We start from the raw sequence: 55,758 nt of genomic DNA on the forward strand, positions 1-55,758 counted from the left end.
GTGAGCGATTCGCGAATGAAGACGTAGCCGAGCCCCGTGGTCATCGACACCGAGGGAATGCGGGCCAGGTGCGCCGCGATCGACCCGTAGATATTCGGTTTGATCGTGTAATGGAAGATCACCGCGGGGCGAACCTGCCGATACAGGCGGTAGAGCCGCCACATCAGGCCGAGATCCTGCAGCGGGTTCTGGCCCTTCGCGGCCATGGGAACGACGTGCACGACGCAGCCCATCGCGGCGAGCTTTTCCGCGAAGGCGTCCGCCGGGGCGGCGACGTGCACGGGGTGTCCCGCCGCCAGCATCGCCGCGATGGGGCCTCGCCGGAAGTTGTAGATCGACCAGAACGTGTTGGAGCAGAGCAGGACCGGAGTAGTCATTGACGTTGCGGTGATTTGTCAGACGTCCGAGCGTCGCGTGTCGCGCAGACGGGCATACACATCCAGCCAGCGTGTCACGACGGCGTCGAGCGAGTAATGGGAGACGATGCGGGCGCGATTCGCCGCGCCGACGGCATGCCGCGCGTCCTGCCCGGCGCGCAGCGTGCGCAGCAGCGCGTCGGCCAGTCGTTGCGCGTCGCCGACGGGCACCAGCGCGTTGCCAGGGGCGTCGTCCGGTGCGCCGCCGATCATTTCGCGCACGCCGCCGCAGTCGGTCGAGACGATTGGCAGACCGCAGGCCATTGCCTCGCCGATCACCAGCGGCAGGCCCTCCCATGCCGACGACATGGCGTACACGTCCGCCGCGCACATCCACCGCGCAATGTCGTTGCGACGGCCGAGCAGCGTAACGGCGTGTGCAAGGCCCAGTGAATCGATGCGCGCCTGCACCGTGCCGCGCATCGGCCCTTCGCCGGCGATGAACAGGCGGGCGTCGGGCATCTCGCGGACCACGCGCGAGAAGGCGTCGATCATCACCGGATAGCCCTTCGCCTCGACCATCCGACCGGCGGCGAACACGACGGGCGCGGCGAGCGCCCCGACACCGGGCATGGCAGCCCGGCATTGCTGGCGCGCCAAGGGATCGGGCCGATAGCGCGCGGTATCGATGCCGTTGGGCATGCTGACGATGCGCCCGGGCGGCGCGGCGCGTTGCGCGACGAACGCGGCCACGGCGTCGTCGCTGACGTTGGTCGTCAGATCCGTCAGCCGGTCGGTCAGCCGGTACGCGAGCATCCAGACACGCCCACCTTCGTTGCGACTGTGCGCGCTCGTCACGAGCACCGGCATTGGCGCGAGCACACGCGTGAGGCGCGCGAGCAGGTTGGCGTGCACCATATGGGCGTGGACGACGTCCGGTCGCCACGCCCGCAGGCGCGACGCGAACTGGCGCATGGCGCCCGCAAGCGACCAGGGTGTCTTGCTCGCCTTCAGTTCGACGAGCGTGAGACGTGGCGACATCGGCAGCGCGATCGTGCACGCGCCGGTCACCGACACGAGCATCACCTCATGCCCGCGAGAAAGAAAGCCGCGCGCGAGGTCGGCTACCTGGGTCTCGGCGCCGCCCAGTTGAAGTCCGGTGGTGAGCAGGACGATCTTCATCGTGCTCCGCCCGGCAGGGAACCCGCGTCAGTCCACAACGTCTCCCAGCGCGCGGCGACAGCGTCGGCACGAAACGCCTGGGCATGGACATAGCCCGCCAGACCGAGCCGTCGCCGCAATGCGGGGTCGCCGATCAGGCGCAGCAGCGCGGCCGCCAGCGCGTCGATGTCGCCGTCTTCCACCACGAGGCTGTCGACCTCGTCATGCAGCAGCGCTCGTGGTCCGGCGTCCGCGGCAAAAGCCACGACGGGCACCGCGTAGGCTTTCGTCTCGATCAATACCAGCCCGAAGCTCTCGCGCCGCGAGGGCAGGCAATACAGGGTCGCCTGCGCATAGTGTCGTGCGATGTCGGCCACGGCGGGCAGCACGTGCACGCTGTCGCCGACGCCCGCGTCGCGGGCTTGTGCGAGCAGCGTTTCGCGCAATGGGCCGTCACCGACGATTCGCACCTGCCAGCCGGGGGCGTGTCGGGAGACGCGCGCCCAGGCGTCGATAAGCCGGTCGAACCCTTTCTCCGGGACCAGACGCCCGACGGCGAGCACGCAGCGCGCATCGTCCTGTGCTGGCGGCGGCGTGTCGGGCATTGGAATGCCGAGCGGATTGGGCAGCGTGACGAATCTGGCGCGCGCATGCGGGTGGTGGGCTTGCCAGGCGTCGCGATCGGTCTCGGTGAGCACCACCACGGCGTCGTAGCGGCGTGCGGCCAGCGCCCGCGCCCAGCGGCGCGCACGGCGACCGAGGTCACTGGCGTAGGTGCTGTGTTCCCACGCGATGCGTTGCATCGGCACGCCGAGCGTTGCGGGCACCGTGTAGAGCGCGAGCATCGGGTCGACGTCGATCATGATCTCGATGGCGTTCGCGCGCACATAGCGCCGAAGCGCCCGCACGATGGACAGGTAGTGGCGCTTGAACGCCACGCGCTCGCCGAACATCGCATGATGCGAAACTTCCGGCGAGAGCGGGAAGACGGGCACGTGTCCCCACAGCGAGACCACATGCACGCGATGTCCGCGTGCCGCAAGCGCGTTGGCTAGCGTGGCCGTCGCACGCTCGGCGCCGGCGAACGCCGCGAGCGTGCCGGTAAACAGGCAGACGGTGCGGGAGTGGGCGGCGTCGTTGGCGGAGGCGAAGGTCGTCATGTCGCTCCCGTCAGTCGCGCTTGAGCAGCCAGATGCCCAGCATCAGCGCAGCCGCATATCCCGCGCCGTAGCCCAGTGCGCCGGCCAGGGCGCCGAGTTGTGGTGCGAGACCACGCACGACGACGAAGGCGACCATGGCGGCGCAGGCCCATTTGGCGATGACCCAGCGCCCGGCGCCGCGCCGCACGAGCACGAGGTTCAGGGCGGCGTCGGCGAACACGAGAATGCCCATGAGCGCCGACACGCGCAGAATCTCGGCCGACTGCGCAAAACCCGCGCCGTAGATCAGATGCACGATCCACGGCGCCAGCAGCGCGACCGGCACGGCCAGGCATGCGCCGGCGCCGACCATCAGCCAGACGGCGCGCACGGTGTTGCGCCGCGCGACGGCGTTGTCGAGCGTCTGGAAGATCAACTGTGGCGCGAGCGAATTCGCGATGATCGGCGCCACGAGCACGAAGTTTTCCGTGACTTGCATGGCGGCGGCGTACGCCCCCAGTTCGGCGAGCGGGATGAGTGGCTTGAGCACCAGTTGATCGATGCGCTTGAACAGGATCATGAGCATCAGGCCGCCCCAGAAGCTCGTGCCGCTCGCCAGCAGGTCGAGCAGCAGCCGGCGTTGCCAGAGCACCGGGGTTTTCGGCGAGTGCTTGAAGTAGTAGCGCACGAGCAGCGCGGCGGCCACGATGGCTTCTACCGCATAGACGACGGCGAACGCGCTCACGCTTGCGTGCGTGACGAACAGGATCGCCACGAGCGCGAGTTTCACCCCCAGCGCACAGAGGTTGGCACTCACGCTCGGCCGGTTGAAGGTGCGCGCCTGCAGCCAGGCGATCACGATGCCCGACGGCTCGCGAAACCACAGCGCCACGCCCAGCCAGAGCGTCACGGCGACGAGCGACGACTCGGCGAACACGATCACGTAAACGGCCAGCAGGGTGTAGGCGACGGCGGCGGCGGCCAGGCGCAGCACGAACGCGTGGGCGATGATCGTGCGTTGTTCGGCCTCGGGTTTGCCGACCAGGCGAGGCACCACCACTTCGCTACCGCACAGCAGCGTGAGCGACGCGGCGAGGAAGACGAGCGATTGCGCGTACTGAAACAGGCCGAATTGCGCGGCGCCCAGGCTGCGCGCCAGAAGCCCGGAGACCGCGATGCCGCCGGCGATCTGCGCGCCGCGCTCGGTCAGCATCCAGAGGATGTTGCGAATGATGGTCCGATAGGGCATGTGGCGCTCGCGCGGCTCACTCGTTCTCAAAATAAGCAAAACCGGCCTTGCGGGGCCGGTGCTGGAAGACGCCGTGCGACGTCATGTCCCTATCTAGATGGCGCGCGGTCGATTGTAGGCGCCCGCCGACAGGGTTTCGGGACATGCCGCGGTGCGGCGAAGTCCCGTATAATTTTAGCGTAATGCAGCCGTTCCCGGCCGGGCTTCCCGCCGGGATTTCCGTTTGCGGCGCAGCCGGCGTTCATGTGGCGCCCTCGCGGCGCTTCGTCGTGGCCATTGTCCGGCGCTGCAGCATGTGACATCGGGCCCGCACCGGGTCGGGGCAGGCATCGGGAGTGCCCCGGTCGTCCCCCCACCCGCCACGGACCCCCATTTCTTTCCCTCGTTTCCGAGAGACCCTATTCCATGACGCAAACCACGCAAGTTTCGCCTGCGATCTTCAAGGCTTACGATATCCGCGGCATCGTCGGCAAGACCCTCGACGCCAACGTCGCGCACCTCATCGGGCGCGCCTTCGGCACGGCCCTGCGTCGCGAAGGCGGCAACGCCGTCGTGGTCGGCCGCGACGGCCGCCTGTCCGGTCCCGAGCTTGTCGGCGCACTGTCGGACGGGCTTCGCGCGGCCGGCGTCGACGTGGTCGATATCGGCGTCGTCGTGACACCGATGGTGTACTTCGCCACCAACGTCACGCTGCACGGGCGCGTCGTCGACTCGGGCATCATGGTCACGGGCAGCCACAATCCGCCCGACTACAACGGTTTCAAGATGGTGCTGCGCGGCCGTGCAATCTATGGCGATGCCATTCAGGGCCTCGCGAAGCTCATCGAGCAGCAGGACTTCGAGACCGGGCAGGGTACCTATACGGCCGACGAAATCGGCGAGTCGTATCGCGCGCGCATCGCCAACGACGTGCATCTGGCGCGGCCGATGAAGATCGCCGTGGACTGCGGTAATGGCGTGGCGGGGGCTTACGCGCCGGCGCTGTTTCAGGCGCTGGGTTGCGACGTGATCGAGCTGTTCTGCGACGTCGACGGCACCTTCCCGAATCACCACCCGGACCCGGCGCATCCCGAGAATCTTCAGGATCTGATCAGGACGCTGCAAACGACCGACGCCGAGATCGGCCTCGCGTTCGACGGCGACGGCGATCGCCTGGGCGTGGTCACCAAGGACGGCCAGATCATCTATCCGGATCGCCAACTGATGTTGTTCGCCGAGGAAGTGCTGAGTCGCAACCCGGGCGAGAAGATCATCTACGACGTGAAATGCACGCGCAACCTGGCGGACTGGGTGCGCAAGCACGGCGGCGAGCCGCTCATGTGGAAGACGGGCCACTCGCTGGTCAAGGCCAAGCTCAAGGAGACCGGCGCGCCGCTCGCGGGCGAGATGAGCGGTCACGTGTTCTTCAAGGACCGCTGGTACGGCTTCGACGACGGCCTATACACGGGCGCGCGCCTGCTCGAGATTCTCTCGAAGGCGGCCGATCCGAGCGCCGTGCTCAACGCGCTGCCGAACTCGATTTCCACGCCTGAGCTGCAGATCCCGCTGGCCGAGGGCGAGAACTTCGCGCTGATCGACAAGCTGCGCGAGACGGCGAAGTTCGACGGTGCGCAGGACGTGATCAAGATCGATGGGGTGCGCGTCGAATACCCCGATGGGTTCGGTCTGGCGCGCTCGTCGAACACCACGCCAGTGGTGGTGCTGCGTTTCGAGGCCGACAGCGACGCGGCGATCCGCCGAATTCAGGAAGACTTCCGCCGCGCTATCCTCGCGGTCAAGCCGGACGCGAAGCTGCCGTTCTGATGCCGTGCGCGCGCACGTGGCGCGCCTTGCGCGATCCGGCAAGGCAGGCGTCGCGGCGCGCCCGGCAACAAACGGTGTCCGGCATGCCGGGTCGGGGTAAAATCGCGGTTTTGCTCACGAGGCCCGGCCGAACCGCCGGGGCGTTCGGTTGCAGGTTCTGATCGTCAAAGTCTCGTCGCTCGGCGACGTCGTCCATAACATGCCCGTGGTGCAGGATATCCTGCGCCGCTGTCCCGACGCCCGGATCGACTGGGTCGTGGAAGAGGGCTTCGTCGACCTCGTCAAACTCGTGCGCGGTGTGCGCCGGGTCATTCCCTTCGCGCTGCGCCGCTGGCGCAAGAAGCCGTTCGCCGCGGCCACCTGGCAGGAAATTGGCGCCTTTCGTCGCGCGTTGCGCGAAACCCCTTACGACTACGTGATCGATACGCAGGGTCTGGTCAAGACCGGCTGGATCGCGCGCACCGCGCGTGGCGCGGTGTGGGGGCTGGGCAATCGCACCGAAGGCGCGAGCTACGAATGGCCGGTGCGCTTTCTCTACCGGCACATGGTGCGCATCGAGCCGCACACGCATGTCGTGACACGCTCGCGCCTGCTTGTTGCCGAAGCCATGGGATTCCAGATGCCGGCGGAAATCGACTTCGGCATCGCCACGGAGCGTGCGGATCACAGCCAGTGCCCGGACCGGCCGTATGCCGTATTCGTGCACGCCACGTCGCGCGAAGACAAGACATGGCCCGAAGCCGACTGGATTGCGCTGGGGCGCGATCTGGCGGCGCAGGGCCTGTTGATCGTGCTGCCGTGGGGGAGTATGGCCGAGCGCGACGTGTCGCAGCGTCTGGCCGCCGCGCTGGGCGAGCACGCGTGGGTGCCGCCCCGAATGAACCTGTCGCAGGTGGTCGGCCTGATCGACCGCGGCGCGATCACCGTGGGTGTGGATACCGGCCTGGTGCATATTGCCGCAGCCCTGAACCGCCCGACCATCGAGCTATACAATTTCAGCACGGCGTGGCGCACCGGAGGATTCTGGTCGCCGCACATCGTCAATCTCGGCGATGCCGAACACAAACCCACGCTCGCCCAGGTGCGCGACGCCGTGCGCCAGCTCGCGCCGTCGATGTCGCCGGCCACGGGTGGCGCCGCCGCGCCCAGCGAGGACCGAAGCGCATGAGCCAAATGAACCCACGGAACACAAGCGGGGCCGGCAAGGCCGGCAGCCAGATCGTCACGGTCGAATCGGGCGACTGGCAGGGCGCGCAGCTCTCCGTACCGCGCGAGACGCTGGTCGCCGATGTCGAGGCCGGCAAGGTGCTTTATTTCCCGCATCTGAATTTCGCCATCGATGCGTCCGAGCAGCGATTGCTCGACCCGGCGATCGCCGATCCCAAGCGCAAGAACATCAGTCTCGATCCGAAGTCGGACGTGCTCGTCGGCGTCGCTTCCGATGACGCCACGCAGCGCGCTGTGCACGCACTCGTCAAGCGCTACTACACGCAGGCGTGCAGCCTGATCGACGGCCTGCTGCCGGAGTATCGCGGCAAGCTGCGTGCGGCACCCACGAGCCTGCGCCTGCATCAGGTGGAGACGCGCCAGACCTCGTGGCGCAAGGACGACAGTCGCCTGCACGTCGACGCCTTTCCATCGCGCCCGAACTACGGCGAGCGCATCCTGCGCGTGTTCACCAACATCAACCCGGCCGGCCAGCCGCGCGTGTGGCGCGTGGGCGAGCCGTTCGAAGACGTGGCCACACGATTCCTGCCCAAGGTACCCAGGCAATGGCCCGGCTCCGCCTGGCTGCAGAACGCGGTGGGCATCACCAAGCGACCGCGCAGCGGCTACGATCACATCATGCTGCACCTGCATGACGGCATGAAGGCCGACATGGCCTATCAGCGCGACGCGGGGCAGCAGACCATGCCGTTCCCGCCAGGCAGTGTCTGGATCTGCTTCTCGGATCAGACTTCGCACGCCGTGATGTCGGGACAGTTCATGATGGAGCAGACCTTCTTCCTGCCCGCCGAGGCGATGGTGCACCCCGAGTGCTCGCCGCTGGCGGTCTTGCAACGTCTCACGCATCGAGCGCTGATCTGAATGCTGCTGCGCCTCATCTATCGCGCGCTCTGGTGGGTCGTTGCACCGCTGGCGGTGGTTCGCCTGTGGTGGCGTGGCCGCTTCGAGCCGGGCTATCGTCGTCACATCGGTGAGCGGTTCGGGTACTACGACACGCCGCCCTATACCGGCCGTCCCCTGATCTGGGTGCACGCGGTCTCGGTCGGTGAGACCCGTGCCGCGCAGCCGCTCATCGACGCGCTGCTCGAGCGCTATCCGTCGCACGGCATCCTGCTCACGCACATGACGCCCACCGGGCGAGCCACCGGCGAGAGCCTGTTCGGCGAACGCGTGCAGCGCTGCTACCTGCCGTACGACATGGTCGGGTCGATCCGGCGATTCCTGAAGCACTGGCGCCCGAGCGTCGGTGTGGTGATGGAGACCGAGGTCTGGCCGAACCTGATCTTCACGTGCCGCGAACGCGGCGTGCCGCTGGTGTTGACCAATGCGCGGATGTCGGCGCGTTCGTTCCGGCGCGCCGCGCGCTTCGGCGATGCCGCCAGGCCGGTCTTCGGTGGCTTCAGCCGCGTGTTCGCGCAGAGCGATGCCGACGCCGAGCGCCTGCGCATGCTCGGCGCGAGCGACGTCGACGTGATGGGCAACCTGAAGTTCGACATGACCCCGTCGCCCGCATTGCTCGCACTCGGCGCGCGCTGGCGTGCGCGCTTCGGCGAGCGCAAGGTGTGGCTCGCCGCCAGCACGCGCGACGGCGAGGAGGCGTTGGTGCTCCAGGCGCGCGCCATGCTCGCGGCAGCCTCCGACGAGGGACGTCGCGCGTTGCTGGTGCTCGTGCCGCGTCATCCGCAGCGCTTCGACGAAGTGGCGGCCATGCTCCAGAAAGTGCGCCTGAACTATGTGCGCCGCAGCGCCTGGCCCGACGGCGATACGCCGCTGCCGGCCGACGTCGACGTAGTGCTCGGCGACTCCATGGGCGAGATGGCGGCCTACTTCTCGGCGGCTGACGTCGCGTTCATCGGCGGCAGCTTGCTGCCGCTGGGTGGTCAGAACCTGATCGAGGCGTGCGCGGCGGGAACACCGGTTGTCTTTGGCCCGCACATGTTCAACTTCACGCAGGCCAGCGAAAACGCGCTGGCGGCGGGTGCGGCGCGCCGGGTAAGCGACGCCGGCGAGCTGGCCGCCACGCTGGCCGACCTGTTGCTCAACGACGACCGGCGCCTGGCCATGCGCACGGCCGCCACGCTGTTCGCCCGGCAGCATCAGGGCGCGACGGCGCGCACCGTCACGGCATTGGGCCGCTGGCTCGATACCGGGCTGGTCGCGCCACAGGACTGAGGGTCTCCCAGCTCCAGGCGGGACGGCGTGCACCGCCGTTGGTGCTTCAGGCGGGCTTCAGGCGGGCTTCAGGCGGGCTTCAGGCGGGCGTCCGGCCTTGTGGCCGCATGCGGCGAGCCCGGGAGGGCGTGTGGCCCTGGGCTCAGTAGGTCGGCATCGACGGATCGACCTGGAGCGCCCAGGCATCGATGCCACCAGCCAGATTGAACAGCCGGGTAAAGCCTTGTTGTTCCAGAAACATCGCGGCGCGCGCGCTGCGCATGCCGTGATGGCAGATGCACACGATGGGCGCGTCGGCGTCGAGTTCGTTCAGACGGGAGGGCACATCGCCGAGCGGCACATGCTTGCTGTGGGCGATGCTGCAGGTCTGGACCTCCCAGTCCTCGCGCACGTCGAGGAGCGTGGGTTGGCCGCGATCCCCGTCCGCGAGCCACTGGGCCAATTCCGCCGGAGTGATGTTTTCCATGATGTTCGTTGTCTTATTATTCCGGGCCGGCGCCGTGCGTTGCCGGACGGTGCGCTGGCCCGGTCGCCGGCTTCAGAACTTGAAATGCGACGGTTGCGGTGCGACGAGATAGGGCACCTGCGTCTCGAACAGGTTTTCGCGGCGGTATTCGTTCTCGGACACGCGCGTGATGAGCACGGCTTCCATGACCGGCGCGCTTCCGACGAAGGCGGCGAGACGGCCGCCGACCTTCAACTGGTCGAGGAAGGTTTGCGGCAGGGCGGCCAGACCGCCCGAGATGGCGATCACATCGTACGGGGCGGCGGCGGTCCAGCCTTGTGCGCCGTCGGCGTTGATCACTTCGACGTTCGTCACGCCGTTGGCGCGCAGCGTTTGCTGGGCCGCCTGCGCGAGATTGGCGTCGAACTCCACGCTCGTGACATGGTGCGCGTTGTAAGCGAGCAACGCGGCCATGTAACCCGAGCCGGTGCCGATTTCCAGCACGTTTTCGTTCTTCTTCGGCGCGAGCGCTTGCAGAATGCGGGCTTCCACACGCGGGAACATCATGTGCTGGCTCTTGTTGGCGATGGCGGCGCCCGGCAGCGGCAGCTCGACGTCGGTGAATGCGCTGGCGCGGTACGCGGCCGGCACGAATGCCTCGCGCTTGACGACCTTGAGCAGATTGAGCACGTCCTGGTCGAGCACGTCCCAGGGACGGATCTGCTGCTCGATCATGTTAAAGCGGGCCTGTTCGTAATTCATTTCGATTACCGTGGGTAGTAGGCGAACACAACCCGGCATTTTACCAGTTCCGGGCGGTAGTCACGATGACGCGTGCACTTTTGCCGCACTCGAGGCCAAAGATCGGGACAGACAACCCTCAGGCCGCCCGTTTGGGCGAGATGGGGGAGCGGGGCGAGGTGGCCGGGGAAGCGGACGACGGCGCGACCGGAGCGCTGGCGGCGTCTGACGTATCGGGCATATCAGGCATATCAGGCATATCAGGCATATCAGGCATATCAGGCATATCAGGCATATCGGGCGCATCCGACGCTGCCGCGCGCAATGCCACGCGATTGAGATACGCCGCGCACATCGTCGCCATCTGATCGGCGATCTGGCCGGCCAGCGTCTCGGAGCAGGCGGCGGGCGCCCGGTTCTCCAGAATCGCCTTGATGGGACCGGTCATCGAATTCAGGAAGACGAAGGCCACGGTCTCCGGATCGTCGAAGCTCACGTTGCGCGCCGTCTTCAGCATGCCCACGACCGCGCCGTGCATGCGCGTGGCCGCGTCGGCAAACACCTTGCGTCCGTCGAGATCTTCCGAGAGCCGGTACAGCGCCTGCGCCTCTTCGATGTCCGTCATCTTCGCCCCGACGTAGGCCTTCGCGAGCGAGTGCGCCATGACCTCGAGCGGTTCGCCGTGCGAGGCGAGGCAGGTGGACTCGACCGTGCAGACGATCCGGTCGATGTGCCGCCCGAGCACCGCATAGAGCAGCACCTGCTTGTTCTGGAAGTACTGGTACAGCGTGCCGACCGATACCCCCGCGCGCTCGGCCACCCGGGTGGTGGTCAACTGGCGCCCGCCGTCGAGCAGCAAAACCTGAAGCGCTGCTTCGAAAATGGCGTCGATGGTGACCCGCGAGCGCGCCTGTTGCGGCGTTTTACGGGGCGTTGCGGGCCCTCGGGTGTCCGGTTTCATATGCGAATGGAAAAGCTGAAGGATTCTTCATAAACTCGATGCTAACAAATTTGCGCGCGGTCGGGCGCATGACAACAAGGCATACGACGGGAGCAGTCATGAAACGGGACGCCATCGAGAGTATCGACAATGCGGCACGCGAGGACGCCGAGCGCCATCTGGGCCGCGTGGCACTGGTGACCGGTGCCACGCGGGGCATTGGACAGGAAGTCGCGAAAGCCCTTGCCGAGGCCGGCATGACGGTCCTCGTGGGCGCACGCGAGCAGGCAAAGGGCGACGACGTGGTCGAACCGCTGCGCAAGGCGGGATTTCAGGCGGAGGCGCTGGTGATCGATCTGTTGCGTCCGGAAACGCTGCATGCGGCTGCGTACCACATCGGTCGTTATTACGGCCGTCTCGACGTGCTGGTGAACAATGCCGGTGTGACCGATCCGCGCGACGATGTCCCGGAGAAGGCTTCCATCGAGGCCGTCGAGCGGGTGTTCGCGACCAACTTCTTCGGTACGTTGCGCGTCACGCAGGCGATGTTGCCGTGGCTGGCGCGTTCGGAGCGCGCGCGTATCGTGAACGTGTCGAGCGGCTTGGGGTCGCTCGCGCACAATAACGATCCGGCGTGGGAGCATGGCGCATTTCGTCAGATCGGCTTCAACGCGTCGAAGGCGGCGCTGAACATGTTGACGGTGCAGCTCTCGCATACGTTGCGCGAGACGTCGATCACGGTCAATTCGGTCGACCCGGGTGCGCCGGCCGACCTCGCGGTCGACGCCAGCGGCAAGCGCGTGCGGCAGGGCATGGCCGACGGGGCGCGAAGCGTGCTGATGCTTGCGCTCGGCGAACGCGGTCCGGTCACGGGCGGCTTCTACGGTGGCGAGGGACCGTTGCCGTGGTAAACGGCGCGTCCGCCGGTCCGCGGTGCCGCCCGCGGTAAAATGCGCGCCTTGAAATCGAAATGCGGCTGACGTCCTGCCGTCGCGTGTCGGGCACCCTACGTTGCGCGCCGCGCGTCCTCCCGCAAGCGCCTGCCATCCCACGGTCTTTTCATGAACTGTCGCCCACACTGCGCGGCGTGCTGCATCGCGCCCTCCATCTCCACGCCCATTCCCGGCATGCCGAACGGCAAGCCGGCGAACACCCGCTGCGTGCAACTGGACGACGCCGACCGTTGCGCGATCTTCGGCAGTGCGCAGCGCCCGGCGGTCTGCGCCTCGTTGCAGCCGTCGGCCGAAATGTGTGGCCAGGACCGCGAGCAGGCGATCGCATGGCTTGCCAGTCTCGAGGTACTGACCGCGCCCGGCGTGGCGTAAGCCATGCTGCGCGCGCGGGCGCGGCGCCGGCGAGACGACTGTTGGCGCAACGGTGGGCGGGGCGCTACCCGCGTCACATGCGGGTGATATAGTCGCGCCTATCGAAGATTGGCCGGGCCCTGTCCGGAAGTAGAACGCGACATGCAACGCAGTCTTTCTCTTGAACGACAGAATCGTCAGCAGTGCGAGGCACTGGCCGTGGCCGGGCGCGAGCGGCCGTCGTCGTCATCGCGCCGCCGTTGGCTGTCGCTCACCGGTGCCGCCGTATTTGCCGCCGGGTTGGCGGCATGTGCGGGATTGCCGTTCGGCAACGATTACACCTTCTCCGAAGCGCAACTGCAGCGCGCGCTCGATCGCAAGTTCCCGTTCGATCGCCATGTGCTGGCAGTGCTCGACGTCAACCTCTCGCATCCGCGCCTGACGCTGCTGCCCGAGCGCAACCGCCTGGCCGTGGCGGTCGACGCCACCATCGCGCACCCGCTCGGTGGCGCGCCGTTCACGGGCACGTTGGCCGTCGAAAGCGCGCTGGCCTACGATCCGGCGACGATGTCGGTCGTGCTGCGCGATCCCGAGGTACAGAACTTCACCGTCGACCGATTGCCCGAGCGCTGGTCCCGGCAATTGAACGCCGCCGGCGCACTGATCGCCACGCAGTTGCTGCAAGGCGCGCCCATCTATACGTTCAAGCCCGAACAGCTCAACATTGGCGGGATACCGCGCCAGCCCGGCGAGATCACGGTCCTCTCGCACGGGGTGAACGTCAGGTTCGATTCACGCTGACGGCGGCGACGTCGCGCTCGGACGCGCCCCCCGACGGTTTCGCTTTTCCACATTCCACATTCACGACTTCTCAGGAACGCATTGCATGGACTTGTTGCTGGCACTCAAAGCCGTCATTCTCGGCGTGGTCGAAGGGTTGACCGAATTTCTGCCGATCTCCTCGACCGGCCACCTGATCCTGGCGGGCAGCCTGCTCAACTTCAACGACGAAAAGGGCAAGGTGTTCGAGATCGTGATTCAGTTCGGCGCGATTCTGGCGGTGTGCTGGGAATTCCGGGCGAAGATCGCACAGGTCGTTGCTGGGCTGGGCAGCGATGCCAAGGCGCGTCGTTTCGCGGTGAATGTGATCGTCGCGTGTTTGCCCGCCATCGTGCTTGGGTTGCTCTTCGGCAAATACATCAAGGCGGTGCTGTTCAACCCGATTGTGGTGGCGACGGCGTTCATCGTGGGCGGCGTGATCATTTTGCTGGTGGAGCGCCACAATCGCAGCAACACCATGGCGGGCAAGTCGCCGCGCGTGACATCGATCGATGATCTCTCGTTCGCCGACGCCCTGAAGGTCGGCTTCGCGCAATGCTTCGCGCTCGTGCCGGGCACGTCGCGCTCGGGCGCCACGATCATCGGTGGCATGATGTTCGGTCTGGAGCGTCGCGTGGCGACCGAGTTCTCGTTCTTCCTTGCCATCCCGATCCTCTTCGGCGCGACGGTGTACGAACTCTACAAGGCGCGCTCGATCCTGTCGGTGGACGATGTCAGCCTGTTCGGCGTGGGTTTCATCGCTGCGTTCGTCAGCGCGTTCATCTGCGTGCGCTGGCTGTTGCGCTACATTGCATCGCACGACTTCACGGCGTTCGCGTGGTACCGCATCGCGTTCGGGATCGTGGTGCTCGCCACCGGCTACAGCGGACTGGTCGTCTGGGCGGACTGAAACCGTCGGACCTCCGTATGAAAAAAGGGCACCGCGAGGTGCCCTTTTTCGTTGGATGCCTGGTTGACTGTCGCCGCGTTAGTGCGTTTGATCCGCGTCCGACTCGCCGCTTATCCGCGTTTGCGGAACACGAGATCCCATACGCCGTGGCCGAGGCGCAGGCCGCGGTTTTCGAATTTCGTCACGGGCCGATAGTCGGGGCGCGGCGCGTAGTCGGTTGCCGTGTTCTCGAGCATGGCTTCGCCGCCCAGCACTTCGAGCATCTGCTCCGCATATTCCTGCCAGTCCGTCGCGCAATGTAGATATCCCCCCGGCTTCAGGCGCGAGGCGAGCAGCGCCACGAACGGCGGTTGCAGCAGGCGGCGCTTGTGGTGGCGCTTCTTGTGCCACGGGTCGGGGAAAAATACGTGCACGCCGTCCAGCGAGCCCTCGGGGAGCATGTGCTGAACGACCTCGACCGCGTCGTGCTGAATGATGCGCACGTTCGACAGCGGCGTCTCGCCGATCAGCTTGAGCAGTGCGCCCACACCTGGCTCGTGCACTTCCACGCCGAGGAAGTCGTCCGCCGGACGCAGCTTCGCAATATGTGCGGTGCCGTCGCCCATGCCGAAACCAATCTCCAGAATTCTCGGTGCACCGGTGCGTTCGAAGGCGTTCGGCCAATCGAGCGGGGCGGGTGCGTACGGCAACACGAACTTCGGGCCGAGTGCGTCGAAGGCGCGCTTCTGCGCTTCCGAACTGCGACCCGCGCGGCGCACGAAGCTGCGAATACGGCGCGGATGGGCTACGCCGTCGGGACCGACATAAGTCTCGCCGTCACCTTGGGCGTTAGGTTGCGACGTATCGATCTCGTCGTCGTCGTGGGCCGATTGCGCGTCGTCAGCCGGCGGGTGTCCGTGGTTCGTCATGGAAGCAAAAAGCCGTCTGGACGACGGCTTGTCGAGGAATGCTGCGGCGGGCGACCCCTTAGGCGCGGTGGCCTGAGTCGGTGCCCAACACGATGATTTTCAAAGGATTTTCCCGGGCCGTGGCGTCGGGAGCGGGCTCGATTATCCACCGGAACCCCCTTGACTGGCAAGCCGACGCCCGGCTCAGCCGGGGCGCACGACCCGCGTGTCCTCCGGGGCGACCGGCTCGCCGCGCGCCGTGCTCGGCCGCAGCTCGGCCAGTGGCTCGCCGGTGCGCGTGTCGATGAGCGTCGAATGCGCCTCGCCTCGCGCGAACCGGTACTTCTCGCCCCATTGCCGCAGCGCCACGATCAGCGTAAAGAGTTCGCGGCCTTGCGCCGTCAGCACATATTCCTGGTATGCCGTGCCGTCCGAGGCGGGCTGGACCGACAGAATGCCGGCGTCGACCAGCGCGCGCAAACGCGTCGTGAGCATGCTGCGCGCCACCCCGAGGCTGCGCAGAAAGTCTCCGAAGCGGCGCACGCCGTCGAAGGCATCGCGCACGATGAGCAGGCTCCAGCGGTCGCCGATGATGTCGACGGTGCGGGCCACGGGGCAGGTGCCGGGCGACGGGGAAGTGGGTGTTCGAGGCATGAGCGATAGCGGTGAACCGGTGGCAAGCGTTGGCCGATGGCGCGAACGTTGGACCAATATAGGTTTCATTTTAAGACTGGTTTGGCTATCATCCAACAAGTCTTAATTTGAAACTGGATTGGGAGCTTTCATGTCATCGTGCCGAATGACGCAACCCGACGGGCATCCGCACGCCGCCGCTGCGCGAATGCCGCGCGCGCTGGTGGGGACTTTCGCCGGCGCGGCGGGGTTGAGCGTCGCAAACGTCTACTATGCGCAGCCACTGCTGGATACGCTCGCCGACGATTTCGGCATTTCGCGCGGTGTGGCCGGGAGTGTCGTTACCGCGACGCAGGTGGGGTGTGCGCTGGCGCTGCTCTTTCTGGTGCCGCTGGGCGATCAGTGGGAGCGGCGCCGCCTGATGCTCGTGCAGCTCGCGTTGCTGGCCGTGAGTCTCTTGGGGGTCTCGATGGCAACGTCCGCAGCCGGCCTGTTGTTGGGCATGGCGGCCGTTGGCCTGCTGGGCACGGCCATGACGCAGGGACTGATTGCCTTCGCATCGAGCGTGGCGGGCGAGCATGAACGGGGTCGCGTCGTCGGCGCCACGCAAGGGGGCGTGGTGGTCGGGCTGTTGCTTGCGCGGGTTATGTCGGGGGCCGTCGCCGATCTGGCGGGATGGCGGGGCGTCTACCTGGCATCCACCGCGGCGATGCTGGTGCTAGGCATCGTCTTGTGGCGAGTCTTGCCGCAGCAGGCGGTCGCGGACGAGTCGGGTGACCCGAAGGCGTCGCCCGTGGCAAGTCAGTCCTATGGCGTGTTGCTGCTGTCGATGTTCGAGCTGTTGCGCCACGAGCGCACGCTCCAGATTCGCGGGGCGATCGCGTTGCTGATGTTCATGGCGTTCAGCGTCTTCTGGAGCGCGCTGGTGCTGCCGCTGTCGGCCGCCCCATTTCACTTCTCGCACACGGCCGTCGGGGCCTTCGGCCTCGTGGGCGCGGCCGGTGCGATCGCGGCAGCCCGCGCGGGGGCGTGGGCCGACCGTGGATGGGCGCAGCGCACGACGGGCCTCTCGCTGGCGTTGCTCACGCTCGCCTGGCTGCCGCTGGCGGGATTGCACGCGTCGCTCGCGTGGCTCGTGCTCGGGGTGTTGCTCCTCGATCTGGCCGGGCAGGCGATTCACGTGACCAACCAGAGCCTCATCTTCGCCGCGCGCACGGACGCGCCGAGCCGCCTCGTCGGTGTCTACATGCTGTTCTATGCGACGGGAAGCGGCCTGGGCGCATTGGGGGCAACGGCCACGTATGCATCGTTCGGCTGGTCGGGCGTGTGCCTGCTGGGCGCCGGGGTCAGTCTTGCAGCGCTGGCGTTTTGGGCGCCAACGCTGCAATTCATGCCCGATGCCGCCTCGTCGACGTCGCCGTCAGCGCGGCTTGGCGCGTGACGGTTTGGCCGGCTTGGCGGGTGTCTGCGCGCGGGCCGTGGCCTTGGTGCCGAAAACGCCGGTCGTCTCCATGTCTTCGAGCCACGAGAGGGCGTCGGCATGGCGCAGGAAGTGGCGCAGATAATCGGGTGAGACATCGTGCATGAGCGACAGCGCACGATGCACCAGATGGTTGGAGTTGAGGGGGCCGGCGTTTTCGGGCACTTGCGCGAGCGACTGTCGCAGGTTGCCGTCCGTGCTCAGCTTCGACCATGTTTCGCGGAAGTATTCGAGCACGTCGAGATCCTCGAACGCGTCGTCCGTGGCGATGACGGTTGGCGTGATGGTCGCCGGCGCCGTACGCTGCACCGCAGCCTCTGCGCCGCGCGCATCGCGCTTGCCGGTGGCGGGTTGAGCCGACGCAGGAGGTACCGCGGGCGAAACGTCAGGCGCAGCACGTGAGGCGGGCGCCGATGCCGACCGACCGTTGGCGTCGAAGCGTCGCGCGATGTCCGCCGTCAGCGCGCGGAGCGTCGAAGCGGCTGGCGCGCCCGGTGCGGCGCTATGTGAGGGCGCCGGTTCGGCGGCGTTCGCGACGTCCTCGTCACCTGCATCCGACACCGACCCGGCAAAGGCGTCGACGAGTGCTGCGATCCTGGCGTCGAGCACACGTTGCACGCTGGCATCGCAGGCGCGACGGCGACGCGCGAGCGCTTCGATCCGATGGAAGCGCACGGGATCGCGCTTGTCGGCGCCCTGCGCGCGCCACGCGGCCAGTTGCGCCTCGATGTCGCGGGCCTGCGGTGCGGCGCCGGTCTGCACTTCGCCGTCGGCGGTGCCTCGCCCGACGCCCATCCCGCTAGCGTCGCGCTCGTCGGGCGCGGGGAATGTGTCGTCGCCGGAACTCGTCACGATGGTCTCGTCGCTCATGGCGTCACGACTTCGGCTTTGCCGCGTTACTGGCACTGCTGCGCGGCATCGGCGCGATTTCCACGCGGCGATTCTTCGCGCGTCCCGCTTCGTCGGCATTCGATGTGACGGGCTGCTCCGCCCCGAAGGCCGCCGAGAAGATCGACGACGGCGGCACGCCCGCGGCGATCAGCTCGCGCGTGACGGTCAGCGCGCGCTGGGCCGAGAGCTCCCAGTTGTCGGCGAACCGCCGGTTGGTTTCGCGCACTTGCTGATCGTCGGTAAAGCCGCTGACCATGAGAATCTCGTCGCTTGCCCGCAGATAGGCGGCCAGCGGCGCGGCGAGACTGCGCAACACCTCGCGGCCTTGCGGCTGCAACTGGTCGGAGTTCAGTGCGAAGAGCACGTTGCCGCTGATGCCGATGCGTCCGTTCACGAGCGTGACGCGTCCGCCGGCAAGCGGCCCGGCGAGCGCTTTCTCGAGCGTCTCGCGGCGCTGCGTTTCGGCGCGGCGCTCCTTCACCTCGCGCTCGAGCTTGGCGGAGAGTTCGATCTGCACGCCGATCACGCCGAGCATGATGAGCACGAAGGCGCCGAGCATCACCGACATCAGATCGCCGAAGACCGCCCACGTGGGCGCCGCGGCCCCGACGTCGCCGCTGTGTCCGATGTCCGCGTCGAAGTCGTCGCTCATGCTGCCACGCTACCCGGTTGTGCCCGCGTCCTTGCCAGATCCTGAAGATTTTCGAGGATCTGCTTTTGCGACATCACGCTCAGTTCCACGACTTCACGCGCCTGCGCGACGTAGTATCCGAGCTGCTCATCGCTGCGGGCCATGGACTTGTCGAGCGCGGTTTCGATCCGCTGCAGCTGTTCGAGCAACTGCGTGTTCGACTCGCCGAACGACTGCACCGCCGCGCCGAAGGCATCGCCAAGGCTGGCGATCTCGATCGCGCTGCCGGTGACCTGTGCCGATGCGGCCGCAAGCTTTTCCGTTTGTGCGGCAATGGCGTCGCCGAGATTCGCGCCGGCGCGCTCGAGCAGTTGCGCCGACGTGGTGACCAGTTCGTCGACGGCGGCGCGTTGCTCGTTGCCGGCGTGCTTCACGGTGTCGAGCAGTGTGCCCAGCGTATCGAGCAGACGCGAGCGTTCCTCCAGCATGGCGTTATCGCGTGCCATGCTGTCGGAGAGCTTCTGGCGCAGCTCGCCGATGATCTCGGCGGCGGCCTTGGGGGCTTCCGATGCGGTTTGCACCAGACGCGAGATTTCCGCGATGGTGTCGCTCGCGTTGGCGCGGGTTTGCTCCGACATCTCCAGCGCGGTACGCGCGAGCGTGTCGCAGATCGCCTGTTGCTGGCTGGCCGTCTGCGCGCCCACCTGTTGCCATTCGGCGCGCAGCGTGGCGAGCGTGCCCTCGAGCGTTTGGGTCCAGGCGGACAGACGCTGCGTTTCGCGCTGGGCGGTGGCGTCGTGATGGGCGGCGTTCGCTTCGCTCAGCGCCTGCATCAGCGACGCGCTGTGCTGCTCGAATGCGCTGGTCGTGGCGGCCACCAGTTGCTGGCTGCCGTCGGCGAGTCGTTCGTTGCTGCGCGCGTGTTCCGCGACGGCCTCGCGCCATGTCTGCGCGACGTTGGCCGAAGTCGAGTCCATCTGGGCGGCCACGCTGTGGAGCAATTGTTCGGCGCGCATCTCGAAGGTTTGCGCAAATTGCGAGAGGGCGGCGGCGAGATCGCGCGCCAGTGCCTCATTGGCCGACTGTTGCGCGACGAGCGCCTGCTTCCACTCGCCGGATACGACCGCGGCCGTCTCGGAGACGTTAAGCATCGCGCCTTCGGTGCGTTGGCTGACACCGTCGATCAGGTGTGCCGAGCGTTGTTCGAAGGTGTCGGTAAAGCGCGCGAGCGCGGTGGCCAGTTCGGTGCCGAGTGTGGCGTTGGCCTGCTGTTGCAGCGCGATGGATCGATCCCAGGCCTGCGCCACGCGTTCGTGCGCGCCGCTGACACTGCCGCTTGCCGCATCGAGCTTGGCGGCCACGTCTCCGAGCAGGGCGCCGGAGCGGGCTTCGAACGTTTGCGCGAAGCGCTCCAGCGCGGCACCGAGGTCCTGCGTGAGGGCGTCGTGCGAGCGTTGCTGTTGGGCGAGTGCGTGCTCCCAGGCCTGCGCCACCGTCGTCTGCGCGGTGGCAATGCTGCCGGTGGCGTTGTCCAGTCGCGCGGTGACGTCCGCCAGCAAGCCGGCGGAACGCGTCTCGAACGCCTGGGCGAACTGCGCGAGCTTCGCGCCGAGATCGCGGGCGAGCGCGTCATGGGTTTGCTGCTGGGTGGCGAGCGACGTTTCCCAGGTCTTCGCCACGTCCGCGTGCGAGGCGCTGACCCGATCGGTGGCGGATTCTAGGCGTGCGGCAACGTTGTCGACGAGTTGGGCCGAGCGCGTCTCGAAGGTCTCGGCGAATTGCGCGAGCGCGGTGCCGACGTCCTTCGCGAGGGCGTCGTGGGTGCGCTGTTGCGTGGCGAGCGAGGTCTCCCACGTTTGCGCCACGTCGGCGTGCGCGCTGCTCACCTGCCCGGTGACGGATTCGAGGCGCGTGGCGACATCGTCGACGAGCCGCGTGGCGCGCGTCTCGAACGTTTGCGTGAAGTCGCCGAGGGCGGCGCGCAGATCGGTCGCGAGCGACGCGTTGGTGCGCAACTGTGCGTCGAGCGAATCCTTCCAGACATTCGCCACGCGTGCGGTGGTGGCTTCGAAGCGATCGGACAGGCCGTCCATGCGATCCTGCACGGCGGCGGACACCGTCTGGTGCCAGTTGGCCGTCTCGCGGGCGAGGCTGGCCATGGTCGCCTCGACTTCCGGACGAATGGCCGCGCCGGCGGCGCTGGCGGTGGTGGCGACGCTGTCCTTCAGATACTGCTGCATCGCCTCGGTGAGCTGTGCATAGGAGGCGTCCGTTCGGGCGTGCAGGGCGTCCTGGTTCGCCGCGAGGCGTTCGCCCAGCGCCAGACTCTGGCGCTCCATCGACGCCATCATCGCCTGCAGACGGTCGACCAGCGCCGGCATGGCCGTTGCCTGCTGCTGAAGCAATTGCAGCGTGGTTTCGCGCTGATGCTGTTGCGAGAAGCCGCGCAGGGTAGTGACGATGCGCGCGTCGAGCGTCTGCACGACCTGGGCGCGCTCCTTGCGGGCGAGGGCGGCGAGCAAGCCGAGCATCGCCGATGTGGCGACCCCCGCTACCGACGTGCCGAACGCGAAGCCGAGTCCCTTGACGGGCGAGGCGAGCGAGGCGCGGATGGCTTGCAGGTCGGTCGCGCCTTCGAGTGCGATGCCGGTGCCGCGCAGCGTGGCGGCCATGCCGAGGAAAGTGCCGAGCATGCCGAGCAGCACGAGCAGGCCGACGAGGTACGGCGTGAGGGCGGGGCCGGGCAGACCGACGCGCTCGCCTTCCACGCGCAGTCGTACCGCGGTGCGCACGCCGGCGGGCAGCGTGTCGAGCCAGGCGGGCAGTGACGCCGGCGGTGCGTTCAGGCTCGCGACGGCGCCTGCCAGCGCGTTCGTCGTCTGATGAAAGCGCTTGAGTTCGAGCGCGCCGATGAGATAGACGGCCGCGATGAGCAGCGCCACGGCGAGCGCGAGCGTATTGGTGCCGGCATAGCCGATGGCAATCCAGGCGACGACGGCCAGACCTGCGACAAAGGCAACGAGATCAACGAGGTAACGGGTCATGTTGTCCGGGTTCACTTACGTTTTCGCCTGTGCGAACCGAGGCGAGGGCGGCGATGAGCCCTTCGAGCGGTTCGAGGCGGATGTCCAGTTCCGCGAGCAGGATGCTCTGCATATCCCGGTGGAAGGTGTCGAGCCACGTGCCGGCGGGCGCGAGCGGCGGTGCGCCCGGCACGCGCGGGGCGGCGAACGCCGCCTGTTCCGTATCGCGCAGCCGCGTGAAGTGCCCTTCGAGCAGGTTCGGCACGCTTGCGAGCAGTGTGCGCTCACGTGCGCCCATCACGCGCTCCATGACGGCGTCCACGCTGGCGAGCCGAGCGGCCTCCGGCGATTGCGTTGCGAGCTGCGCGCGAAGCCGGGTGCGCAGGGCGCCGATCGCCGTATCCATCGTCTGCTGCGACGTTGCGTAGCGCTGGCGATAGGCCGGGAACTCCGCGAACGAGGCCGCGCGCTGGCGCTGTGCCGCGCTCAGGGCGCGAATTTGCCCGCCGGGGGCCGCGGCCAGACCGCAGTCGCGGGCGATGGCGGCGGCAAGCTCGGTTCGAACGCGTGCCACTTCGCCCGCCGGATCCTGGGCGGCCGTACGCGCGCCGGGCATTGCGGCGGGCGGCGTGGCTTTGAGGGCCGACGACAGGGCGATGGCGTCGGTCCAGCCCAGCCACTGACTCATGCGGTCCGAGAGCGACGGCGCGGCCTCGGGCGGCGCGAACGTGCTCAGGCGGGCCAGCGAGCGTATGAGTGTGGGGGCGCTGATAACGGGACGCCGGGACACTTGCACCATTCCACTGGGGGGTCGAAAACCCAGCAGTTTACACTGCGCGCGGCCCGCGTCCCCGGCGGCCCGGTCCGGCGGGGGATTGACGGGCGCGTGAGCCTCTGGATGGCGGGTGCGCCGGGCCGGTCCAAACATCGCGCGATCGGATGGCGATGGGGGCGATGGGCTTGCGATGGGTGCGCTACGGTGATCGGGGCGGGCCGCGTCCGGCCGAGGTCGGCGCCGCGGACGGAGGGAGCGACGGGCTTTTCCGCCGACTGTGATTTATCTCAGTTTTCAGCCGGGGACCCGGGGTATATCGTTGACCCAACTCGCGACAAACGCGAAACGACCAAGCGAAAACCGGAGGTGTGAAATGGCTGCAATTGGACCGATCTGCGACGCACTGGTGACTGTGGGCACGTGGGCTAGCCGGGCTGCACCGGTGGCGAAGTTCTTCTCCGACGTGGCAAGTCTCTTCATGTAAGGCGCAACGCGCGCAACCGAACCGAACGACGACTGGAGGTGTGACATGGCTGCAATTGGACCGATCTGCGACGCACTGGTGACCGTGGGCACGTGGGCCTCCCGGGCCGCCCCGGTGGGGAAGTTCTTCTCCGACATGGCAAGTCTCTTCATGTAAGGCGCGACGCGCGCAACCGAACCGAACGACGACTGGAGGTGTGACATGGCGATGATTGGACCGATTTGCGACGGGATGGTGGTAGTGGGAACCTGGGCGATGCGCATCAAGCCCTTCGCGCAATTCGTTGCCGACGTTGCGGGCCTCCTGTAACTCGCCTGGGGCGAGATCGAGACAAGTCAAAGTCATCAACGGGGGTGTGAAATGGTCTGGGGAATCATGGTGCAGGGACTGACGTCGATCGGCTCGTGGATTGCAGGACACATGCCGATCGTCGATCTCGTCGGGCAAAGCGTGGCGCACTGCATCTGACAGGAAGTCGGACGGCGACAGTCGATGCGGCGTCCGTGGCAGCGGGCTTGCGTGGGATGCTTGTGGCGAAAGTCTGCGCAGCAAGCGCTGACTGAGGCGTCAGGGAGATCCGTCAGTCAGCGAGGCGCGGGCGGGGAGAGGCGCCGGACGGATCAGGACGTCGGGCACGCGGCGTCGGGTGCCTGAGCGAGTCCCGAGCGCAGGTAGGGGAGCAGGCTGGCGAGGCCGAGCGTGGCCATCGCGGCACCGATCCATAGCGGCGAGCGCATGCCATAGCCTGCGTCGATGGCGGCGCCACCGGCCCAGGTGCCGAAGGCGAGGCCGGCGGTAATCACCGACGTATGCATCGTGTTGACGAGCGGGCCGGGCGTAGCGGCGCGCATCACGCGGGCGACCATGGCGGGATTGAGCGACACCCCCGTCAGACCGATGGCGGCAAAGGCGGCGATGCCGACCGGCGTCGACTGCGCCCACAGCGCGAAGCTCACCAGCGCGAGTGCGAGTACTGACAAACCGGCGACCAGAACGGTCAGCGTGTGACGGTCTGCAAAGCGTCCGGCCACGGCGTTGCCGATGATGTTGGCCACGCCGTACATGGCGAGCAGATTGGGAATTGCGGCGGCGGAGACGCCGGCGACATTGAGGAAGATCGGCGAGAAGTAGCTGAAGGCGGCAAACGTCGCGCCGATGATGAGACCGCTCGTGGCGAAGGCGGCCCAGAGCGGGCGATTGCGCAGCGAACGGAATTCGGCGGCGAGGCTGATCGCCTGACGATCCTGCTTTTGCGTGGCGGGCGCCCGCCAGACGATCACGATCGTGCACATCGCGGCCAGCGCGGCAACGAGCCAGAAGCTGGCGCGCCAGCCATAGTGTTGCTCGATGAAGGCGGTGAGCGGCACGCCGACGACCGGCGAGAACATCAGTCCCCCGAGCACGAACGAGGCGGCGCGTCCGCGCACCGAGGGGGCGACCAGATCCGCGCACAGCGTGAGTGCGACGCCGAAAGTGGCCGAACTGGCCACCCCCATGACGATCCGCGCGAGGGCCATCGCTTCGTAGCGTGTGGCGAGGGCCGCGAGCACGCCCCCGGCGACATTGATCGAGAGCAGCCAGACGAGGGCGCGCTTGTGCGGGGTGCGCAGGGCGAGCAGCAAGGCGGTGAGGACCGGGCCGCCGATCGCCATGCCCAGGGCGTAGAGCGAGATGAGATTGCCGATGTCGCCGATGCCGACGTGCATCGCTTGCGAGAGGGCGGGCATCATGCCGGCGACCATGAATTCGGCGGTGGTCATCGCAAAGACCGTCAGTCCGAGCAGGTAGACGACGGGGGGCATCGCCGTTTTTTGTGTCATATCTTTAACGATCATTCCAATTTTTGCTGTTCGAGGGGCTCGCGAGGTGTCGGGCGTAGGGGAGGATTGCGCTGACGGCTCGCGAGGCGCGGATGTGGGGGTCAGAGCACGGCGAGCGCGCCTTCGAGGACGTCTTCGAGGAAGGCGCGGTCGGTGACGGTGCGTCCGAGCGTGCGCAGGCCGTAGTAGTTCGACAGGAACGTGCGGGCGACGAGGACTGGCGAGCGGTCGGTGGAGAGTTCGCCGTTGTGTTGACCGACGGCGATCAGGTGAACGATCACCTGTTCGAGCCGGGCGAGATATGCCTGGCTGAATTGTCGGACTTTCGGGTCCTTGCCGCCGCGCTCGAAGGCGGCGAGCAGGGCCATGCAGCCACGTTGCCGGTCGGGATCGAGGTCTTCGTCGATGCCCCATTGCATGAGCGCGCGCAACCGGTCCTTGACGGGCCCCGGCGCGTTCAGGATGTCGACCTGCTTCTGAAGCCCGAGTGCCTGATAGCGTTCGAGGGCTTCGTGATAGAGGTTGAGCTTGTTGCCGAACGCGTTGTAAAGACTGCCGCGCCCGAGGCCGGTGCCGTCGACGAGCGCCTGCGCCGAGGTGCCTTCATAGCCGTGGGTCCAGAAGACGTCCATGGCGGCGTCGATGACGGCTGCGTCGTCGAATTCTCGGGGTCTTCCGCTCATGATGGGATCCGTGGACAGGTGTGAAGGAAACTGCACGCGCGAACGCGGTGTGTCGTCGTTGCCACGACTATAGGTGGTTTTTGACTGATCGTTCAAATAACCGGATGGCGGTTGTGGATTTTGGGGGGATGGCGAGCTTGCGGTGCCGTTGTGTCACCTCCGCTCGATACCCATTTCGTTTTCGGGTTTCGGAACGGGACGGGCTTGCTTGCTCAGGTGCCTTAATCGTGAGCAGGTGAACCGGGCGCCCAGTCGCGCTCGTTGATCCACATGCGGCCATTCGATCCCCAGTAGCACACGACGTTCTGGCCGGCACTGGCGTCGCTCACGGACGGGCTGAAGCCATGCGCCCGACTGCGGGCGAAGACGATTTTCGCCTGATGCGTGTTGCTGCATCCACCGACATAGTCGAGCGTGCCGATCCAGAGCTTGTGTCCTGGCGCGTCGGCACGCCGTTGTGACCACTTCTCCAATTCGCGCTCGACATCGGCGTCGTACGTTGGGGCATAGACCTCCTCGTGCGCAATGCCGTCGAGCAGCGACGCGAAGGCGACGCCGCTGGTGATGCCTTCCAGCGTGGCCGAGCCGGTGGCGTTCTGCATGACGAGGATCTTGTCGGGGAAGGCTTCGCGAAGTTCGCGCACGAGATCGAGCGCGCCTTGCTGGCAAGCGGCGTCGCAGGGGCCATTGGGGGTTCGCACGCCGTGTTCGATGAGTTCGAGATTATCGAGATAGAAGCCGTCGACGCCTTGTGCGATCAACCGCGGCGCGACATACGAGACGATGAGCTTGCGGTACGCCGGGTTGGACGGGTTCATCCAGGTCTCATCGCGGTAGCCGTTGTAGCGCCCCAGATGCGCGGGGTGATTGCTGCCGCAGGGGACGAAGCCGGCGGGGGCGTGGTGCCAATAAGCGCGAAAGCGCTCGCAGGCGCCGAGATTGAGATAACTGATGACGCGGTTCTTGCCGCCGGCTTTGAGCGTGGCGATCTGCGCGGGCGTGACGTTGCCTTGATCGGGATCGGCGTCGATATCGACGAGTCGGAAGGTGTTCGCCATGCGAGCGAGGTCGAGGCGGGCGACGTTGCCGTAGTAGCTGACCCACGGGGCGCCGACACCGATATCGCGCCCGGTCGGTGCGGCGACGGCCGCGCGAGGCGGTGTGGGCGTTTGCGCCGACGCCACGTGTGTCGCGAAGGCGAGGAGGGTGAGGAGGGCGGGAAGGGCGGGAAGTAGGCGCGTAACGCGGCGCAGCCATGAACTCGCCTCGGCCCGCGCATGATGCGAGACACCGTGCAGACCGACTTGCCGAGCGTGAGTCGTCATGGATGCGATAGACGCAAAAAAGCCGTCTGTGCGACGGCTGATCGATGAGTGCTGCGAACGCTGCTGAAACATGCTGTGGAGCGGGCGATGGGAATCGAACCCACGGCTCTAGCTTGGGAAGCTAGGGTATTACCATTATACGACGCCCGCGAAGAACGTCATTTTACGCGGGGAATGGGGCGTTTGGCAATCTGTGCGTTTTGTCGGTGGGTGCGATTCTGGGGTGAGAGTCTTGGGATCGATTCCCATCGCAGGCGCTTTTTGAGATTCCGTTTGGTCCGATTTCATGGCGGTATTAGACTTTCGCGATTCGCAATAAGCACAATTCGGGGGAGGTCGAGAGTGGAGGTCACTGGTCAGGGGGATGCAAATTTGGAGCTTCGTGCGGGAGCGGTCTATATCGGTGTACGGACATATTTTTCTCGGTCATATCTTCATGGAGCTGCTATGTTCGCGCGCGAAGCTCACGCTATCGAGGCACGGTACTTAGAAACTCACAAACACGAACGCGTTAACGAGCATCTAGCAAAGGTCGTTGCTTCGGTCATGATGAGCACCTCATCAATCGAAGCGTTTGTTAACGAAATATTCGCAGACGCAGCAGAGCGCTTCCCAGGATACGTCGATGACATGAGCCTCGCGGCTCTTGCATCGCTCGGAGCAGCGTGGGAAAGCGACTCGTTTGAAAGGCTGCGTACGCTTGAAAAGTACTCGGAGTTGTTGGCTCGCTGCGGATGTGCCCCTATAGACAAGGGGGGTCGGCAGTACCAAGACGTGAAAATTCTCTTGGACGTACGCAACTCGCTCACACATATGAAGTTGCGTACGTATGGGTTGCCAGAGAACCAAACGAAGTGGTTGATAGCATTAGAGCGAGATCTGACTTCTCGTATTCGCTCCAACCCGATGTACGGGGAAGGTAACCCTTTTTTCCCGGATCGTCTTCTCGGTCATGGGTTCGCGGAGTGGGGAGTGATCACTGCCCGCAGGTTCATGTTAAGAGTTGCTGGTCTGATCGGTCTTCCGAAGACGGCGATTACCCTTGGCGAGCCTGAGTATTTAACGCGTACGTGATGAGTAATCGGTCAGGAAAATTGCGAGATTGCCCCCAGAAGTACCCCCACCATTCGCGTCGACCAGCTGCAACACCACGTAATACGCGAGATTCGCCAACTAGGTTTGCAGCTAATCTATCTAGGGACTGGAGTTGCCCCTGTAACTCAGGACACGTGGACACCGTTAGGTTGATGACGCCGCTGCTCGCCTGAACTCGCGAGGCGAGCGGTATTTCAGGGCTTTGTGCGGGTGGCGCTCATTGTAATGTTCAAACGCAATGGCCAGACGCGAGAGCGCCGTTGGCGCGTCGGGCTTGTCCATATAGGCGACGTAATTGTGCTTCATGGTCTTCACGAACGACTCTGACCTGCCCCCTGCAAACAGGGCCAGCCGTGACCTGCTCCCCCAGAGTTCTCACCTGCAGATCAGCACGCGTGACCCGCTCGTATGAAGTCGCGCCAGGCCGACCGCATCCCTCAAATGAACGATGCGCCGCCGCGACGCGTCCTCCTAGAATCCCCGAAAGTCAAAATCCAATAACGGGGAGCGAAAATGAGAACAGATCGTTGGCAGCGGCGTCTGGCCGGCATTGCGACAATCGCGCTGGCCGTCATGCTTGCGGGCTGCGGATTGCCCGGACCGACGCACAAGACCGGCGTTCCGGTGGCCCTGGATGACCGTCCCGACTGCTCGGTGTACGGGGTTTGGGAGCGCTACACGTGGTCCGGGGAATGTCAGGGCGGTCTGACCAGCGGGAACGGCACCCTGCTCGGCTACGGCGGCTCGACGCTCATGATGCGTTACGACGGCGAAATGAAGGCGGGCCTTCGCGACGGCGTGGGCGAGCTATGGATGAACGGGGAGAAGTTCAACGGCGGCCCCACAACACGATCCGGACGCTTCTCGCGCGGCAACCTCATCACCGGCGCCGAAACCAACGGCTACAGCGTCCGGAACTATACCGACGGGAAGAACGCCAGCACGACCTACAAACCCAGGGAGAGCGAGTCGTCCTCCAGCGTGGGGACGGCACTCGCGATGGTAGGCGCGGCAATGCAGGGCGTGGCCGCCGGCGGTGGCAGGAACGCCGCACAACTCGCCGCGCTGGGCACCGCCATGCGCGGCAGCACGCAATCCACCGTCGAGGGCGTTTCGCCGAATCCGTCCGCGGGATCGCGCAGCGATCTGAACCCCACTGTGCCCGCTGCCAACCAATGCGTACGTCTGAGTCGCACGAAGTATTCGATCAATTTCACCAACACCTGCGATTTCCCGGTGGCGGTCCGCTACTGCTTCGTCAATCTGTCGGGCGCCAGCCGACTGGATGCCAGCACGGGCGTACTCAAGGACGCCCTCTGCGGAGCCAGGACCGCCTACCCCAGCGCAACGCCGTCGATCATGCCCGGCGGTACCGACTCGCAGGTGGCGCCGAACAACGCCTCACCCATCCACTTCGTGGCGTGTCCATCCAGCGATATCCGAGCACAAAGCCATATCGAGTGGGACGGTTCGGCGCTGCGAGGCACGTGCGGCGGCATCCTGTCGAAAGACACCGTGCCGAACGGGCCGCTCAAAAAGGCGGGCGCCATCCGTTAGCGGCGTGATGGCGCCCATGCGTCCAGCGGCGCCGCAAGGCAACAACGCGGCGCCGAGCCGCGTGGTATTTCGCATGCACGCCTGGCGCCGTCGGAACGCATACGGTGCCCGATTGGCACCCGCCGTTAATCGTCGGCGAGCCGCGCGGTATTCGCCCGCGTCGGCGGTGTGGCTGCCAACAGCTTGTAAAGCATGAACGCCCCCGCGCCGCCGCTGGCGAGCGCCAACAACCACGCAATTGCCGGAAGGTCGAAAACACTCGGCGTCGTCTCGTCGGAAGGAAGATGCATCGTGAGCGCCACCACCGACGTGTTGTAGAACATGTGCAGCAGAATGCCCGGCACCAGCGAGCGCGTGCGTTCGTACATCTTCCCGATGATCAGCCCGATGATGAGCGCCACCACGAACTGGTACACGTTCAGGTGCGCCAGCCCGAACACCGCGGCCGAGTGAGCGATGGCCGTGCCCGCCGGATACTGACGCAGAAAACTGCGCAGGATGATCCCGCGATACAGCATCTCTTCGACGAAGGGAGCAATGAGGCAGACCATTGCGAAGGCGCCGAGCCCGCCCTTTGCATACACGTCCGCGCTGCTTTGCAGCCATCCGCCCATCGGAAACAGCTTTTCCAAGCCCGTACCGATTACGGTAATGACCAGCAACAGCCCCGGCGTCAACAGCGCGATGGGCAGCGTGAACAACCCCACTGTTGCGCGAATTGACCCGCGTCCGCCCTGAAACAGCGCCCGATAACTAAGTTTGCTGTGATGCAGTACCACGCAGAAGACCACACCGTAGGCAAGCACGCGGCCGATGCTGTATGCGGCCATCGGCCGGATGCCGACGACATAACTCAATTGAACGATGATGGCGTCGGTGATCATCTCGACGAAATAGAGGGCGATCACCACAAAGAACGCTTCCAGTAGATTCGGAAAGCAGTATTCCCCCGGTCTGGCTTTCATTTTTTTATGATTCTCTGATCTGATGGTTATCGTCACGCCCGGTGAAGCTCGCGACTCCCCCGGGACGCGGGTCGCCCTGGTGAGCGACGCCGGCACTCGAATGCCGTCTTGACTTGCGACACCGACGAACCCCCGCTCGCCCGTGTCCAACAGCATGATGCCGAAAAAATGCCCGTCAATATTTCGAAAGATGCTTAGGCATATGAAGCGATACGGATTATCGCAGGCGTAAGGCAACCCGCGAAGCGAGATGTCACCGGTTGCCGCATTGCGCCGTCATTGCGAGGGGCAGCCCCGAGTCCTATTCAGTACAGGCCTGCCAGGGTGTTTTTCTGTAAGTCGCGGTCATAGGTCTCGCCGTCGAAATGCCCGCCGCTCAGCCGCTTGTGCATCGCGCCGGTGCTGGGAAGCGTCTCTCGCGGGATCTGCGATGCGGGGTCCCAAAGACGCGATCGAACGACGGCCTTCGCACAGTGAAAATACGCGGCGTCGATGGTCACGACGATGACGGTCTTCGGCAGTTTGCCGTTGACCTCGAACTGGACGAGCAGATCGGGGTCCACGGAGATTCGTGCACGACCGTTCACGCGCAGCGTCTCACCAACGCCGGGGATCAGGAAGAGCAGCGACACGCGCGGGTCGCCGACGATGTTGCGCAAATTGTCGATCCGGTTGTTGCCGGGACGATCAGGCAGGGCGAGCGTTCGCTCGTCGAGAATCCGAACGAAGCCGGCGCCATCGCCTTTCGGCGAGCAATCGGTGCCATGGGCGCCGACCGACGCGAGCACGACGAACGGGCTTGCCTTCACAAAAGCCTGATAGTCCTCGTTGAGGTACGTCAGCTCCTTCCATATCGCACGCTCGCCCGGCGCGCCGTAAAGGGTCTCGAGCTGTTCCACGCTGCTCACGTCATGACTCATGCCGCGCTCTCTCCGTATTCGGTCCGTCGATGGGAAATGCGGGCCGGCTGGCCCGCAGGGGCGGTCGGCCTGAACTCCCGGCGAACGCCTCCCACGCTTTTACCACATTGACGCTCATCGGCGCAGACAACGCGTCGAGCGCATCGCCGATCAATGGCGTCGCGCATTGATGCGCGTTTTTCATGTGCGCTTGCGATCAGTATTTCTGCGTATGGGGCGCACGTAGCAATGCGGATTTCCCAGCATTTTTGATCGGATATATCTGGTGATGGATTCACAAGGAGACGTTTAGGTTAACGAATTAAATAATTAATGGGAGACAAGCATGAACGGCATGCTTTCGAAATATCGCTGGTGCGCTGCGGTTGTCGTGTTGACGTTCGGCCACACGACGGTCGCGGCGCCCCCTGTCGGGACGTACTGCGACACGCCGTCGCGCTGTACGAACCCGATGACCTTGGGTGGCATGGTCACCTCGTCGAACCATCTGGCGACACAGGCGGGACTGAAAGTCCTTCAGCGAGGCGGGAATGCCGTCGATGCGGCCATCGCCGTCGCCTCGACGATTTCCGTCGTGTACCCGCAGATGAATACGATCGGCGGCGACAACTTCTGGCTCATCTACAACGCGAAAACGAAAACGCTTCGGGCGCTGAATGCCAGCGGCCGCTCGGGTGAGCACGCCACGCTCCAGTTCTACAAGGACAAGGGGTTGAGCGCGATTCCACCGCGCGGCTACCTGTCGGTCAACACGGTGCCCGGCGCGGTTTCAGGTTGGGATGCGGCCTATCGCTACGCACGGACATCGATGGGGAACAGCCTCCCCTGGCGCGATCTGCTGAGCGACGCGGTGCACTATGCGAAGGAGGGCTTCGTCGTGACGCCGTCGCTGGCGAAATGGGAGGCGATCAACGTCGATACGTCCGACCCGGTGTATCGCAATCTCCAGCAATACGAGGGTTTCCGGAAGATCTTCCTCAAGCCCGGCGGCAAGCCATATCAGCTCGGCGAGACGCTCAAGCAGCCGGAACTGGCCGGCACGCTCGAACAGATTGCGCGGCAAGGCGCGGAGGTGTTTTACAAAGGCGAGATTGCACACAGGATCGTGAGCGACCTGCAGGCCAACGGCGGCATGCTCACGCTCGACGACTTCGCGCGCCATCGCGCGGACTGGGTCGAGCCGATTACCGTGAAATACCGGGGCTTCGACGCTTACAATTTCCCGCCGAACACGCAGGGATTCGCATCGCTGGAAATCCTCAACATCCTGAACCGGTTCGACGTGAAGTCGCTCGGCGAGGGCACGGCGGACTATTACCACCTGATGGTGGAGGCCACGAAGCAGGCGTTCGCGGATCGCGATCGGTATCTTTCCGATCCGGACTTCGTCGAGATCCCGCTGCATGCGCTGCTGTCGACCCGGCACGCCGAAGCGCAGGCCGCGCGCATCGACATGGCGCGCGCGAACAATGACGTGAAGCCGATGGACCCGAAAGGAGACACGGTCTGGTTCGGCGTGGTGGATCGGGACGGTAACGCCGTGTCGCTGATTCAAAGCATCTACTACGACTTCGGTTCGGGCATTGTGCCGAAGGGCACGGGCATCCTCATGCAGAATCGCGGATCGTTCTTCTCGCTCGATCCGAAGCACGTCAACCATCTCGAACCGCGCAAGCGCACGTTCCACACGCTCAATCCCGCGATGTTGCTCAAGGACGGCAAGCCATACCTGGTCTACGGCACGATGGGCGGCGAGGGGCAACCGCAAACGCAGGCGGCGATCGTGACCCGCATCGTCGATTTCGGCATGTCGCCGCAGGATGCGATCAACGCACCGCGCTGGCTTTACGGCCGCACCTGGGGCGTGTCGTCCAACGATCTCAAGATCGAAGGTCGGGTGTCCGCCGTCGTGACGGACGAACTCAGGCGTCGCGATCAACCGGTGAAGGTGGTGGAACCGTTCACCGACACGATGGGACACGCGGGCGCGATCCTCATCGATCCGGTCACGGGCGTGCGACAAGGCGCGTCGGACCCGCGCGGCGACGGACTCGCGGCAGGGGACTGAGGGCGCCGCACGCACCGCGCCTTGCAACGAAACCCGGTGCGTGCCGCGCGCAGACCGACGCCCGCGGGCAACGCGGACTTACGCCTGCCGGCGCGTCGCGTCTGCCCGATTTGCCGCGATCCCCGACTGCACGGCCGGGCGCGCTTCGATCTGCGCGAGCCACCGCTGCAGATGCGGGAACGGGGTGATATCCAGGTCCAGTTCATGATGCGTGCGCAGCCAGGCGAACGCGGCGATGTCGGCAATCGAATAGTCGTCGGTCGCGAGGTAGGCGGACACGGCCAGACGGGCATCGACCACGCCGATCAGCCGCAGCGACTCCTTCCGATAGCGCGCGATGGCTTCCTCGTTGCCCGTTTTCGATCCGTGCAGAAACCACCACAACTGCCCCAGCATGGGGCCGATGCCGCCAATCTGGAAATGCAGCCATTGGTTGACCGCTAACGCCTTTGCCTGCGTCATGGGCTGCAACACGCCAGTCTTCGCGGCCAGATAGGTCAGGATCGCGCCGGACTCGAAGACAGTGAGATCGCGCTCGTGATCGACGATCACCGGAATCTTGCCATTGGGATTGCGTTGCAGAAAATCGGGGCGCTTCTGTTCCCCGGCGGACAGGTCGACATCCACCTGCCGATAGGGCAATGCCGCTTCATGGAGATACAGGCTGACCTTGAGGCCGTTCGGGGTGTCGGCGGTGTAAAGCGTGAGTGACGGATTCATGCGATGGCTCCGGGAGACAAAATCGAGTGCGTGGCGAGCAACGCGATTGCCACGATTTGCGATTGCAAATACAATGATTGTAAGTGCAATCCTATGGGTTTTCCGTCAGCTTCACAAGGTGGGGGGAGGCAACATGACAGCGGTGTCGGGGCGAGGCGGTCTTGCGGCGAATGCCGGGACACGGCGAGCGGCGCTTGCCGGTATCGGGAGGCTGATGGCAATGCAGACTGGCGCGGCGCTCGCGGCGCACGCGGCGTCGCCATCGCGAGCGCTCGATCGAATGCTGCATGCCCTCGCGCAGGGGGAAGCGCCCGAACGGATCTGGGTCGTGGATGCCGCCATGCGAGACGCAATCGGTACATCGCAGAACGACAAGACGATGCCGGGGGCCCTGTCGAGCGCCGTCGCGACCTGGTTTCGCGACCCGGCCTCGTTCGAGCGGCCGCTGCTGTATCGGCTGCGCGCGCCGTCATTGCATGCCGTGCTGTCCGCAGGCGTGGAGGTCAAGGGAATGGCGCGCGCGGCGCGGGCGGCACCGAGCGGGCGAGGCATCTTCCTCAACGAGGCGAGTGTGGCGTCGGGCGACCGGCGCTCGCGCGTGCGCCCCGAGCTGCCGCTGTGGCTCGCGGCGCAATCGGAATGGCTGCCATACGACCCCGCATCGGCACAGGAACTTCGGGCCTTGCTGTGCGAGGCACTCGACGCGTTATACGTGCGCGGCGAGTCGGGGTTCTGCTACCTGAGCGCGCACGACGCATCGGGCACCGATGGGCCTGCCCTGAGCAAGACCGATGCGATTGACGCGTTTCGGGGCATGTATCGTGTGCGGGCAATCCCGCGGACGCACCCCCCTTACGCGATTCGCCTGTGCGGCGCAGGCGGCGCCATGGCCAACGTTCTGGAGGCTGCCCGCTGGCTGCAACTGGATTGGGGCGTGGCCAGCGAGATCTGGAGTTGTCCGAGCTACACGCGTCTGGCGCGCGAGGCCGCGCAGTCGGCGCATCGGTCGTTGCTTGGTGCCGACGCCCGGGTCGAGACGGCGCACCTGTCCCGTTGCCTGGCCGGCAGCGCCATGCCGGTGCTCGCGGTCACCGGCTATGCGAGGCACATCGCCAACCAGATCGGCGCTTTCGTGCCCGCGCGCTTTGCGGCCCTGGGCGGAGACGACGTCGACGTGGGCGTGGACGACATCACGCCGGGCGAGGCGCCGGGCGTGCGTTGGATCGTCCTCAATGCGCTGCGCCTGCTCGTGAGCGACGGCGCGATACCGGCGACACGCATCGCGCAGGCGACACGGCGCTACGGCATGGCCTGACGGGCGATGCCGCGCCGGGACAGCGCGTCGTGGCCTTCATCTACTTCGCCTCTTTCGCATTGGCCGGCAAGGTCTTCGCCGCGGCACTGGCACGATCGAGCGCCTCGGCCACCGGCGCAATGTCGCGATCCCGGAACTGGCTCAGGAAAAGTTCCGAAACGGTGGACTGGTACACCTTCCACATCTTCTTGCGCAGTGCACGGCCCTTGTCGGTGATGGTGGCGTAGGCCGCGCGTCCGTCGTCGGGATCGCGCGTGCGCGTGACGAGCGCTTCCTGCTCCAGCCGATCGATCAGGCGCGTGAGGTTGTACCGCTCGATGGCCAGCACGTCCGCCAGCTCATGCATGCGCCGCGTGCCCTGCGGCCCGCTCTCCAACCCCCAGAGCGCGTCGTACCAGGCATAGGCGGGCAACCCCGCCTGCGCCAGCCGGCGCTCGATCTCGCGAATCATCGTGCGGTGCGCCCGCACGAAAGAGAACCAAAGATCGGGTTCGGTCGTACTCATGAATGTCCTCTTGTGGTATTCGATGTTCGCTTGTGAGTTGCAGTTGCAATTGTACATCGCTAGAATGGCTTGCGAGACGATTGCAAATGCAATTCAATGCGTCGTTGCCATTTCGTTTTGCTGTTCCTGCTGGGGCACCCGACGGGTTCCCGGTGATTCCAAGGAGATCTGTCATGACCCAATTGCCCGTGGCGGCGAGTGCCGACACCGATATTCAGGAGACACGCGAGTGGCTCGACGCGCTCGAGGGCGTGACTGCCGTGGAGGGCCGCTCGCGCGCGCACTTCCTGATCGATCGTCTGGCGGCGTGGGATTTCGCGCGTCACGGCGACTTCCACGGCCGCGTGACCACGGACTACGTCAATACGATCCCGGTCTCGCGTCAACCGGCCTATCCCGGCGATCTCGCCATCGAGCGACGCCTGAATGCATTCATTCGCTGGAATGCCATGGTGATGGTGTTGCGAGCGGGGAAGCACTCGAACGTGGGCGGGCACATCGCAACCTATCAGTCGGCGGCGGTGCTGTACGACGTCGGCTTCGATCACTTCTTCCGGGGGCGCACCGAAGCGTTCGACGGCGACATGATCTACGTGCAGGGGCACTCGGCACCGGGGATCTACGCGCGCGCCTTCGTCGAGGGGCGCCTCTCCGAGGCCCAGCTCGACAACTTCCGCAGAGAGGCAGGGCGCGATGGCATTCCGTCGTATCCGCATCCGCGCCTGATGCCCGACTTCTGGCAGTTCCCGACGGTGTCGATGGGGCTCGGTCCGATCACGGCCGCCTACCAGGCGCGCTATATGCGTTATCTCGAATATCGCGGTCTCAAGCCGCATCAGGGACGCAAGGTGTGGGCGTTCCTGGGCGATGGCGAGATGGACCAGCCCGAAGCGCTGGCGGCGATCTCGCTGGGCGGGCGCGAGCGGTTGGACAACCTCATCTTCGTGGTCAATTGCAACCTGCAGCGACTGGACGGTCCCGTGCGCGGCAACGGCAAGGTCATCCAGGAGCTTGAAGGCACGTTCCGTGCGGCGGGCTGGCACGTGATCAAGGTGATCTGGGGCAGCGGCTGGGACGACTTGCTCGCGCGCGATACGCACGGGCTGCTTCGCGAGCGGATGATGGCCTGCGTGGACGGCGATTATCAGACGTTCAAGTCGCAGAACGGCGCGTATGTCCGGGAGCACTTCTTTGGCACGTCGCCGGAATTGCTGGCGATGGTCGCGCACCTGAGCGACGACGAGATCTGGCAACTCGCGCGCGGCGGCCACGACGCCCTCAAGGTGTATGCCGCCTACGCACAGGCGATGCAGACCGAGGGGCGTCCCACGGTGATTCTGGCCAAGACGGTCAAGGGTTTCGGCATGGGCGAAGCGGGCGAGGGGCAAAACGTCAATCACCAGCTCAAGAAGATGAGTGCCGACGCGGTGCGTGCATTCCGCGATCGCTTCGACCTGCCGGTGAGCGACGATCAACTCGCCGAGATGCCATATCTGCGTCCTGAACCCGACAGCGAACTGGCGCGCTACTTCGCCGCGCGTCGTGCCGCCATGGGCGGCCATCAGCCGGCGCGCTTCGGCCTGCGCGCGCCGCTCGCGATTCCTCCGCTCGATGCCTTCGCCGGGCAGCTCAAGGACTCGGGCGAGCGAGCCATGTCGACGACGATGGCATTCGTGCGCATCCTCACAACGCTGCTCAAGGACCCCGAGATCGGCAAGCGCGTGATTCCCATCGTGCCGGACGAGTCGCGCACCTTCGGGATGGAGCCGCTGTTCCGTCAGATCGGCATCCATTCCTACCTCGGCCAGCGCTACACGCCCCAGGACGCCGGACAGCTCAGCTACTACAAGGAAGCCAGGGACGGCCAGATCCTGCAGGAGGGCATCAACGAGTCGGGCGCGATGGCGTCCTGGATCGCGGCGGGTACGTCCTACAGCACGCACGACTTTGCCACGATCCCGTTCTACATTTTCTATTCGATGTTCGGGCTGCAACGCGTTGGCGATCTCGCCTGGGCGGCGGGCGACGCGCGAACGCGCGGCTTCCTGCTGGGCGCCACGTCGGGGCGGACCACGCTCATGGGCGAGGGCCTGCAGCATGACGACGGCCACAGCCATGTGCTGGCGTCGGTGATTCCGAATTGCGTGTCCTACGATCCGACGTTCCAGTACGAGCTGGCCGTGATTCTGCAGGACGGCATGCGACGCATGTATGTCGAGGACGAAGACGTGTATTACTACGTCACGCTGCTCAACGAGAACTATGTGCATCCGGCAATGCCTCAGGGCGCCGAGCCAGGCATTCTCAAAGGGCTGTATCTGCTGTCGACGTCCGAGGCCTCGGGCGCAGACGCGCCTCGCGTGCAGTTGATGGGCAGCGGCGCGATTCTGCGCGAAGTGATGGCCGCCGCCGAACTGTTGCGCAGCGACTATGGCGTGTCGAGCGACATCTGGAGCGCGACGGGCCTGACCGAGGTACGTCGGGAGGGGCTGGCGGTGCAGCGCTGGAACCTGCTGCACCCGGATCGGTCGCCGCGCGTGCCTTACGTGGCGCAGTGCCTGGCGGACCGGCCGGGGCCGGTGGTGGTGGCCACCGACTACATGAAAATCGTCGCCGACCAGATCCGGCCGTTCATTCAAGACCGGCGGTTCGTGTCGCTGGGCACGGACGGCTTCGGGTGCTCCGACACGCGCGAATCGCTGCGCGCCTACTTCGAAGTCGATCGTCACTTCATTGCACTGGCGGCACTCGGTGCACTGGCCGATGCTGGCACCATCGACCGCGAGCGGGTAGGCGACGCCATTCGTCGATACGGCATCGACCCCGAGAAGACCGATCCCTCGACGGTGTAACGCCGGGCACCGAAGCTCGCGTGCGGGGGCGGCGCTCGCGTCCCCCGCGCGGTCAGTGACCGGTCTTGCGGTACAACGCCAGCCCGCCGGCGAGCGAGAACATGACGACGGCGCAGGTACGATTGAGACGCTTGAGTCCGCGCGCCGTCATCAGACGCGCGGCCTGCACGCCGCCCGTGGCGTAGAGCGTCATCACGCCGATATCGACGGCGGCGGACACCACGGCCAGCACCGCATACTGCGGCGCAAGCGGCATCGACGTGTCGACGAACTGCGGCAAAAAGGCGGAGAAGAACAGCAGGATCTTAGGGTTGGTGAGTGCCACGCCGAAGCTGCGCAGAAACACGCGCCGCGCGCCGAGATCGGATTGGATGCGCACCTGGCTCAGGTCCCGCGGGTGGCTGCGCCAGAGCTGTATCGCGAGCCACACGAGATAGGCCACGCCCACCCATTTGACCGTGGCGAACCATGTCGCCGACGCCATGAGCAATGCGCCGAGTCCGGCGCCGACCGCGGCGACCACGAGCATGTCGGAGAGCGCCGCGCCGCACATCCCGACGAGCACCACGCGCCAGTTGCCCGAAATGCCGTTGGCGAGCGCGAGCAATGTCGTGGGGCCGGGGATCAGGCCGCCGATCAGCGCGGCCGTGGCATAAATCGCGAGCGTGGAGAGTTGCATGACGAAGCACCGGTGACTGTGGCGGATGGCCAAGTCTTGCAGAAGCGCCCGCGCTCAGCAAGCGCGATGCACGTGCGCGCGTCGCGCGGCCTCGTCAGGCGAGGTGGGCGGCAAAGCCGGTCTGGCCGGGCGAGACGTCGTCCTTGAGCGTGAGCGCGGGAATGTCGTACGCCCCGAAGTTCTGGCGGCGATAGGGTATCGGCGCGGTCGTGGCCAGCGTGTCGAGACGTCCGCCAAGCGTGTGTGTGATCGCGTCCCAACGCGCGGCGTCGACCTTGCCCGTGCGATGGACGACCACCGGCGGCAGCACGTCGAATCCCGGGTAGAACAGCATGCCGTGCTGGATCGGGAACAGCAGGTCGTCGATCGGACCGTTGATGCCGCGTGCACTGTAATGCGAGTCCCAGCCGCCGGTGGTCACGACAAGCATCGCGCGCTTGCCCGACATCGAACCTTCGCCGTAGCGGTCTCCCCAGTGGGTGTCGGAGTGTTCGCCCACACCGTACGCGAAGCCATACGCGTACACGCGGTCGAACCAGCCCTTCATGATCGCGGGCATCGAGAACCACCACATCGGGAACTGGAAGATCACCGTGTCGGCCCAGCGCAGCTTCTCCTGCTCGCGCGCGATGTCGGCGCTTTGCGTGCCTTCGGCGAACGCACGCTTGGAATCCAGCGACGCATGAAACGGCTCGCGCGGATCGCGCTCGGGCGCATCGTGTTCGTCGAGCGTGGCCTTCCACTGCATGGCGTACAGATCCGAGACCTGCACACGATGTCCGGCCGCCTCCAGACGCCGGACGGCGAAGTCCCGCAGCGCCCCGTTGAGCGAGCGCGGTTGCGGGTGGGCATAAACGATCAGGACATTCATTTTCAAGCTCCATTGGCCGCCTGGCGGCATACGAATCAGAGGGATGCCTGCAGCTTAGGGCGTGGCAAGGTATATTGGAAATGAATTCCTGATATGTTAGGTATAACAATGGATAATTTGCGCCGTATCGATCTGAATCTTCTGATCACGCTGGACGTGCTGCTCGTGGAGCAGAATGTGACGCGCGCGGCCGAACGCTTGCATATGTCGCAGCCGGCGGTGAGCGTGCATCTTGCAAAGTTGCGTGATCTGCTGGGCGATCCGCTGCTGTTGCCCGGTCCGCGTGGCATGCGGCCGACGGCGCGCGCCGAGGCGTTGCGCGCGCCGTTGCGCGACGCGCTCGAATCGCTTTCGCGCGCCGTGGCGCCCGACGCACCGTTCGATCCGGCGCGCGCCGAGGTGACGTGGCGGATCGCGGCCACCGACTTCACCGAATCGACGGTTGTGTTGCCGGTCCTGGCGTCGCTGCGCGAGGTTGCGCCGAACACGCGGCTGGCGATCTTCGACATGTCGCCATCGCGGCTGCTTCGACAGGCCGAGCAGGGTGTCATCGATCTGGCATTTCACACGACCGACGGCGCGCCGCAGGGATTACGTCGCAGGACGTTGTTCACCGAACGGTACGTGCTCGCAGCGCGGCGCGGGCATCCGAAGCTTCGGCGCAAGCCCACGCTCAAGCAGTTCTGCGAGCTCGAACATGCCGTTGTTTCGCAGGAGGGCGGCGGCTTTCGCGCGGGCACCGACGACGCGTTGGCGCAACTCGGCATGGCGCGGCGCGTCGTATTCTCCGCACCGCATTTCCTGTTTCTGAAGTCGGTGCTTGCGAACACCGATCTGGTGGCGATGGCGCCCGAGCGACTGGTGCGCGATGACCCGGCGCTGCAATTGACGGCTGCGCCCGTGGACGTGCCGGGCTTCGAGATATCGATGCTGTGGCACGAGCGGGTCCATCGCGATCCGGCGCATCGCTGGATTCGCGAATGTATCGCTCGCGCGGTATGAGGCGCTAGCCCGCTCGCCGGAGCGTGCGTTGCTCGTAATCGAGCGACCCCATCTCGGCGAGCCGGCTGATGGTGCGCGACAGGTCGCGCCAGTCGCTCAGGGCGTCGAGTGCGGCGAGAAGCGGTGCGTCGGAGGCGATCACCAGCGTGCGGCAACGGTCGTAGCAGATGTCGACCAGCCAGGCAAACCGTTGCAGCGTATCGGGGCGCCGCAATTGCGCCACAGGCAACGCGTCGACGATCACCGCCTGCCAGCGCTCGACCAGCGCCAGATAATCGAGATGCGAACGATGCGCGACACACAGGTCCTCGAAGCTCGCCCACAGCACGCGGTTTCCCGCGCTGCGCGCCGGTAGCGAACGGCCTGCCAGCGTCACCTCGGACGGCGCGCGGGGTGCGGCGCCCTCGATCTGCGCGTAGCGTGCGGGCAGCACGCGGCTTGCGCCGTCGAGCGGCGATAGCCAGCGCCGAAGCGTCGCCGTCTCACCGCCCATTCGGTAATCGGTAGCGCCGTCGAAATGGACGACGACGAAGCGTTGCTGAATCGCCGCGATCGTCGGTTCGAAGCGCTCGTGGAATTCGGGGTCGGGAAGCAACCGTTGCGGTGCGTAGTTGGACGTCAGCACCAGACGCACCCCCCGCGCGAGCGCGATCTCGAGAAAGCGGCCGATGAGAAAGGCGTCCGCGATGTCATGGACGTGAAACTCGTCGAAGCACAGCAACGCAACGCCTTCGAGCCAGCGACCCGCAACCGCGGCGAGCCGGTCGTCGCATTTGGGTTCGCGCACGAGCTGCCGGTGCATGTCGCGCAGGAACTCATGGAAATGCACGCGTCGCTTTTCGCAGTCGGCCACCGAGAACGCGGCATCGACCACCAGGCTCTTGCCGCGTCCTGGCAGGCCGTGACAGTACACGCCGTCGAATGCCGCCTGATCCGCGGTGGCGCGTGGGGGTGCGAGTCGCGCGAGAGCGGCGATCGCTTCACGCTGGCGAAGATCGGGGCGGATGTGGCGCTCGGCCAGCGCTTGCGTCACGCGCGCGGCATCGATCATGAAAGGAACACTCCGGAGAACGGCGGCCGGCGCCTCCGGCCGGTCAACGAGCGCCACTATACCGGTGGGCCGCGCGGCCGGCCAATACGTAATACGGCGCGCTACCATCGCATTTCGGCATGGTCCGCGTGATCCGCGTGGTGCGATAACGAACCGCGATGCTGCTAGAATCCGGGCCAGGCCGATGCTGCCTGCCGCCCGCACCCGAGCACGCCGTGCCCGGCCCCGGTGAAAGCATCGAAGTCATCGCATGTCCGTCCTGTTCCTTCGGCGGCGCGCATCAGCAACGCGGGCACTGATCGAATACGTCGCCACCGAACATCGACAAGGATGGCTGCTATGCGAACTTATCTCGACGCCAAAGTCATGGCGAAGTCCCTGCGCGAACGTCTCGCGCGCGAGGGCATCGATCTCACCCACGCCCAGGCACTCGAATCCGTGGCCGCGCAGTTCGGCTTCTCGGATTGGAACGTGCTCGCCGCCAAGCTCGCCCAGGCGTCGGCCGACGGCATCGTCTTCGACACCGTCGCACCGATTCACCGGATCTTCGAAGAAGCGAAGGCGCGGGAATTCTACGTGGACTTTCTCGGCTTCCAGGTGGACTGGGAGCATCGCTTCGCCGACGGCATGCCGTTGTATTGCCAGGTCTCGCGCGCGGGCATGACGCTGCATCTGTCCGGCCACTTCGGCGACGCCAGCCCGGGGGCGACGACGTTCGTCTTCATGCGCGGCGTCGAGGCGTATCAGCGCGAGCTGGCCGGCAAGCGGTATCCGAACATGAATCCCGGCATCGAAACGCTCGACTGGGGCAGGCAGATGACGGTCACCGACCCATTCAACAATCACATCCGCTTCTGCGAATCGAGCGACTGAGGCCCTCGCGGGCAGGGCGGTGCCGCGCCCTCCGCACGGCGCCGCGCGAATGCGGTAACGTATGTGCTCCGCGTATATCCGCATCCCGTGAAAGGAAGTCCGGCATGTCCCCCGCCTTCGATCCCGAGCGTTATTTCCAGCGCATCGGTTACACCGGTCCGCGCGAAGCCACGCTCGACGTGCTGCGCGCCGTGCACGCCCTGCATCCGCTGGCGATTCCCTTCGAGAACCTCGAGCCGATTCTCGGGCGGCCCGTTCATGTCGATCTGCCGTCGGTGGTCGCCAAGCTGGTCGACGCCCGGCGCGGCGGCTACTGCTTCGAACAGAACGCCCTGTTCGCCAGTGCGCTCACGTATCTGGGGTTCACCGTCACGCCGCTGATCGGACGCGTCGTCTGGGGCCGGACATTCGATGTCGAGGCGCCGCTTACGCACATGATGCTGCGCGTCGATCTCGACGGACAGGCGTGGCTAGCGGATGTCGGCTTCGGCTCGGTGACGCTCACGGCTCCGCTGCGTCTCGACTCGCCGGACGAACAATCGACGCCGCTCGAAGCGTTTCGATTGACGGCCGTGCGCGGCGCGGGTAGCGACACCGTGAGCGAGTACCAACTGAGCGTGAGATCGGCGCAATCGTGGCTGCCGACCTATCGCTTCACGCCGCGACCGGCCGAATGGATCGATTACAAGTTGGGTAACTGGTACACGTCGAGCGCGCCGGATTCCATTTTTCGCAACCATCTGATCGCGTGTCGCGTGCTCCCCGAAGGTCGTATCGCGCTGCTCGACACGAAGCTGATCGAGCGCGCCGCGCAGGGCGACGTGCTCGCCGAAACGACGATCACGTCGGCGTCGCAACTGGCGGAGGTGCTCGGCGAGCGCTTCGGACTCAATCTCGACGGTGTGGATGCCCGTGAACTGTTCGAGACGGCCAGGGCGTGTGCGGCGAAATCGGGCGCCTGAGACTTCCGACTTACCGGTGGCGCCCGAGGCGTAGGCGACCGACCCACGAAGGGATCTCCGAAGCACACCGAACGGCGCAAACGAAAGCGCCCGGTGCGATGGCACCGGGCGCCGGAAGCTGGCGGTGCGCTGCCGACGTGGCGTCGGCAACACGCGACCGGCGAATCAATGCGCCGATGTCGTACCCGGCCACATCCGCACGGCCAGCGCGCTGAGGGCGGCCACCGTCGCGAGCGAAGCCACGCCGGTCCAGCCCCAGTGGGCCAACGCCTGGGCGCCGAGCGCCGCGCCAACGGCCATGCCGATGAACACGCCGACGAACAGCACCGCGTTGAGCCGGCTGCGGGCGGGCGGCTCGATCCCGTACACGATCGTCTGGTGCGACACCAGCGCGACCTGCACACCCAGATCGAAGCCAATGGCGCCCAGGCCGATCAGCCAAAGTTGCGCATGAGCGCCGAGCAGCGGCGCGAACAACATGGCCGCGAACGAGACGGCCACCAGCCCGGCACCGAGACGCGTGACGAGTTGCGGCCCCTTGCGGTCGGCGATGCGACCCGCCAGCGGCGCACCCAGGGCGCCGGCCGCGCCCGCCAGGCCGAACGCCCCGGCCGCGGCGGCGCCCAGGTGGAACGGCGCTTCGTGCAGCATGACCGCCAGTGTCGACCAGAAGGCACTGAATCCAACGGACAGCAGGCCCTGTGCCAGCGCGGCGCGACGCAAGGCCGGGTGGCGGCGCCACAGATCGGCGACGGAGCCGATCAGCCGGCGGTAGGTCATTTGCGTGGTCGGATGGAACGAGGGCAGGGCGCGCCAGGCCACCACGCCGAAGCTCGCGACGCTGATCGCCGCAACGACATACATCGCGCGCCAGCCGAAGTTCTGGGCGACGAAGCCCGATACGACCCGCGAGAGCAGAATACCCAGCAACAGGCCGGTCATCACGGTGCCGACCACGCGTCCGCGAACCGACTCGGGCGCGATCGCGGCGGCGGCCGGCACGATGTCCTGCGCCATGGTGGCGGTCAGGCCGATGGCGAGACTGGCGGCGAGCAGCGTGCCGATACCCGGGGCCACCGCCGCGGCGAGCAGCGCCAGCGTGAGAATCGCTCCCTTGATCAGCACGATGCGGCGCCGGTCGATGATGTCGCCCAACGGTACGAGCAGCAAGATGCCGAGCGCGTAACCGAGCTGGGTGAGCGTCGGCACCCAGCCGACGGCGGTATTCGACGCGTGAATGTCGTCGGTCATGATGCCGAGCATCGGCTGCGCGTAGTACAGCGACGCGACCGTGAGGCCGGTGCCCGTGGCCAGCAGCAGAATCAGCCGGGCCGAGAGTTCGGCCTGGGGACGCATCCCGGCCGTGGCGTTGGAAATCTGAGCGGAACTCATGAGGTGAGGCTCCAGTAGGTGGGTACGGGGCGTAGTGTCTCGCTTGGTGCGGTGCAGCGGTAGGCCTATAATTCGTACAACCTTTATACGTGATGCGTATGACCGATCCTCGCAATCCTTCGACACCGATCGCGGACTCCCCGGCAGCTCGCGCCAGCGGCGCCGACCGCGTGGAGCTCATGCAGACCTTCGTGCGCATCGTGGAAGCCGGCAGCCTGTCGGCCGCGGCGGCGCTGCTGGGCACCACGCAGCCGACCGTGAGCCGGCGGTTGCAAATGCTGGAACGCTCGCTGGGACTGCGCCTGCTCCAGCGCTCCACGCATCGCATGAAGCTCACCGAGGATGGCGAGCGCTGCTTTGCCCGTGCGAAGGAGCTGGTGATGAGCTGGGAGGCGTTCGAAGCCGATCTGCGCGGCACCGGCAACGATCCGGAGGGTACTTTGCGGGTTCTGGCGCCGCATGCGTTCGGCCAGGAGATGATGATCGGCCCGCTGGCCGACTTCCTCGAGCGCTACACCGGCATGAAGGTGCACTGGTTCCTGCAGGATCGTGAGCCGGACTTCATTGCCGAGGGCATCGATTGCGCGATTCACGTGGGCGAGCTGCGCGATCCGTCGAACGTCGCCATCCTGCTCACCGACGTGCCGCGCATCGTGGTGGCGTCGCCCGCACTGCTCGCCGGACGCGCGGCGCCGACGCATCCGGAGGCGCTCGCCTCGCTGCCCTGGCTCTCGCTCACCACCTTCTACCGCAACGAGATCACGCTCACGCACGAGCAGACGCACGAGACGGCCCGCCTCACATTCGATCCGCGCATGAGTACGGACAATCTCTATGCGTTGCGCAGTGCGACAATTCGTGGGTTGGGGGTGGGCGTCTGCTCGGCGTGGCTGATGGCCGAGGACGTGGCACAGGGGCGGCTGATCCAGTTGCTGCCACAGTGGCGCTCGTCGGCGCTGCCGATGTATCTGATCTACCCGTACGCGAAGATCTATCCCGCGCGCCTGCTTCGTTTCATCGAGGCGATGCGTGCGGCCATCCCCGCGGTCATCGACGCCGAGCAGCGCAAGATCCGCTGATCTTTCCGGCGCGGGCGGCGCGGCGTTTGGCGTCGCGCGCATCGTCGTCGGTTCGCCTGCGGCAGTCCGGCCGTTCGCGGCGTTCGCATCGTCCTCAGTTCAACCGCAACTGTCCGGCCCTGCCTTGCAGCAGCGCATCGTTGCGCTGGGCGGCATCGCGCAGGTAATCCCACAGCACCGTAATCCGCTTGAGTGTGCGCAATTCCTCGTGGCAGTAGATCCAGAAGCTGCGTGTGACAACGACGTCGTCGACCAGCAAGGGCACCAGCCGAGGGTCCTGCGCGGCCATGAAACACGGCAGAATCGCCAGCGCCTCGGACTGTAACGCCGCCTGGTACTGGGCAATCACGCTGGTGCTGCGCAGCACCACGTTGCACCCCGGCACGATGTCTTCCAGATAGCGTAGTTCGTTGCTGAACGTGAGTTCGTCGACATAGCTGATGAACCGGCGTCCGCTCAGGTCGGCAAACGTCCGCACTTCGCCATATTTCGCGAGGTAGTCGGGTGTGGCGTAGAGCTGCAACCGGTAGTCGCACAGCTTGCTGCACACGTAAGGACCGCGCTGCGGCCGTTCGATGGTGATGGCGAGATCCGCCTCCCGCTTCGACAGACTCACGAAACGCGGCACGGGCAGCACGTCGAAATCGATTGCGGGATATTCGCGCTGGAAGTGCGAAAGCACCGGCGTCACGAAATAGGTGCCGAACGCCTCCGTCGACCCGATGCGCACATGACCCGACAGCGTTTGCCCGAGCCCCGCCACTTGCTCGCAAGCCGACTGCACCGCCGTCTCCATCTGCTCGGCATGGACCAGCAGTTGCTGGCCTTCCGGCGTGAGCGCAAATCCCGCGTTACGCGACTTGTCGAACAGCAGCGTGCCGAGCGATTGCTCCAACGCCCGCACCCGACGCGACACCGTCGTGTGGTCCACCCCCAGACGCACCGCCGCGGCGCTCACGCGCTGCGTGCGGGCCACTTCCAGAAAGTACCGCAGGTCGTCCCAGTCGGGACGCGGCTCGACACCGGACGCGCCAGCGAGTCGCGAGGGCTGGGCCTGCGGCGAGGCGGACGAATCCGACGAATCCGACGAAGTGGCTGAAGCGTGCGACGTTCGTCCCGCCGGGATGCGCGTCATGCTGGTGTCTCCTATGTGCATTTGTGCACAAAGTAGATGCAGATATTCGCTATGTAAAGCAAATTCGCACAAATACAATTTATGAGCGCCGCGCATAGACGCCGGCGACGAAAAGCATAAGACCTGAAGGAGACAAAAGCGATGAAGATCAAGCCGTGGCTGCTCGCGCTCGGACTCGGTGCGGGCTTGGGGTTGACGTCGGTTGCCGGTATGGCGCAGTTGCCGGATCGCCCGGTGAAGGTGGGCGTGCTCACGGACATGTCGGGCACATACTCGGCGATGGGCGGCGCGGGCTCGGTAGTGGCCGCGCAGATGGCCATCGACGACTGCCTGGCTGCCGAGTGCAAGGGCATGAAGATCGAACTGGTGTCGGCCGACAACCAGAACAAGGCCGACGTTGCCGCCAACAAGGCGCGCGAGTGGTTCGACCGCGACAACGTGGACACGATCGCCGACCTGACGAACTCCGCGGCGGCGCTTGCCGTGCAGAAGCTCGCGATGGACAAGCAACGCGTGGTGTTGTTCTCCGGGCCGGCGACCACGCGTCTGACGAACGAGGACTGTTCGCCCACTGGCTTTCACTGGATGTTCGACACGTATTCGCAGTCGGCGGCGACCGCCCGGGCCGTGGTCGGCAACGGCGGCAAGTCGTGGTACTTCATTACCGTCGATTACGCGTTCGGACATTCGCTCGAAAAGGATGCCGCCGACATCGTGAAGACCCTCGGCGGCACGGTCGTCGGCCAGTCGCGGCACCCGCTCAATGCCTCGGACTACGCGTCGTTCCTGTTGCAGGCGCAAAGCTCGAAGGCCCAGGTCGTGGCGCTCGCCAACGGCGGCCAGGACACCGTGAACGCGCTCAAGCAGGCGCGTGAATTCGGCATCGTGCAACGCGGACAGAAGCTCGCGGCATTGCTGGTGTTCCTGTCCGATGTCCACGCCCTCGGGCTGAACACCGCGCAGGGGCTGTTGTTTACCGACGGCTTCTATTGGGACTTCGACGACGCCTCGCGTGCCTGGTCTGCCCGCTTCCAGAAGAAGTACAAGAACCTGAAGCCGACGATGGTGCAGGCCGGCGTGTATTCGAGCGTGCTGCATTACCTGCGCGCGGTCGCGGCGACACAAAGCGTCGATGCCAGGGTCGTTGCGCAAAAGATGCGCGAACTGCCGATTCGCGATCCGATCATGCACAACGCGTCGATCCGCCCGGACGGACGCGTGATTCACGACATGTATCTGTTCCGCGTGAAGACACCCGCCGAGTCCAGGGGGCCGTGGGATTACTACACTAAAGTGGCCACCGTTCCCGCGACGGAAGCCTTCCAGCCGCTGTCGAAATCGACCTGCTCGCTCGTGAAGACGAGCACGGCGGCGAAGTAACGATGACCGGTGCAATCGACCGGCATTCGACCGGCGTTACCCGTATTCCTTTGCCTTTGTCTTTGTCCTGAACTGGAGAGCGTGTCATGTCCCTTCCCACCATTCCGCTGCTCATCGACGGCAAGCGTGTCGAGTCGAAAACGTCGCAGTGGCGCGATGTCGTGAACCCCGCCACGCAGGAAGTCGTTGCGCGCGTGCCGTTTGCCACGCCCGATGAGCTCAACGCGGCCGTGGCCTCCGCCAAGGCGGCGTACAAGAGCTGGCGCAATACGTCGCAAGCCAACCGCATGCGCGTGATGCTGCGTTTCCAGCAGCTGCTGCGCGATCACACGGGCGAGCTTGCCGAACTGATCACCCGTGAGCACGGCAAGACGCTGCCCGATGCCGAAGGCGAGGTCGGGCGCGGCCTCGAAGTCGTGGAGCATGCGTGCTCGATTGCATCGCTGCAACTCGGCGAGTACGCCCAGAACGCGGCCGGTGGCGTCGACGTCTATACCCTCATCGAGCCGCTGGGCGTCTGCGCGGGCATTACCGCCTTCAACTTCCCGGTGATGCTGCCGTGCTTCATGTTCCCGCTGGCGGTGGCCACCGGCAACACGTTCGTGCTCAAACCCTCGGAGCAGGACCCGAGCGCATCGCTGCGTCTGGCCGAACTCGCGCTGGAAGCCGGCCTGCCGCCGGGCGTGCTCAACGTCGTGCACGGCGGTCCCGACACGGCGAACGGCATTTGCGATCACCCGGACATCAAGGCGGTGTCGTTCATCGGCTCGACGCATGTCGGCACGCACATCTACCGTCGTGCGTCGGAAGCGGGCAAGCGCTGCCAGGCCATGATGGGCGCGAAGAATCACTGCGTGATCCTGCCCGATGCCGACCGTGAACAGGCGATGAACCACCTGCTCGGCGCCGCGTTCGGCGCGGCGGGGCAACGTTGCATGGCGACCTCGGTGGCCGTGCTCGTGGGCGAGGCCCGCGAGTGGGTGCCCGAACTGGTCGAGCGCGCCCGCGCGCTCAAGGTCGGTCCCGGCACCGACCGCAAGGCGGACCTCGGGCCGGTGGTGTCGAAGCAGGCCCGCGCCCGCATCGAGAAGCTCATCGGCGCCGGTGTGGAAGAGGGCGCGAAACTGCTGCTCGACGGTCGCGGCCACGCGGTCAAGGAAGCCCCCGAGGGCAACTTCGTCGGCCCGACGATTTTCGACGGCGTGAGGGCGGACATGTCGATCTATCGGGAAGAGATTTTCGGGCCGGTGCTGTGCATGACCGGCGTGGACACGCTCGACGAGGCGATCGCGTTCGTCAACGCGAACCCGAACGGCAACGGCGTGGCCCTCTTCACGCAGGACGGCGGCGCGGCGCGTCAGTTCCAGAACGAGATCGACGTCGGCCAGGTCGGGATCAACCTGCCGATTCCGGTGCCGGTGGCGTGGTTCAGCTTCACCGGCTCGCGTGCCTCGAAGCTCGGCGATCTGGGCCCGAATGGCAAGCAGGCCATTCTCTTCTGGACGCAGACCAAGACGGTCACCGCCCGCTGGCAGGCGCGCGGCACCGGCCCTGCGGGCGTGAACACCACCATCACGCTGAAGTAAGGCGGCCTTTCGACATTTCGGAGACAGACGATGGCTACGGAAACGCAACAAGGGTCGCTGCGCGTCGCGTTCATCGGACTCGGCAACATGGGCGGGCCGATGGCGGCCAATCTGGTGACGGCCGGGCATGCGGTGCGCGGTTTCGATTTGTCCGCGGCCGCCATGGACCGGCTGGCCGCCGCCGGTGGCCGGGCGGCCGCCTCGATCGCCGACGCCGTGCGCGACGCGCAGGTCGTCATCACGATGCTGCCGGCCGGGGAGCACGTGCTGGCTGCCTATGACGGCCCGCAGGGAGTGCTCGCCAATGCCGCGCCGGACGCAGTGCTGATCGACAGTAGCACGGTGCCGCCGGAGATCCCGCGGCAACTGGCCAGGCTCGCGCGGCCCGGTACGTTGCTGCTCGACGCGCCGGTCTCGGGCGGCACCGCCGGCGCGGCGGCCGGCACGCTCACGTTCATGGTCGGGGGCGACGCGGCGCTCGTCGAGCGCATGCGCCCGCTGCTGGGCAACATGGGGCGCGCGATCCACCATGGCGGGCCGCTCGGCGCAGGCCAGACGCTCAAGCTGTGCAACAACATGCTGCTGGGCATCCTGATGGCGGGCACGAGCGAGGCGTTGCGCCTTGGCATCGCTAACGGACTCGATCCGAAGGTGCTCTCGGCGGTGATGCAACAGAGTTCGGGCCGCAACTGGACGCTGGAGGTGTACAACCCCTGTCCGGGGGTGATGGAGAACGCGGCGTCGTCGCGTGGCTACACGGGCGGATTCGCGACGGATCTCATGGCCAAGGACCTGCGTCTGGCCCATGGGGCCGCGCTGGCGAGCGACGTGGCCACGCCACTGGGGGATCTTGCACGGCGCATTTTCGAAGTGCATCGCGCCAATGGCCATGGCGGACTCGACTTCTCGAGCATCTTCCAGGATCCGGTGACGCTCGCGCAGGCGCTCGATGTGAAGTAGCCGCGGCGCCGCACGCGCTGGCCGGCGGGCAAGCCGGAGAATGAAAGACGCCCGTCGGTATTCGCCGGCGGGCGTGCTTTTTTGCTCGGGAAGCGCCTTGGCCGGCGTCAGCCGGCAATCATGCGCTGCAGTTGGTCGAGCTCCTGGTGCAGGGCGCGCTGCTCGTCCGCCGAGAGCCCGCCGCCGTGCTGCGCGGCCATGTCGCGCATTTCCTGCGCAATGGCGTCGAGGCGTCGGTGCAGCTCATAGCCGCGCGGGGGCGGGTAGTAGCCCTGGTTCACGTGATTGTCGATACTGTGCGACTCCCCGCCGATGCGACGCTCGATTTGCTCCCGGCGCTGGACGGCGACAGCGTGCGGGTCCTGTTCCACGATGACGCGGGTGGCGGGCGCCGGGCGCGGCGGCTCGACCACGCAGCCCGTGAGGCTGGCGGCACCGGCCAGGCCGGCGAGCAGCGCGAGCACGGCCAGCGGACGGGCCTGAGTGGATGCGCCGGCAGGGCGCTTGCGGGAAGTGCGGCTTGGGACGTTCATGATCGTTATTGACCCTTGTCGATGCCTCGGCGGCAGAATATATGCCTGATGTCGGCGCGGCATCCACGACCTGTGCGTGACGCATGGGTGTGATGTGCGCGTAAGGGCATTCTCGCGAGGCCCGCGTGTGGCGAACAGAGATGTTGCAATCCGTTGCAACCATTTCAAACCCGCCAATATCGGCGTATCATCGCGCCGCAACGGTTCCCCCTCGGCCTGCCTTTCCGCGCTTGCGAGCGCCGCTTCCCGCCATGATCGTCCGACCCAATCTGCACTGGCTGCGCATGCTTTTCGTCGTGCGCGGCTCGATCTTGCCCAAGATCGCACCGCAGCTCATTTTCACCACGATCATCTCGATAGGCGTCACCGTGGCGCACGGGCGCGTCTTCGAATGGAAGATTCCGCTCACGTTCATTCCGTTCTCCCTGATCGGCATCACACTGGCGATCTTCCTGGGCTTTCGCAACACCACGAGCTACGCCCGCTATTGGGAAGCCCGCATGCTTTGGGGCAGTGTGCTCAACGAGACGCGCGCGCTGGCCCGACAGTCCATGACGCTCGTCTCGGATACGTCGGATTCTCCGCGCTTCGTCGGCTATCTCATTGCATTCGTGCATGGCATGCGCCATCAGTTGCGAGGCACGGACCCGAGCGCGGATTTCCAACGCCTGCTCGACGAGAAGGAAGTCGCGTGCCTCGCACGCAAGCAGTTCCGGCCGATCGCGTTGCTGCTCATGGCGGGCGAATGGCTGCGCGAGCGTCGTCGGCTGGGGCAGATCGAAGCCCCCCTTGCGCAGGTCATGGAGATGCACCTCGACCGCCTGGGCGAGGCCATCGGCGGCTGCGAACGGATCGCCACGACGCCCATCCCGTTCACCTACGGCGTGATCCTGCATCGCGTGACCTATCTCTACAGCCTGCTGCTGCCGTTCGGGCTGGTGGATTCGATCGGCCCGATGACGCCGGTGATCGTCGCCTTCATTTCGTACACCTTCTTCGCGCTCGAAGCCGTGAGCGCCGAAATCGAGGAGCCGTTCGGTCTGGAGCCCAACGACCTGGCGCTCGACGCCATGTCGGAGACCATCGAGCAGTCGCTTCGCGAAATCCTCCACCGTCAGCACACCGCGCGTCTGCCCGCCCGCGATCACCACATCATCACCTGATGCGTCTCGCAGGAATTTGATACTAAAGTTCTTGCTTTACTTTCTTGTATGACTATACTCAAGCACATGCTTGACCATGACAATGCCCTCGATCTGACTTTTCAGGCACTGGCCGATACGTCCCGCCGCGCGATGCTCGTGCGTCTGGCGCAAGGGCCGGCGTCGGTGAGCGCGCTCGCGCAGCCGTTGGCGATGTCGTTGCAGGCGGTCATGCAACACCTTGCCGTGCTCGAGAGCGCAGGGCTGGTGCGTACGGAAAAGGCCGGACGTGTTCGCACATGCCGGATCGAACCCCAGGCGCTGAGCCTTGCAGAGCGATGGATCCACCAGCGCCGTCACGAGTGGGAGGGTCATCTCGACCGATTGGGCGAGTATCTGGCCAGCCTGCCGCCCGAAGGAGAGGTTCATGAGGACAGCAAGTGAAGCAACGCCCACTGCGCAGCCGCGCCCGTTGAACGTCGGCCGCACGTATGCCGTCAAGCGCGAGGTCGTGTTCGGCGCGTGGACGAGTGTCGACGCCGTCAAACGCTGGTTCTGCCCGACCGGCTATACGGTGCCGGAGGCAACGGTCGACGCCCGCGTGGGCGGCCCTTTCGAACTGCGCATGCAGTCGCCCGAAGGCGAGTCGCACTGGATTCGCGGGCGCTTCGTCGAGATCGACGCGCCGGCGCGACTCGTGATCGACATGGAGGTGACCGACGCTGGCGGCATGGCGCTGTTCGGCGCGCGCACGACTGCCGCGTTCACCGACGTTGCCGAAGGCACGCGGCTTGATGTCGAGCAGCGCTACACGGTGCACGATGCGGCGTTCGCGTGGATGCCCGAGGGCGCCGGCGAGGGTTGGAAACAGACGCTCGACAAGCTGGGCCGCGAGGTGCTGCGCGATCTGGACGCGCCGTCGCGACGCAGCGTCGTGCACGCAACCTTTCGCCTGGAACGTCAATATCCGGCTTCGCCCGCGCGCGTATTCCGGGCGCTGTCCGATCGAGAGGCCAAGGACCGATGGTTCGGCGGCGGGGCGGGCTACACGATGCTCGAGCGCACGATGGACGTGCGCCCCGGCGGGCGCGAACGCGCCCGGGGGCGATGGGCGAGCGGGATGGTGTCGACCTTCGATGCCGTCTACTTCGATGTGGTGCCCGACACGCGCCTTGTCTACGCGTACGAAATGCACCTGGATACGCGCAAGATCTCCGTATCGGTCGCGACCATCGAATTGCGCGCGAAGGACGGGGGCACGCATCTCGTCATGACCGAGCAGGGCGCTTATCTGGACGGTTATGACGATGCGGGCTCTCGCGAACGCGGCACGCAGCATTTGCTCGATGCCCTCGGTGCATCGCTCGCCGACTGAGGATTCGCCCGCGGTTCGGGGCGGTCTGACGCCGCCAACCCTGGCCGGCTGTAGCTGCCTGTAGCCACGCGCGGCTACTCGCCAACTTTCCGCCGCTCGAAAACACGCCACCGCCCCGTGAGACGGGTACGGTGGCGTCGTGCTTTTCGCGATCGCACCGAATTGGTGCGCGGATTCTCCGTAAAAGGCGCAATAGTTCCTCGACAAATTTCGCGTTTTTCATCGCAAGGCGGAGTTCTAGACTTCTTTCCATCGACGGCGCAATGCAAAAACAAAGTCGTCGCAACCAAGACAGGAGTTATGAAAATGAACCGCAAGAATATCGCTATCGCCCTTATCGCCGCCGTCGCTTCGCTGGGTGCCGCTGCCACCCAGGCCGCCGAGAACGGTAACAACTACCCCGAAATCGCCTCGCAAGGCCAGCCGCTCACACGTGCCGCCGTGCTGGCCGATCTGGCGCAAGCGCGCTCGCAGGGCCTGATCCCCCATGGCGACGCCGACTATCCGGTGTACGTGGCTTCGGGCCCGGCCAAGAGCCGTGCCGACGTGAAGAGCGAACTGGCGCAAGCCCGTGCCGAAGGCCTGATGGCGCAGAACGACGTCGACTATCCGATCGTCGCCACGCAGGGTGCGAGCGTATCGCGTGCCGATGTGAAGCAGGAACTGGCCCGCGCCCGCGCCGCCGGCGAACTGAACGTCAGCCAGGGCAGCTAAGCATTCGCCCCGCGACGTTGCCAACGTCGAAAGCCGTCCTCCGGGACGGCTTTTTGCTTTTTTGGCGCCGGATGAGGGATGCGGCGTCCGAAGTCGATCAGCCCTTGAGCAGACGCAGTGCGAAACGAG

52 protein-coding genes, 1 tRNA gene and 1 pseudogene (2 of these 54 cut by a window edge) are annotated in these 55,758 nt (G+C 65.9%); 25 read left to right on the top strand and 29 right to left on the bottom strand.

Translation table 11 applies throughout. From position 1 onward, the window contains the following. The 4 genes in view from LV28_RS27940 to LV28_RS27955 are tightly spaced (at most 18 nt apart) and all read right to left on the bottom strand, a layout consistent with a single transcriptional unit that may run on beyond the window. Positions 1-377, bottom strand: the 5' end (the start) of a protein-coding gene (locus tag LV28_RS27940) for a glycosyltransferase family 4 protein (protein WP_038618765.1). 781 nt of this gene lie to the left of the window's left edge; the window shows 377 of its 1,158 coding nt (coding positions 1-377); the start codon lies at positions 375-377; the stop codon falls past the left edge of the window. An 18-nt stretch (positions 378-395) separates the two neighbouring features. Then, positions 396-1,538 (bottom strand): glycosyltransferase, encoded by a 1,143-nt coding sequence (locus LV28_RS27945; RefSeq protein ID WP_038618762.1) that lies wholly within the window; start codon positions 1,536-1,538, stop codon positions 396-398. Then, the gene (locus tag LV28_RS27950; RefSeq protein WP_048806443.1) at positions 1,535-2,677 is read right to left on the bottom strand and encodes a glycosyltransferase; all 1,143 of its coding nucleotides are present in this window, start codon (positions 2,675-2,677) and stop codon (positions 1,535-1,537) included. The genes LV28_RS27945 and LV28_RS27950 overlap by 4 nt, the downstream gene beginning before the upstream one ends. A 10-nt stretch (positions 2,678-2,687) precedes the next feature. Further along, a complete protein-coding gene (locus LV28_RS27955) occupies positions 2,688-3,905 on the bottom strand; it encodes an oligosaccharide flippase family protein (RefSeq protein WP_024788626.1) in 1,218 nt (405 codons plus the stop codon). A gap of 405 nt (positions 3,906-4,310) precedes the next feature. On the opposite strand from LV28_RS27955, the gene LV28_RS27960 reads away from it, so the two are divergent. The 4 genes from LV28_RS27960 (at position 4,311) to waaA (ending at position 9,107) form a co-directional block, all read left to right on the top strand. Then, positions 4,311-5,708, top strand: coding sequence for a phosphomannomutase/phosphoglucomutase (locus LV28_RS27960; protein WP_038618759.1), 1,398 nt, complete (start codon positions 4,311-4,313; stop codon positions 5,706-5,708). A 199-nt stretch (positions 5,709-5,907) separates the two neighbouring features. Further along, positions 5,908-6,876: a lipopolysaccharide heptosyltransferase I gene (waaC, locus tag LV28_RS27965; protein WP_231113322.1), complete on the top strand. Its 969-nt coding sequence runs from the start codon at positions 5,908-5,910 to the stop codon at positions 6,874-6,876. Between the two features lie 5 nt (positions 6,877-6,881). After that, positions 6,882-7,796: a Kdo hydroxylase KdoO gene (gene kdoO / locus LV28_RS27970; protein WP_025250281.1), complete on the top strand. Its 915-nt coding sequence runs from the start codon at positions 6,882-6,884 to the stop codon at positions 7,794-7,796. A 3-nt stretch (positions 7,797-7,799) separates the two neighbouring features. After that, positions 7,800-9,107: a lipid IV(A) 3-deoxy-D-manno-octulosonic acid transferase gene (waaA, locus tag LV28_RS27975; protein ID WP_023872281.1), complete on the top strand. Its 1,308-nt coding sequence runs from the start codon at positions 7,800-7,802 to the stop codon at positions 9,105-9,107. A 142-nt stretch (positions 9,108-9,249) separates the two neighbouring features. On the opposite strand, the gene LV28_RS27980 is transcribed toward waaA, so the two are convergent. The 3 genes from LV28_RS27980 to LV28_RS27990 all read right to left on the bottom strand — a co-directional run bounded on the left by LV28_RS27980 (position 9,250) and on the right by LV28_RS27990 (position 11,254). Beyond that, entirely contained in the window at positions 9,250-9,573 is a 324-nt protein-coding gene (locus LV28_RS27980; protein WP_023594288.1) for a rhodanese-like domain-containing protein, read from the bottom strand. Positions 9,574-9,645: 72 nt separating this feature from the next. After that, a complete protein-coding gene (locus LV28_RS27985; RefSeq protein WP_023594289.1) occupies positions 9,646-10,314 on the bottom strand; it encodes a protein-L-isoaspartate O-methyltransferase family protein in 669 nt (222 codons plus the stop codon). Between the two features lie 118 nt (positions 10,315-10,432). Then, complete coding sequence (locus tag LV28_RS27990) at positions 10,433-11,254, bottom strand: TetR/AcrR family transcriptional regulator (protein WP_048806442.1); 822 nt, start codon at positions 11,252-11,254, stop codon at positions 10,433-10,435. Positions 11,255-11,352: 98 nt separating this feature from the next. Here LV28_RS27990 and LV28_RS27995 point away from each other — a divergent pair, with 98 nt between their 5' ends. The 4 genes from LV28_RS27995 (at position 11,353) to LV28_RS28010 (ending at position 14,266) form a co-directional block, all read left to right on the top strand. Continuing rightward, entirely contained in the window at positions 11,353-12,144 is a 792-nt protein-coding gene (locus LV28_RS27995; RefSeq protein WP_023594291.1) for an SDR family NAD(P)-dependent oxidoreductase, read from the top strand. 150 nt (positions 12,145-12,294) lie between these two features. Continuing rightward, positions 12,295-12,558 (top strand): YkgJ family cysteine cluster protein, encoded by a 264-nt coding sequence (locus LV28_RS28000; RefSeq protein WP_023594292.1) that lies wholly within the window; start codon positions 12,295-12,297, stop codon positions 12,556-12,558. A gap of 141 nt (positions 12,559-12,699) precedes the next feature. Continuing rightward, entirely contained in the window at positions 12,700-13,338 is a 639-nt protein-coding gene (locus tag LV28_RS28005) for a DUF1439 domain-containing protein (RefSeq protein WP_023594293.1), read from the top strand. 85 nt (positions 13,339-13,423) lie between these two features. Continuing rightward, on the top strand, positions 13,424-14,266 hold the full coding sequence (locus LV28_RS28010; protein WP_023872278.1) for an undecaprenyl-diphosphate phosphatase: 843 nt from the start codon (positions 13,424-13,426) through the stop codon (positions 14,264-14,266). A 110-nt stretch (positions 14,267-14,376) separates the two neighbouring features. Here LV28_RS28010 and trmB read toward each other — a convergent pair whose 3' ends face one another. Both trmB and LV28_RS28020 read right to left on the bottom strand, forming a co-directional pair. After that, positions 14,377-15,174 (bottom strand): tRNA (guanosine(46)-N7)-methyltransferase TrmB, encoded by a 798-nt coding sequence (gene trmB, locus LV28_RS28015; protein ID WP_023594295.1) that lies wholly within the window; start codon positions 15,172-15,174, stop codon positions 14,377-14,379. 183 nt (positions 15,175-15,357) lie between these two features. After that, positions 15,358-15,807, bottom strand: coding sequence for a winged helix-turn-helix transcriptional regulator (locus LV28_RS28020; protein WP_023872277.1), 450 nt, complete (start codon positions 15,805-15,807; stop codon positions 15,358-15,360). Positions 15,808-15,937: 130 nt separating this feature from the next. Between LV28_RS28020 and LV28_RS28025 the strand changes: the two genes are divergently transcribed. Further along, positions 15,938-17,227 (top strand): MFS transporter, encoded by a 1,290-nt coding sequence (locus tag LV28_RS28025; RefSeq protein WP_038618751.1) that lies wholly within the window; start codon positions 15,938-15,940, stop codon positions 17,225-17,227. On the opposite strand, the gene LV28_RS28030 is transcribed toward LV28_RS28025, so the two are convergent. From LV28_RS28030 to LV28_RS28070, 8 genes are all read right to left on the bottom strand, one after another. Continuing rightward, complete coding sequence (locus tag LV28_RS28030) at positions 17,207-18,136, bottom strand: DUF2894 domain-containing protein (RefSeq protein ID WP_025250286.1); 930 nt, start codon at positions 18,134-18,136, stop codon at positions 17,207-17,209. The two genes, LV28_RS28025 and LV28_RS28030, sit on opposite strands and share 21 nt — an antisense overlap. Positions 18,137-18,140: 4 nt before the next feature. Next, positions 18,141-18,809: an OmpA family protein gene (locus LV28_RS28035; protein ID WP_023594299.1), complete on the bottom strand. Its 669-nt coding sequence runs from the start codon at positions 18,807-18,809 to the stop codon at positions 18,141-18,143. Then, the gene (locus LV28_RS28040; RefSeq protein ID WP_038618748.1) at positions 18,806-21,832 is read right to left on the bottom strand and encodes a DUF802 domain-containing protein; all 3,027 of its coding nucleotides are present in this window, start codon (positions 21,830-21,832) and stop codon (positions 18,806-18,808) included. Before LV28_RS28040 ends, LV28_RS28035 begins: the two co-directional genes overlap by 4 nt. Beyond that, entirely contained in the window at positions 21,813-22,610 is a 798-nt protein-coding gene (locus LV28_RS28045) for a DUF3348 domain-containing protein (protein WP_023594301.1), read from the bottom strand. Before LV28_RS28045 ends, LV28_RS28040 begins: the two co-directional genes overlap by 20 nt. A gap of 1,080 nt (positions 22,611-23,690) precedes the next feature. Further along, positions 23,691-24,890 (bottom strand): MFS transporter, encoded by a 1,200-nt coding sequence (locus LV28_RS28055; RefSeq protein WP_038618741.1) that lies wholly within the window; start codon positions 24,888-24,890, stop codon positions 23,691-23,693. A gap of 101 nt (positions 24,891-24,991) precedes the next feature. Then, on the bottom strand, positions 24,992-25,573 hold the full coding sequence (locus LV28_RS28060) for a TetR/AcrR family transcriptional regulator (protein WP_023872271.1): 582 nt from the start codon (positions 25,571-25,573) through the stop codon (positions 24,992-24,994). A 221-nt stretch (positions 25,574-25,794) separates the two neighbouring features. After that, positions 25,795-26,757 (bottom strand): glycoside hydrolase family 191 protein, encoded by a 963-nt coding sequence (locus LV28_RS28065; protein ID WP_023594307.1) that lies wholly within the window; start codon positions 26,755-26,757, stop codon positions 25,795-25,797. Positions 26,758-26,974: 217 nt separating this feature from the next. Beyond that, positions 26,975-27,048 (bottom strand) — tRNA-Gly (locus LV28_RS28070). 297 nt (positions 27,049-27,345) lie between these two features. Between LV28_RS28070 and LV28_RS28075 the strand changes: the two genes are divergently transcribed. Continuing rightward, a complete protein-coding gene (locus LV28_RS28075) occupies positions 27,346-27,972 on the top strand; it encodes a hypothetical protein (protein WP_058371625.1) in 627 nt (208 codons plus the stop codon). A gap of 165 nt (positions 27,973-28,137) precedes the next feature. On the opposite strand, the pseudogene LV28_RS48285 reads toward LV28_RS28075, so the two are convergent. Continuing rightward, a pseudogene (locus LV28_RS48285) lies at positions 28,138-28,332 on the bottom strand (integrase core domain-containing protein); the annotation flags it as partial. A gap of 174 nt (positions 28,333-28,506) precedes the next feature. On the opposite strand from LV28_RS48285, the gene LV28_RS28080 reads away from it, so the two are divergent. Beyond that, on the top strand, positions 28,507-29,550 hold the full coding sequence (locus LV28_RS28080) for a hypothetical protein (protein WP_038618735.1): 1,044 nt from the start codon (positions 28,507-28,509) through the stop codon (positions 29,548-29,550). A 125-nt stretch (positions 29,551-29,675) separates the two neighbouring features. Here LV28_RS28080 and LV28_RS28085 read toward each other — a convergent pair whose 3' ends face one another. Next, positions 29,676-30,671, bottom strand: coding sequence for a CPBP family intramembrane glutamic endopeptidase (locus LV28_RS28085; RefSeq protein ID WP_306630107.1), 996 nt, complete (start codon positions 30,669-30,671; stop codon positions 29,676-29,678). A gap of 149 nt (positions 30,672-30,820) precedes the next feature. Next, complete coding sequence (locus LV28_RS28090) at positions 30,821-31,435, bottom strand: pyridoxamine 5'-phosphate oxidase family protein (protein ID WP_023872264.1); 615 nt, start codon at positions 31,433-31,435, stop codon at positions 30,821-30,823. A 451-nt stretch (positions 31,436-31,886) separates the two neighbouring features. Here LV28_RS28090 and ggt point away from each other — a divergent pair, with 451 nt between their 5' ends. Further along, positions 31,887-33,503, top strand: a complete 1,617-nt coding sequence (gene ggt / locus LV28_RS28095; RefSeq protein WP_115344576.1) for a gamma-glutamyltransferase — start codon at positions 31,887-31,889, stop codon at positions 33,501-33,503. A 78-nt stretch (positions 33,504-33,581) separates the two neighbouring features. On the opposite strand, the gene LV28_RS28100 is transcribed toward ggt, so the two are convergent. After that, entirely contained in the window at positions 33,582-34,223 is a 642-nt protein-coding gene (locus LV28_RS28100; protein ID WP_023872260.1) for a glutathione S-transferase family protein, read from the bottom strand. 214 nt (positions 34,224-34,437) lie between these two features. Here LV28_RS28100 and LV28_RS28105 point away from each other — a divergent pair, with 214 nt between their 5' ends. Continuing rightward, positions 34,438-35,538 (top strand): transketolase-like TK C-terminal-containing protein, encoded by a 1,101-nt coding sequence (locus LV28_RS28105; protein WP_048806441.1) that lies wholly within the window; start codon positions 34,438-34,440, stop codon positions 35,536-35,538. Positions 35,539-35,578: 40 nt separating this feature from the next. Here the strand turns inward: LV28_RS28105 and LV28_RS28110 are convergent, their stop codons facing one another. Then, positions 35,579-36,043 carry a MarR family winged helix-turn-helix transcriptional regulator gene (locus LV28_RS28110; RefSeq protein ID WP_023872258.1) on the bottom strand — a complete coding sequence of 155 codons (465 nt, stop codon included), beginning with the start codon at positions 36,041-36,043 and terminating at the stop codon, positions 35,579-35,581. A 173-nt stretch (positions 36,044-36,216) separates the two neighbouring features. Between LV28_RS28110 and aceE the strand changes: the two genes are divergently transcribed. After that, positions 36,217-38,895 (top strand): pyruvate dehydrogenase (acetyl-transferring), homodimeric type, encoded by a 2,679-nt coding sequence (aceE, locus tag LV28_RS28115; RefSeq protein ID WP_038618729.1) that lies wholly within the window; start codon positions 36,217-36,219, stop codon positions 38,893-38,895. A 52-nt stretch (positions 38,896-38,947) separates the two neighbouring features. Here the strand turns inward: aceE and LV28_RS28120 are convergent, their stop codons facing one another. Further along, positions 38,948-39,574 (bottom strand): LysE family translocator, encoded by a 627-nt coding sequence (locus tag LV28_RS28120; protein WP_023594324.1) that lies wholly within the window; start codon positions 39,572-39,574, stop codon positions 38,948-38,950. Positions 39,575-39,668: 94 nt separating this feature from the next. Beyond that, positions 39,669-40,445 carry an NAD(P)H-dependent oxidoreductase gene (locus tag LV28_RS28125; protein ID WP_038621579.1) on the bottom strand — a complete coding sequence of 259 codons (777 nt, stop codon included), beginning with the start codon at positions 40,443-40,445 and terminating at the stop codon, positions 39,669-39,671. A gap of 108 nt (positions 40,446-40,553) precedes the next feature. Here LV28_RS28125 and LV28_RS28130 point away from each other — a divergent pair, with 108 nt between their 5' ends. Next, positions 40,554-41,447: a LysR substrate-binding domain-containing protein gene (locus LV28_RS28130; protein ID WP_025250298.1), complete on the top strand. Its 894-nt coding sequence runs from the start codon at positions 40,554-40,556 to the stop codon at positions 41,445-41,447. A gap of 4 nt (positions 41,448-41,451) precedes the next feature. Here the strand turns inward: LV28_RS28130 and zapE are convergent, their stop codons facing one another. Then, positions 41,452-42,498 (bottom strand): cell division protein ZapE, encoded by a 1,047-nt coding sequence (gene zapE / locus LV28_RS28135; protein WP_038618725.1) that lies wholly within the window; start codon positions 42,496-42,498, stop codon positions 41,452-41,454. Positions 42,499-42,837: 339 nt separating this feature from the next. Between zapE and LV28_RS28140 the strand changes: the two genes are divergently transcribed. Together LV28_RS28140 and LV28_RS28145 are read left to right on the top strand one after the other, a co-directional pair. Further along, positions 42,838-43,371, top strand: coding sequence for a glyoxalase superfamily protein (locus LV28_RS28140; protein WP_023872255.1), 534 nt, complete (start codon positions 42,838-42,840; stop codon positions 43,369-43,371). A gap of 104 nt (positions 43,372-43,475) precedes the next feature. Beyond that, positions 43,476-44,333 (top strand): arylamine N-acetyltransferase family protein, encoded by an 858-nt coding sequence (locus tag LV28_RS28145; protein ID WP_038618723.1) that lies wholly within the window; start codon positions 43,476-43,478, stop codon positions 44,331-44,333. A 165-nt stretch (positions 44,334-44,498) separates the two neighbouring features. On the opposite strand, the gene LV28_RS28150 is transcribed toward LV28_RS28145, so the two are convergent. Next, positions 44,499-45,725, bottom strand: coding sequence for an MFS transporter (locus LV28_RS28150; RefSeq protein ID WP_023872253.1), 1,227 nt, complete (start codon positions 45,723-45,725; stop codon positions 44,499-44,501). Between the two features lie 98 nt (positions 45,726-45,823). Between LV28_RS28150 and LV28_RS28155 the strand changes: the two genes are divergently transcribed. Further along, positions 45,824-46,804 carry a LysR family transcriptional regulator gene (locus LV28_RS28155; protein ID WP_023594329.1) on the top strand — a complete coding sequence of 327 codons (981 nt, stop codon included), beginning with the start codon at positions 45,824-45,826 and terminating at the stop codon, positions 46,802-46,804. A 94-nt stretch (positions 46,805-46,898) separates the two neighbouring features. On the opposite strand, the gene LV28_RS28160 is transcribed toward LV28_RS28155, so the two are convergent. Continuing rightward, positions 46,899-47,939, bottom strand: a complete 1,041-nt coding sequence (locus LV28_RS28160; RefSeq protein WP_255315184.1) for a LysR family transcriptional regulator — start codon at positions 47,937-47,939, stop codon at positions 46,899-46,901. A gap of 141 nt (positions 47,940-48,080) precedes the next feature. Here LV28_RS28160 and LV28_RS28165 point away from each other — a divergent pair, with 141 nt between their 5' ends. The 3 genes from LV28_RS28165 to mmsB all read left to right on the top strand — a co-directional run bounded on the left by LV28_RS28165 (position 48,081) and on the right by mmsB (position 51,865). Then, positions 48,081-49,319, top strand: a complete 1,239-nt coding sequence (locus LV28_RS28165) for an ABC transporter substrate-binding protein (protein ID WP_038618720.1) — start codon at positions 48,081-48,083, stop codon at positions 49,317-49,319. A gap of 86 nt (positions 49,320-49,405) precedes the next feature. Continuing rightward, entirely contained in the window at positions 49,406-50,905 is a 1,500-nt protein-coding gene (locus tag LV28_RS28170) for a CoA-acylating methylmalonate-semialdehyde dehydrogenase (RefSeq protein WP_023594332.1), read from the top strand. 30 nt (positions 50,906-50,935) lie between these two features. Beyond that, positions 50,936-51,865, top strand: a complete 930-nt coding sequence (gene mmsB, locus LV28_RS28175; RefSeq protein ID WP_038618717.1) for a 3-hydroxyisobutyrate dehydrogenase — start codon at positions 50,936-50,938, stop codon at positions 51,863-51,865. Between the two features lie 107 nt (positions 51,866-51,972). On the opposite strand, the gene LV28_RS28180 is transcribed toward mmsB, so the two are convergent. Continuing rightward, a complete protein-coding gene (locus LV28_RS28180; RefSeq protein WP_023594334.1) occupies positions 51,973-52,398 on the bottom strand; it encodes a hypothetical protein in 426 nt (141 codons plus the stop codon). Positions 52,399-52,649: 251 nt separating this feature from the next. Here LV28_RS28180 and LV28_RS28185 point away from each other — a divergent pair, with 251 nt between their 5' ends. The 4 genes from LV28_RS28185 to LV28_RS28200 all read left to right on the top strand — a co-directional run bounded on the left by LV28_RS28185 (position 52,650) and on the right by LV28_RS28200 (position 55,629). Next, positions 52,650-53,561, top strand: coding sequence for a bestrophin family protein (locus tag LV28_RS28185; RefSeq protein ID WP_023872247.1), 912 nt, complete (start codon positions 52,650-52,652; stop codon positions 53,559-53,561). Positions 53,562-53,627: 66 nt separating this feature from the next. Beyond that, positions 53,628-53,984: an ArsR/SmtB family transcription factor gene (locus LV28_RS28190; RefSeq protein WP_023594336.1), complete on the top strand. Its 357-nt coding sequence runs from the start codon at positions 53,628-53,630 to the stop codon at positions 53,982-53,984. Next, positions 53,968-54,915, top strand: a complete 948-nt coding sequence (locus tag LV28_RS28195; RefSeq protein ID WP_025250303.1) for an SRPBCC family protein — start codon at positions 53,968-53,970, stop codon at positions 54,913-54,915. The genes LV28_RS28190 and LV28_RS28195 overlap by 17 nt, the downstream gene beginning before the upstream one ends. A gap of 306 nt (positions 54,916-55,221) precedes the next feature. Further along, the gene (locus tag LV28_RS28200; protein ID WP_023594338.1) at positions 55,222-55,629 is read left to right on the top strand and encodes a DUF4148 domain-containing protein; all 408 of its coding nucleotides are present in this window, start codon (positions 55,222-55,224) and stop codon (positions 55,627-55,629) included. Between the two features lie 97 nt (positions 55,630-55,726). On the opposite strand, the gene LV28_RS28205 is transcribed toward LV28_RS28200, so the two are convergent. Further along, positions 55,727-55,758, bottom strand: the 3' portion of a protein-coding gene (locus tag LV28_RS28205) for a ferritin-like domain-containing protein (RefSeq protein ID WP_115344574.1). It continues 826 nt past the right edge of the window; only the last 32 of its 858 coding nucleotides appear in the window; its start codon lies beyond the right edge, outside the window; the stop codon is at positions 55,727-55,729.

The organism is Pandoraea pnomenusa, assembly GCF_000767615.3.
In the GTDB taxonomy this organism is placed as follows: domain Bacteria; phylum Pseudomonadota; class Gammaproteobacteria; order Burkholderiales; family Burkholderiaceae; genus Pandoraea; species Pandoraea pnomenusa.

What these genes read in the sequence shown, in the direction of transcription:
- LV28_RS27955 (WP_024788626.1), bottom strand. Translation starts at nt 3,905, where the DNA reads ATGCCCTATCGGACCATCATTCGCAACATCCTCTGGATGCTGACCGAG.
- LV28_RS28000 (WP_023594292.1), top strand. Translation starts at nt 12,295, where the DNA reads ATGAACTGTCGCCCACACTGCGCGGCGTGCTGCATCGCGCCCTCCATC.
- zapE (WP_038618725.1), bottom strand. Translation starts at nt 42,498, where the DNA reads ATGATCGATGCCGCGCGCGTGACGCAAGCGCTGGCCGAGCGCCACATC.
- LV28_RS28035 (WP_023594299.1), bottom strand. Translation starts at nt 18,809, where the DNA reads ATGAGCGACGACTTCGACGCGGACATCGGACACAGCGGCGACGTCGGG.
- kdoO (WP_025250281.1), top strand. Translation starts at nt 6,882, where the DNA reads ATGAACCCACGGAACACAAGCGGGGCCGGCAAGGCCGGCAGCCAGATC.
- LV28_RS28190 (WP_023594336.1), top strand. Translation starts at nt 53,628, where the DNA reads ATGCTTGACCATGACAATGCCCTCGATCTGACTTTTCAGGCACTGGCC.
- LV28_RS28195 (WP_025250303.1), top strand. Translation starts at nt 53,968, where the DNA reads ATGAGGACAGCAAGTGAAGCAACGCCCACTGCGCAGCCGCGCCCGTTG.
- LV28_RS27945 (WP_038618762.1), bottom strand. Translation starts at nt 1,538, where the DNA reads ATGAAGATCGTCCTGCTCACCACCGGACTTCAACTGGGCGGCGCCGAG.
- LV28_RS27995 (WP_023594291.1), top strand. Translation starts at nt 11,353, where the DNA reads ATGAAACGGGACGCCATCGAGAGTATCGACAATGCGGCACGCGAGGAC.
- LV28_RS27950 (WP_048806443.1), bottom strand. Translation starts at nt 2,677, where the DNA reads ATGACGACCTTCGCCTCCGCCAACGACGCCGCCCACTCCCGCACCGTC.
- LV28_RS28165 (WP_038618720.1), top strand. Translation starts at nt 48,081, where the DNA reads ATGAAGATCAAGCCGTGGCTGCTCGCGCTCGGACTCGGTGCGGGCTTG.
- LV28_RS28125 (WP_038621579.1), bottom strand. Translation starts at nt 40,445, where the DNA reads ATGAATGTCCTGATCGTTTATGCCCACCCGCAACCGCGCTCGCTCAAC.
- LV28_RS27980 (WP_023594288.1), bottom strand. Translation starts at nt 9,573, where the DNA reads ATGGAAAACATCACTCCGGCGGAATTGGCCCAGTGGCTCGCGGACGGG.
- LV28_RS28075 (WP_058371625.1), top strand. Translation starts at nt 27,346, where the DNA reads ATGTTCGCGCGCGAAGCTCACGCTATCGAGGCACGGTACTTAGAAACT.
- LV28_RS28045 (WP_023594301.1), bottom strand. Translation starts at nt 22,610, where the DNA reads ATGGTGCAAGTGTCCCGGCGTCCCGTTATCAGCGCCCCCACACTCATA.
- LV28_RS28055 (WP_038618741.1), bottom strand. Translation starts at nt 24,890, where the DNA reads ATGACACAAAAAACGGCGATGCCCCCCGTCGTCTACCTGCTCGGACTG.
- LV28_RS27985 (WP_023594289.1), bottom strand. Translation starts at nt 10,314, where the DNA reads ATGAATTACGAACAGGCCCGCTTTAACATGATCGAGCAGCAGATCCGT.
- LV28_RS28130 (WP_025250298.1), top strand. Translation starts at nt 40,554, where the DNA reads ATGGATAATTTGCGCCGTATCGATCTGAATCTTCTGATCACGCTGGAC.
- LV28_RS28180 (WP_023594334.1), bottom strand. Translation starts at nt 52,398, where the DNA reads ATGAACGTCCCAAGCCGCACTTCCCGCAAGCGCCCTGCCGGCGCATCC.
- mmsB (WP_038618717.1), top strand. Translation starts at nt 50,936, where the DNA reads ATGGCTACGGAAACGCAACAAGGGTCGCTGCGCGTCGCGTTCATCGGA.
- LV28_RS28060 (WP_023872271.1), bottom strand. Translation starts at nt 25,573, where the DNA reads ATGAGCGGAAGACCCCGAGAATTCGACGACGCAGCCGTCATCGACGCC.
- LV28_RS28020 (WP_023872277.1), bottom strand. Translation starts at nt 15,807, where the DNA reads ATGCCTCGAACACCCACTTCCCCGTCGCCCGGCACCTGCCCCGTGGCC.
- LV28_RS28150 (WP_023872253.1), bottom strand. Translation starts at nt 45,725, where the DNA reads ATGAGTTCCGCTCAGATTTCCAACGCCACGGCCGGGATGCGTCCCCAG.
- LV28_RS28145 (WP_038618723.1), top strand. Translation starts at nt 43,476, where the DNA reads ATGTCCCCCGCCTTCGATCCCGAGCGTTATTTCCAGCGCATCGGTTAC.
- ggt (WP_115344576.1), top strand. Translation starts at nt 31,887, where the DNA reads ATGACCTTGGGTGGCATGGTCACCTCGTCGAACCATCTGGCGACACAG.
- LV28_RS28090 (WP_023872264.1), bottom strand. Translation starts at nt 31,435, where the DNA reads ATGAGTCATGACGTGAGCAGCGTGGAACAGCTCGAGACCCTTTACGGC.
- LV28_RS28185 (WP_023872247.1), top strand. Translation starts at nt 52,650, where the DNA reads ATGATCGTCCGACCCAATCTGCACTGGCTGCGCATGCTTTTCGTCGTG.
- LV28_RS28100 (WP_023872260.1), bottom strand. Translation starts at nt 34,223, where the DNA reads ATGAATCCGTCACTCACGCTTTACACCGCCGACACCCCGAACGGCCTC.
- waaC (WP_231113322.1), top strand. Translation starts at nt 5,908, where the DNA reads ATGCCCGTGGTGCAGGATATCCTGCGCCGCTGTCCCGACGCCCGGATC.
- LV28_RS28140 (WP_023872255.1), top strand. Translation starts at nt 42,838, where the DNA reads ATGCGAACTTATCTCGACGCCAAAGTCATGGCGAAGTCCCTGCGCGAA.
- LV28_RS28010 (WP_023872278.1), top strand. Translation starts at nt 13,424, where the DNA reads ATGGACTTGTTGCTGGCACTCAAAGCCGTCATTCTCGGCGTGGTCGAA.
- LV28_RS28155 (WP_023594329.1), top strand. Translation starts at nt 45,824, where the DNA reads ATGACCGATCCTCGCAATCCTTCGACACCGATCGCGGACTCCCCGGCA.
- LV28_RS28040 (WP_038618748.1), bottom strand. Translation starts at nt 21,832, where the DNA reads ATGACCCGTTACCTCGTTGATCTCGTTGCCTTTGTCGCAGGTCTGGCC.
- LV28_RS28170 (WP_023594332.1), top strand. Translation starts at nt 49,406, where the DNA reads ATGTCCCTTCCCACCATTCCGCTGCTCATCGACGGCAAGCGTGTCGAG.
- aceE (WP_038618729.1), top strand. Translation starts at nt 36,217, where the DNA reads ATGACCCAATTGCCCGTGGCGGCGAGTGCCGACACCGATATTCAGGAG.
- LV28_RS28025 (WP_038618751.1), top strand. Translation starts at nt 15,938, where the DNA reads ATGTCATCGTGCCGAATGACGCAACCCGACGGGCATCCGCACGCCGCC.
- LV28_RS28005 (WP_023594293.1), top strand. Translation starts at nt 12,700, where the DNA reads ATGCAACGCAGTCTTTCTCTTGAACGACAGAATCGTCAGCAGTGCGAG.
- LV28_RS28080 (WP_038618735.1), top strand. Translation starts at nt 28,507, where the DNA reads ATGAGAACAGATCGTTGGCAGCGGCGTCTGGCCGGCATTGCGACAATC.
- LV28_RS28110 (WP_023872258.1), bottom strand. Translation starts at nt 36,043, where the DNA reads ATGAGTACGACCGAACCCGATCTTTGGTTCTCTTTCGTGCGGGCGCAC.
- LV28_RS28200 (WP_023594338.1), top strand. Translation starts at nt 55,222, where the DNA reads ATGAACCGCAAGAATATCGCTATCGCCCTTATCGCCGCCGTCGCTTCG.
- LV28_RS28085 (WP_306630107.1), bottom strand. Translation starts at nt 30,671, where the DNA reads ATGCTGTTGGACACGGGCGAGCGGGGGTTCGTCGGTGTCGCAAGTCAA.
- trmB (WP_023594295.1), bottom strand. Translation starts at nt 15,174, where the DNA reads ATGACGAACCACGGACACCCGCCGGCTGACGACGCGCAATCGGCCCAC.
- LV28_RS27990 (WP_048806442.1), bottom strand. Translation starts at nt 11,254, where the DNA reads ATGAAACCGGACACCCGAGGGCCCGCAACGCCCCGTAAAACGCCGCAA.
- LV28_RS28030 (WP_025250286.1), bottom strand. Translation starts at nt 18,136, where the DNA reads ATGAGCGACGAGACCATCGTGACGAGTTCCGGCGACGACACATTCCCC.
- LV28_RS27960 (WP_038618759.1), top strand. Translation starts at nt 4,311, where the DNA reads ATGACGCAAACCACGCAAGTTTCGCCTGCGATCTTCAAGGCTTACGAT.
- LV28_RS28160 (WP_255315184.1), bottom strand. Translation starts at nt 47,939, where the DNA reads ATGACGCGCATCCCGGCGGGACGAACGTCGCACGCTTCAGCCACTTCG.
- LV28_RS28120 (WP_023594324.1), bottom strand. Translation starts at nt 39,574, where the DNA reads ATGCAACTCTCCACGCTCGCGATTTATGCCACGGCCGCGCTGATCGGC.
- LV28_RS28105 (WP_048806441.1), top strand. Translation starts at nt 34,438, where the DNA reads ATGGCAATGCAGACTGGCGCGGCGCTCGCGGCGCACGCGGCGTCGCCA.